This is a genomic window from Paenacidovorax caeni, from assembly GCF_001298675.1.
Classification (GTDB): Bacteria; Pseudomonadota; Gammaproteobacteria; order Burkholderiales; family Burkholderiaceae_C; genus Paenacidovorax; species Paenacidovorax caeni.
Genome location: NZ_CYIG01000008.1, coordinates 1 through 57,002 on the forward strand (window position 1 = coordinate 1; position 57,002 = coordinate 57,002).

Sequence of the window (57,002 nt, forward strand, 5' to 3'; positions counted from 1 at the left end):
GGGAACCCCATCGCGCCCATTTCCGGCAATGTGCGCAGCCCGCCACCACGCCAGGGCAGCGCACCCGGCTGGATCAGGCGCACCAGCCCGGCCAGGTGCTGGCCACCAGCGCAGCGGCACGGCGGAAGCGAACCGCCCAAGCAGCCCAGCAACCCAAGGTTGCGCACCGCCCGCCACCAGCCAGGGCAGCGCACCCGGCTGGATCGAGCGCACAGCCCGGCCAAGTGCTGGCCACCAGCACAGCGGCACAGCGGCACTGCGGCACTGCGGCACTGCGGCACGCGCAGCAACGCACCGCCCAAGCAGCTCGGCAACCCAAGGTTGCGCACCGCCCCGCCACCAGCCGGGGCAGCGCACCTGGCTGGATCGAGCGCACCAGCGAAGCGGTACTGCGGCACGGCGGCACGCGCAGCAACGCACCGCCCAAGCAGCTCGGCAACCCAAGGTTGCGCACCGCCCCGCCACCAGCCGGGGCAGCGCACCTGGCTGGATCGAGCGCACCAGCGAAGCGGTACTGCGGCACGGCGGCAGCGAACCGCCCAAGCAGCCCAGCAACCCAAGGTTGCGCATCGCCTGGCTACCAGCCAGGGCAGCGCACCCGGCTGGATCGAGCGCACAGCCCGGCCAGGTGCTGGCCACCAGCGCAGCGGCACGCGCAGCAGCAAGGCCCAAGCAGCCCAGCAACCCAAGATTGCGCACCGCCCCGCCACCAGCCAGGGCAGCGCACCTGGCTGGATCGAGCGCACCAGCGAAGCGGTACTGCGGCACGGCGGCAGCGAACCGCCCAAGCAGCCCAGCAACCCAAGGTTGCGCATCGCCTGGCTACCAGCCAGGGCAGCGCACCGGGCTGGATCGAGCGCACAGCCCGGCAAGGTGCTGGCCACCAGCGCAGCGGCACTGCGGCACGCGCAGCAGCAGCAAGGCCCAAGCAGCACGGCAACCCCGGGTTGCGCACCGCCCCGCCACCAGCCGGGGCAGCGCACCGGGCTGGACCGGGCGCGCACAGCCCGGCCAAGTGCTGGCCACCAGCGCAGCGGCACTGCGGCACGCGCAGCAGCGCACCGCCCAAGCAGCTCGGCAACCCAAGGTTGCGCACCACCTGGCCACCAGCCAGGGCAGCGCACCCGGCTGGATCGAGCGCGCACAGCCCGGCCAAGTGCTGGCCACCAGCACACCAGGCAAGGGGGGAAAAGCACCAGCGAAACAGGAAGAAAAAGGGGGCGCTTAATAAGAAATGAATGAAAAATTTCACTATCTAATAAATTTCTTATTTGTCCCCGCTTTGTCCCCGCTTTGTCCCCGCTTTGTCCCCGGCACTTTTCCGGCTCAAACCCTTGTTACGCCTTGTTTTTTGAATTTGTCCCCGGTGTCCCCGGCATTTTTTGATTCTTTGGGCGAAGGGTTTGCACGCTGGCACAAAAAAACCGCCCGGCCTGGGGATGGCGGGGCGGCTGGCGTGGGGGGGGTGGCTGGTGGCGCTTCAGGCGGCTGGCCTGGGCGGCTCAATCTCTTTCCCGGCGCGGCGGGCGTCCAAGTAATCGGCCCATGCTTGCATCATGGTGCGGCGTTGCTCTAGGTGCTCGGTGCGGTTGTAGCTGCGCCCGTTGGCGTCTTTCACGGCGTGGGCAAGCTGGGCATCAATCAGGTTCGGCTCAAAGCCCATGCGCTCATCCAAAACGGTGCGGGCTGTGGCGCGGAATCCGTGGATTGTTTGCACCTCGCTGGAGTAGCCCAAGGTTTGCAGCGCAGCCCGTAGGGTGTTGTCGCTGATGGGGCGGTTTTTGCCCCGCATCCCTGGGAACACCAGCGCGCCCCCGCCCGTCAGTGGGTGCAGCTCACGCAAAAGGGCCACGGCTTGCCGGGGCAGCGGCACGCGGTGCGGCTCGCCGTGCTTTTTTTCATGCACCCGGCGCTTCATGCGGGTGGCTGGAATGATCCACAGGGCGGCATCTAAATCGACCTCCTCCCATGCCATGGCGCGCAGCTCGGTGGGGCGCTGCAGCAGCATGGGGGCAAGGTTCAAGGCGGTGCGCACCACGGGGTGGCCCATGTAACCGTGCATGGCGCGCAAAAGCTCGCCTAGCGCGGCGGGGTCAGTGATGGCTGCGAACGGTTTGGAGTGGTGGGGCGTGAGAGCGGTTTTCAGGTCTAGCGCTGGGTTGCGTTGCGCGGCACCAGTGGCCACGGCGTAGGACAGCACGCCACGCGCCGTCACCAGCACCCGGTGCGCCACGTCGATAGCGCCCCGGGCCTCTACGCGGCGCAGCGTTGCCAGCAGTTCGGGCGGCTCTATCTCGTTGACGTTGCGCGCCCCAAGCCATGGAATCAGGTCTTTTTCCAGGTTGCGCAGCTCCCTGATTTGGTGGTGGCTACTCCATCCGGGAGAGCGCATGGCGTACCACGCACGGGCAACCGAATCAAAGGTGGTTTCCTGGCTGCCAGCGGCTTGTAGCCTACCCGCCTGGCGCGCTTGCACGGGGTCGAACCCGCCATCTTTCACGCCCTTGGCTTCGTCCCTGGCTTTGCGGGCGGCAGCCAGCGACACATCGGGATAGCGCCCCAAGGCCATGCGGCCCTCTTTGCCCTGCTTGCGGTACTTCCAAAACCAGCGCTTGGAACCGTTGGGCGCTATCTCCAGATACAGGCCCCCAGAATCGGCCAAGCGTTCGCGCTTCTTGTCTGGTGGGCAGGTGGCTTTTTTGCAGGCTACGTCGGTCAGCATGGGCAGTTCCTCCAGGGTGGGGAACAGGCAAAACCGGCGTTTTCAGAGGGGATGGGGGAACAGCATCGCCCCGCTTGCGCATCCTGCGCTTTCGTTCCCCCGTTTGTTCCCCCGTTTTAGGGTGGCTTGCAGTGTACTTCCGCGCACTTTGGCGGAACTCAAAACAGGGGGCGCCCAATGAAAAACCGCCAGTGTCGGATGGTTACGAACACTGGCGGTCTATGTAATGGTCGGAGCGGCGGGATTCGAACTCGCGACCCTCTGCTCCCAAAGCAGATGCGCTACCAGGCTGCGCTACGCTCCGACAGCTAGGATTCTAACCTGCCACAGACTCTTTTTGTGGCTTGCAGCGCAAATTTGCGCGCTGCAACCTGCGAAATACTCAGCGAGAAGAAGGAGCGGGGCCACGGCCGGCCAAGTGACGGAAAGTGATGCGGCCCTTGGTAAGGTCGTAGGGCGACATTTCCAACGACACCTTGTCACCCGCCAAGATACGGATGTGGTGCTTGCGCATCTTGCCGCCGGTGTAGGCGATCAGTTGGTGGCCGTTATCCAGGGTCACGCGAAAACGCGAATCAGGCAGCACTTCAGTCACGCTGCCCTGCATTTCAATCAGTTCTTCTTTGGCCATTTCATCAATCTCTCAAGACAAATACCTTATGTGTACAGCACTGACGCTGCGGCATGTCCGCCACGGCGGGTGCCGTCCTGAACCAGGACTCGAAAGCACGGTGCGTGCATGCGGGCGGAGGGAGTCGCTGCACCCGGGGCGCAGATAGAACGATGGCCGGGGGAAGACGGCTTCAGTGGACAGGCAAGGCGCTGTGCGTAAAGCCCTTTGATTGTAGCGTGTTATGGTAGGGATTGCTTACTTGGCAGCCTGTACCGCCTTGGCCAGGGCACGCACCAAATCCGTCTGGGTGATGATCCCGACCAGACGCTGGCCCTCATCGACGATCGGAATGTGGTGATGCCCCCCTTGCGAGAACAGGGGAACAAGGTCCATCACGTGCTGTGCCGCACCAGCGACCTGCACGGCGCGCGTCATGATGCCCTGCACCTGGGTCGGTTGCTGGCCACGCCCCATTACCAGGGCACGCAGGCGCTGGCCCAGCCCCTCGTGTAGATCCAAGTTCACGAGCCGCATGAAATCAGCCACCGTGACGATGCCTACCACCTGCCGCTGGCCATCCACCACGGGCAGCGCCTTGATTTGCTCTCGGCGCAGCAATGCCCAGGCTTCCTTCAGAGAAACGCCCTGCTCCACCGCAAACGGCGGGCTGGACATGATGTCAGCGCAGCGCAACTCACCCAGGGTCCGCTGGAACGCGGCGCGACCCACTTGGTGCAAAAGCCCTTCCAAGTCGGCCCGGCTGATGTCGAGCACCTGGTTGTAGTGCGCCAGCGCGACGTCCACATCGGCCACGGTGAATCCACCGGCGGGCACGGCCTGCCGTGCCGGGCGCTGGGGATGCGGATAGCTGCGTCCGGTCAGGGTGTTGTAGACCACCGCCACCACCAACAGGGCCACCACATTAAACAGCACCGGGAAGACGGCCAAGTGCACGCCACCGCCATGGTTGAGCACGACAAACAGGGCCAGTGCCCCACCCGGCGGGTGCAGGCAGCGCAACTGCACCATAAGCGCCAGGGCCAGCCCCACTGCAAGCGCACCGCTACAGGCAACATCCGGCACCAGCAGCGCACACAACGCCCCCACCAGGGCCGACAGCGTGCTGCCCGCGAGCACGGGCCAGGGCTGCGCCAGCGGACTGGAGGGCAGGCCGAACACCAGTACCGCGCTGGCGCCAACCGAAGCAACCATCCACGGTGCCTCGATTCCCCATACATTCGCCCACCAACGGGCCAGCAGCGCTGACAGGAGCACGCCCAGGGCTGCACCGCAAGCCATGCGCAGGTGCTCGCGCCGGTCGATGCCCAACGGCGCAGGCCAGAAATTGCCCAGCCAGCGGCGCAGCGCGGCCGATCGCGGCGGTGGTTCGGAAGGGTCGGTCAACGGCATGGTGCTATGAGAGGGGCGGCATTTTGCCGCGCCAAGCATGCCCCCGTCCCGCACACGGTTGGCGAAGGGCCGCCGATAGAATGACGCGCCCAACACTCACCTCACGCCACTGTGTCCGACCGCCTCGCCGTTCTACCGCAATACCTCCTGCCCAAGCAGGCCCTCACCACCCTCATGGGCCGGCTGGCCGGCCTGCGCGGAGGGCGTTGGACCACCGCCGTGATCCGCCGCTTCATCGCGCGCTACGGCGTGGACATGAGCGAAGCCGCCAACTCCGACCCCGCGGCCTACGCCACCTTCAACGAATTCTTCACCCGTGCCCTGCGCCACGGCGCCCGCCCACTGGCCGCAGCCGACCTGATCTGCCCCGTAGATGGCGCGGTGAGCCAATTCGGCGCCATCGAGCGGGACCAGATCTTCCAGGCCAAGGGCCACCACTACAGCACCAGCGCCCTGCTCGGGGGCGATGCGGCCCTGGCGGCGCAGTTCCAAGACGGGCACTTCGCCACCATCTACCTCAGCCCACGCGACTACCACCGCATCCACATGCCCTGCACGGGGCGGCTTCTGCGCATGGTGCACGTACCGGGGGAGCTGTTCTCGGTGAACCCGACCACGGCCCGTGGTGTGCCCGGCCTGTTCGCGCGCAACGAGCGCGTGGTATGCGTATTCGACTCCGCACAGGGGCCGTTCGTGCTGGTGCTGGTAGGCGCCACCATCGTCGGCAGCATGGCCACCGTGTGGCATGGTGTGGTCAACCCGCCGCGCACAGGGGAGCTGCGCAGCTGGGACTACGCGGACCAGTCCATCGTTTTGGAGCAAGGCGACGAGATGGGCCGCTTTCTGCTCGGCTCCACAGTCGTGCTGCTGTTTCCCCAAGGACCGCTGCGCTTCAACGAAGCCTGGGCCCCCGCGCACGCCGTGCGTCTGGGCCAAAGCATGGCGATGCGCGCTGCGCCCATGCTGCAGGCGTAAGAACGTTCTGAGCGCTCTTCAGGTCATCAGGGGCTCGGGCCGCCGCGCGGTGCTGAACAGCGTGGGCTCCAGCTCCAGCTGATCGGGCCGCACGGCACCGTCGCGCCCCACAAGGTGCACGGCCAGCAACTGCTTGCGCACGACGATATGACTCACGACCTCGTCGCGCCCCGCCAGGCGCACCTTGGTGCCGGGGTGGAACAAAGGCATGCGAAAGCAGTGGCTTTGCGCGCCACTCTGCGCCGGCACGTCGGCCGGCGTTTCACTGCTCGAATGCATTTCAGTCATAGGCCGAATGCTAGCGCAAGCCACGCCCGGTTGCACGAGGGCGTGGCCTGCACAGGGTTTCACCCCCGGCGCTGGCCCGCCAGGCGCCGTACCACGGCCACGAGTTGGTCAATTTCCTCGAAGGTGTTGTAGAACGCCAGCGAGGGCCGCACCGCGGTTTCCACGCCAAAGCGGCGCAGGATGGGCTGAGCGCAGTGGTGGCCCGTGCGCACGGCAATGCCCTCCTCGTTCAGCGCCTGGCCTACTTCGTCGGTGGTGTAGCCGGCAAGCACGAACGAAAGCACGCTGGCTTTGCCGGGTACGGTACCGATCAGGCGCAGGCCAGGAATGGTGGCAAGCTGCTGCATGCCGTAATCGACCAGTGCGTGCTCGTACTGGCTGATGGCATGGATGCCGATGCGCTCCACGTACTCCAGCGCCGCACCCAGCCCCACGGCGTCGGCAATGTTGCCGGTGCCCGCCTCGAAGGTGTTGGGCAGGCCCTGGTAGCGGGTTTTCTCGAAAGTCACGTCGGCAATCATGTTGCCGCCGCCTTGCCACGGCGGCATGGCTTCGAGCACCTCGCGGCGGCCCCAGAGCACGCCGATGCCCGTGGGGGCAAAAATCTTGTGGCCCGAAAAAACGAAGAAGTCCGCGCCGATGTCCTGCACATCCACGGGCGTGTGGGCGATGGACTGGGCGCCGTCCACCAGCGTCGTGATGCCGCGCGTCCTCGCCCTTGCCACCACCTCCTTGACCGGCACCACGGTGCCGAGCACGTTGGAGACGTGGCCGATGGCGACGATCTTCGTGCGCTCGTTCAACAGTTTGTCGTATTCGTCGAGGCGAATCTGCCCCTGGTCGTCGACCGGAATCACGCGCAGCGTCGCCCCCTTGGCCTGTGCGAGCTGCTGCCAGGGCACGATGTTGGCGTGGTGCTCCAGATGGCTGACGATGATTTCGTCGCCCTCACCCACGTTCTGGCCGCCCCAGCTTTTAGCGACGAGGTTGATGGCCTCGGTGGTGCCGCGCACAAAAATCACCTCCTGCGCCTCGGGCGCGTGGATGAAGCGGCGCACCACTTCGCGTGCGTGTTCGTAGGCATCGGTGGCGCGCGCCGCCAGCGCATGGGCAGCGCGGTGGATGTTGGAGTTCTCGTGCGCGTAGAAATGCGCGATGCGCTCGATCACCTGCCTGGGCTTGTGCGTGGTGGCAGCGTTGTCCAGCCACACCAGGCGCTTGCCGCTGATGCGCTCGGAGAGGATGGGAAAGTCGCGCCGCACGGCGTGCACGTCGAAGGCCGGGTGGCGGTCCTGCTGGGCCGCCAGCGCGCCCTGCGGGTGCGGGTGCGGCTTGGCCGGGGTGACGTAGCCGCTGGGCAGGCGTACTGCATCGACGAAGTAAAACTGCGGCGCGGCGCCACCCACACCGGGCTGTGGCACGGCAAGCGTGGCAGGAATGGCAAGTGCCGCACCACGCGGCACCTCGGCGAACACCGGCGCACCCACGCCAGCGGTCAGGACGTCCACGGCCTGCTGGCTCAGGGCGTCCAGGCTGTCGCCAGGCACGGCAGGGAGCGAAGGCGCGGAGGGAGCGGGCGCATGGTGCGGTGCCACGCCATCGGTCAAGCTGGCCAGGCGCGGCTCGTAGCCGGGCAGCGCGCCGAAGGCGTTGTCGGGCACGCCGTTGCCCGCCTGCGCATGCGGCAGCGCCACTGCGGCGCGGTTGAGCAGCGCCAGCGGCGTACCGGGGCTGGACGGCAGCAGGTTGCTGCCCGGTACCTGGCCCAGCGGGATGGGCGTGCCCGGTACGTTGGGCGAAACGCCCGAGGGCGCGGCCAGCGGCGAGCCGCCCGGCGCCCAGTTGGCGGGCGGCTGCGCGCCGGGCACCGGCACGGCGGGTGCGCCGCCGGGCAGGCTGCGCAGCAGGCTGGTGGCCCACTGCGCCAGCGTGGCCGGGTCGATGGGCGCGGCGCTCTGCGGCACAGGGATTGCGGGGGTGGTACTCAAGAGCATCTCCTTGACCGCTGGTCAGCTTCCAAAAGAATAGCTGCCAGCGCTTGCTACATAAGCGTTTGAATCGATTTTTACTTGTAAGTATCGAGCGCCGCGTAGTCGTGGTAACGGTCGATGCGCACATCGTCGAGCACGGCCAGCGCGTCCGGCGTGAGCACGGCCAGCGAGCAGTACAGCGAGATCAGGTACGAGCTGATGGCCTGGTCGTTGATGCCCATGAAGCGCACCGACAGCCCCGGGCTTTGCTCGCCCGGCAGCCCCGGCTGGAACAGGCCCACCACGCCCTGGCGCCGGTCACCCACGCGCAGCAGCAGGATGCTGCTCTTGCCATCGGCCACCGGAATCTTGTCCGAAGGCACCAGCGGCACGCCGCGCCAGGTGATGAACTGCGAGCCGAACAGGCTCACCGTGGGCGGCGGCGTGCCGCGGCGCGTGGCCTCGCGGCCGAAGGCGGCAATGGTCAGCGGGTGCGCCAGGAAGAAGGCCGGCTCCTTCCACACCTTGGTGAGCAGTTCGTCCAGGTCGTCGGGCGTGGGCGCGCCACCGTCGTTCAAGGGGAAGATGCGCTGCTCGTCCGCCACCTGCGCCAGCAGGCCGTAGGAGGCGTTGTTGATGAGCTCGCTCTCCTGGTTCTCCTTGATGGTCTCGATGGTCAAGCGCAGCTGCTCCTTGATCTGGTCGTGCGGGCTGCTGTAGAGGTCGGAGATGCGCGTGTGCACGTCCAGCACCGTGGAAACGGCGTTCAGGAAGTACTCGCGCGGCGCTTCGTCGTAATCGACGAAGGTACGCGGCAACTGGTTCTCGAACTGCTTGCTGGTGCAGGTCACCTTGATGTCCTGCGGGTTCTTCACCTGGTTGACGCGGTAGATGCCCGCCTCCACCGGCACCCACTGCAGCAGGTGCGTGAGCCAGCGCGGCGTGATAGTGGCGAGCTGGGGCGCGGTCTTGGTGGCGTTGGCCAACTGGCGGGCGGCATTGTCGCCCAGGGTGTGGTGGATCGTGGTCATGGACTGTCGTACTACGGAGGGTGGAAGAAAACGGGAAACGGTGAGGGAAAAACTCAGGCCGCCACGGGCAGCGGGCCGGCGTCGGGCGGCGTGGCGATGGCCTGGCGCACGCTGGCCTGAGTGACGTGGGCCAGCGGCGGCACGTCCTCCGTCACCCAGACGTTGCCGCCGATGACGGCGCCCCGGCCGATGGTCACGCGCCCGAGGATGGTGGCGCCGGCGTAGATCACCACGTCGTCCTGCACGATGGGGTGGCGCGGCCAGCCCTTTTGCAGGTGGCCCTGGGCGTCGCGCGGAAAGCGCTTGGCGCCCAGCGTCACGGCCTGGTAAATGCGCACGTTGCGGCCGATCACCGCCGTCTCGCCCACCACCACGCCGGTGCCGTGGTCGATGAAGCAGCCCGCGCCGATGCGCGCGCCGGGGTGGATGTCGATGCCCGTCTGCCCGTGCGCGAGTTCAGCCACCATGCGTGCCAGCAGCGGCAGCTCCAGCAGGTACAGCACATGCGCAATGCGGTGGTGAATCAGCGCCAGCACGCCGGGGTAGGAGAGCACCACCTCGTCCACGCTGTGCGCGGCCGGGTCGCCGTGGAAGGCGGCCAGCACATCCGCGTCCAGCCACTGGCGCAGCCGGGGCAGCGACTGGGCGAACTCGCGCACCACCTGGGTGGCGCGCCGCGCCAGCGCCTCGCCTTCGAGCGCCTCGCCGTCGTGGCGCGCACGGTAGCCCAGCTCAATGGCGGCCTGCGTGCGCAGCGCCTGCAGCGCGCTGTCGAGCGTGTGGGCAATGTAGAAATCCTCGCCCGCCTGGCGCAGCTCGGGCGGCCCCAGGCGCAGCGGGTAGAGCACGCCCTTGAGCGCATCGACGGCGCGCGCCACGGCGTCGCGCGAGGGGAATTCGCGCTGCGCCGTATCGGTGCGGCCCTGCTGGCCGCGCCACTGGGCGCGCACGTGGCGCAGCTCGGCCACGATTTCGGGAATGGGAAAGTCGCTCATGGTGGTGTGCCTTTTTTTGAACGAAACAAGCCCCCAGCGCTTGCGGGGCAAGCGCTTCCAGCTATCAATTCAGGAGTTAACGGAGGGGCGCCGTCAGTCTTGCAGCCAGGGCAGGCCGTGGAAGCGCCAGCCGTCGGCATGGCCGCGCTGCTGGGCGGCGTCAAGCTCGCCCTCGAAGCCCTCGCTCACGTTGAACACGCAGGCCAGTCCGGCCTTGGCGGCCTCCTGCGCGGCCAGGGCCGAGCGCTTGCCGCTGCGGCACAGCAGCAGCGCGATGGCGGGCTGCGGCTGCTTGGCCAGCAGCGCCGCCAGCTCGCGCACAAAACGCGGGTTGCGCGCCAGCGCCGTGCCCGTGGCCCAGGGCACGTGCGCGCTGCCGGGCACGTGGCCAACAAACTTGCGTTCCTCGGCCGTGCGCACGTCCACCAGCAGCGCCAGCCCTTGGCTGACGAGCTGCCAGGCCTGGCGCGGCGTCACCGAGCCGGCGTAGGGCAGGCCCTCGGCGGCAGCGCGGGTTGCGGCTTCTTGCAAGGCGGGAAGATTGGAGATGTCCGTCATGGTAGGTTCACTGCGTCGGTAGCGATGTGCCACATGGTGCCCCGGCGGCAGCGTCTAGAGAACGAATGGAAAACGCCTTGCTTATGCGCAAAACGCGCAAGCAATGCCTGGCGCTCAAGGGGCTACAGCGCCCCCTTCCCCCTCCCCTTTGGAATCGCCCTGTGCCAGCGCGCGCAGCACCTCTTCGCGCGTGAGCGTGGGCACGAAGGTCTCGATGAAGCGAAAGGCGTAGCCGCGCAGCCAGCCGCCGCGGCGCAGGCCCAGGCGCGTGAGGTTGACCTCGAACAGATGGCGCGCGTCGATGGCGCGCAGGTGGCGGTCACGCTCGGCATCGAAGGCGATCGAGGCCACGATGCCCACGCCCATGCCCAGCTCCACATAGGTTTTGATGACGTCGGCGTCCATGGCGGTGAGCACCACGTCGGGCGCCAGCGCCGCCTGGGCGAACGACTCGTCGATGTGCGAGCGCCCGGTGTAGCCCGCCTCGTAGGTGATGATGGGGTAGCTGGCCAGCGCCTGCAGCGTCACGGCCTGCGGCTCCAGCGCCAGCAGCGGGTGGCCCGGCGGCACGATGATGCTGTGCGACCAGCGGTAGCACGGCAGCGTGACCAGCTGCTCGTACCCCGCCAGCGCCTCGGTGGCCACGCCGATGTCGGCCTCGCCCGAGAGCAGCATCTCAGCCACCTGGCGCGGCGAGCCCTGGCGCAGGTGCAGCGACACGCGCGGGAAATGCTGGCGGAAGTCGCGCACCACCGCGGGCAGCGCGTAGCGCGCCTGCGAGTGCGTGGCGGCCACCACCAGGCCGCCACGGTCGGCGGCGACGAAGTCGTCGCCCGCGCGGCGCAGGTTCTCCGACTCCAGCAGCAGGCGCTCGACGATGGGCAGCAGCGACGCGCCGGGCGGCGTCAGCCCCGTGAGGCGCTTGCCCGCGCGCACGAAGATGTCCACGCCCAGCTCCTCCTCCAGCTCGCGGATCTGGCGGCTCACGCCGGGCTGCGAGGTGTAGAGCCGCGCGGCCACCTCGGTCAGGTTGTAGCCGCAGCGCACGGCCTCGCGCACCGAGCGCAATTGCTGGAAGTTCATGGTTTTTTGCTATCTTTCAGTGAGCTGCCAGCGCTTGTCCCGCAAGGGCTGGCGCCCTTTTTTCTTCAAATCCGGCGCCGCGTCACAGCTTGGCGATGGAGACTTCGGTGGACTTGACCAGCGCCACCACGTCGGAGCCCACCACCAGCTTCAGTTCGTCCACCGAGCGCGTGGTGATGACCGAGGTGACGATGCCCCAGGGCGTCTCCACATCGACCTCGGAAACGACGTCGCCGCGGATGATTTCGCGCACCTTGCCCTTGAACTGGTTGCGCACGTTGATGGCTTGAATGGACATGGGTTTTCTCCTGGGTTGCAAAGTAAGTGGTTCAGAAAAGGAATTCAGATGGCCCAGCGCAGGCCGTGGGCAGGCACGCCGGGCCAGCTGCCGGGGTCCGCCGCCGGCTCGGCGCCGGGCTTTTGCAGCACGCGGTCGAGGATGCGTTTTTCCAGCGCCGCGAAGGCCGCGTCGCCGTGCACGCGCGGGCGCGGCAGGTCGATGCGCTGGTCCAGCGCGATCTGCCCGTCCTCGATGAGGACCACACGGTCGGCCAGGGCCACGGCTTCCTGCACGTCGTGCGTGACCAGCAGCGCGGTGAAGCCGCTGGCGCGCCACAGCCCCTCGATGAGGCGGTGCATCTCGATGCGCGTGAGCGCGTCCAGCGCACCCAGCGGCTCATCCAATAGCAGCAGGCGCGGCCCATGCACCAGGGCCCGCGCCAGGGCCACGCGCTGGCGCTGGCCGCCCGACAGGCGTGCCGGCCACTCGGCCAGCCGGTCGCCCAGGCCCACGCGGGCCAGCACCTCGGCCGCTGCGCCGCGCTGGCCGGGCGGCAGGCCCAGAGCCACGTTGTCGGCCACGCGCTTCCAGGGCAGCAGGCGCGCGTCCTGGAACATGATGCGCGTGCCCGCGCCCAGGCCCCACACGTCCTGCCCGTCGATGCGGATGCTGCCGCCCGTGGCGGACTCCAGCCCCGCCACCAGCCGCAGCAGCGTGCTCTTGCCGCAGCCGCTGCGGCCCACGATGGCGACGAATTCGCCGGGCTCGATGTCCAGGCTGGCATGGCGCAGCACGTGGCGCGCGCCGTAGTGCTTGTCCACGCCGCGCACCTGCAGGCGTACACCGCCGGACGATGGGGAAGATGAAATAGAGGTCAAAACAGGCTCCAGCCCTTATGCAGCAAGCGCAAGCAGCTACGTTATTGAGAGTGAATCAGGCCTGGTAGCCCGGATGCCAGCGCAGCCACCAGCGCTCCAGCACCTTGGCGAACACGTCGGCCAGCTTGCCCAGCAGCGCGTACAGCAGGATGCCCACCAGCACGATGTCGGTCTGCAGGAACTCGCGGGCGTTCATGGTCAGGTAGCCGATGCCGGACTGCGCCGAGATGGTCTCGGCCACGATCAGGATCACCCACATCAGGCCAAGCGAGAAGCGCAGCCCCACCAGGATGGAGGAGAGCGCGCCGGGCAGGATGATGTCGCGGTACAGCTGCCAGCGCGTGAGGCCGTAGGTGCGCCCCATCTCGACCAGGCCGGGATCGACGTTGCGGATGCCGTGGTAGGTGTTGAGGTAGATGGGGAAGAACACCGACACGGCGATGAGGAACAGCTTGGCCGATTCGTCGATGCCGAACCACAGGATGACCAGCGGGATCAGCGCCAGCGCCGGGATGTTGCGCACCATCTGGATGGTGGAGTCGAGCAGCGTCTCGGCCCAGCGCAGCGAGCCCGTGAGCAGCCCCAGCAGCAGGCCGAGCCCGCCGCCGATGGCCAGGCCGCTGAGCGCGCGCGCGGCGCTCACCTTCACGTGCGTCCACAGCTCGCCGGATTCGGCCAGCGTCCACGCGGCCTGCAGCACGTCGAGCGGCGCGGGCAGCACGCGGGTGGAGAGCCAGCCACGCGCCGACGCTGCCTGCCACACGGCCACCAGCAGCAGCGGCACCAGCCACGGCAGCAGGCGCTGGCCGGCCTGCGCAGCCAGGCGCCGCACGGCGGCGGGTGCGCCGGGGCGCTCAGGGGCCACGGCCAGGGTGGCGCAGGCCTGGAGTTTGCGCACGGCTTCGGTCATGGCGCGCTCCGGGCGGGTGCGGGGTGCTGCGGCGGCAGGCCCCAGGCGCGCTCGGTCACGCGCAGTACGCGGCGCAGGCGCCGCACCAGGGGCTGGCGCTGGGGGACGAAGGCAGGGCGGGCAGGCGTGGCGGGCATGGCGTCCTCACAGATCCACCGGGGCGGCGTGCAGCAGGTTGAGCTTCTTGGGGATGAGCTTGAGCGCATGGAAGGTGTCGGCGATCTCCTGCTGCTCGGCCAGGATGTCGCGCGTGACCGGCGCGGTGCCGAAGCGCACGCGCTCCACGTACAGGGTGGTGATTTCCTTGTCCAGCCCCAGCACGCCGGCCAGTTCGGCAGCAGCCGCCGCCTTGTTGTGCGACACCCAGGTGTCGATGCGGTTGATCTCCTCGATGGCGATGCGCAGCACGTCGGGGTTGCGCGTGGCGTAGTCGCGCGAGCTGAAGTAGTAGTAGCGGTTGTTGGCCACGCCATTGGCGTCGGCAAGCACCCGCGCCTGCAGGGCTTTTTGCGCCGCCGCGAGGAACGGGTCCCAGATCAGCCAGGCATCGACCGCGCCCTTTTCAAAGGCCGCGCGCGCATCGGCCGGCGCCAGAAAGATGGACTGCACGTCGCCGTAGCTCAGGCCGTGCTTTTGCAGCAGCTTGACCAGCAGGTACTGCACGTTCGAGCCCTTGTTGTAGGCCACGCGCTTGCCCTTGAGGTCGGCCACGCTGCGGATGGGCGAATCCTTGGGCACCAGCAGCGCCTCCAGTTCGGGGCGCGGCACCGAGGCACCGGCGTACACCAGCGGCGCGCCGGCGGCCTGGGCGAAGATCGGCGGCGCCTCGCCCACGTCGCCGAAGTCGATGGAGCCGACATTCAGCGCCTCCAGCTGCACCGGCCCGGCGTTGAATTCGGTCCACGTGACCTTCACGCCCAGCGGCGCCAGGCGCTTTTCCAGCGTGCCGCGCGCCTTGAGCAGCGACAGCCAGCCCTTTTGGTGGCCTACGCGCAGCACGCGGGCCGGGGCTTGTGCCCAGGCACTGCCCACGCTCCAGGCGCCAGCCAGGCCGAGTGCGCAAGCCAGCACGCGGCGGCGCGGCAAGCGGGAGGCGGCGGCTGCAGGGTACGCAGCGGTGTTCGTCGGTTTATTCATGTCAGTGTGTCCTTGGGCGGGTGCGCCGGGGCGGGGTGCAGGCAAGGCTGCGCCCTCGCCGCCCTGGCGGCGTTTCGGTCGATGGAGGAGAGGTCAGGAAATCCCGGACGGGCTCACACGCTGCAGCGCACCTTCGTGAAAGGCACCGGCGCAAAGCGCCCCGTGGCTGCGGCCGACGTGGCCGGAACGTGCAGCACTTCGCTGACCAGCTGGTGCACGGCCTCGTCGATGCGCTGGCCGATCTCGGGCGCCACGGCATAGGCGCCCTCGGGGGGCAGGGCCACTTGCCCATCGGTGGCATAGATGCCAGGCAGGATGTGCTTGGCCCCGAGCGACTGCAGCACCGGCCGCAGCGCGTAGTCCAGCGCCAGCATGTGGTGCGGGCTGCCGCCCGTGGCCAGGGGCAGCACGGTCTTGCCCTGCAGCGCCGACTGCGGCAGCAGGTCAAGGAACACCTTGAGCACCCCGCTGTAGGCCGCCTTGTAGACCGGCGTGGCGACCACGAGCAGGTTGGCATCTTCCACCTGCTTGACCGCCTGCACGATGCTGTGGTGGCCCGTGTCGGCCAGCAGCAGCGCCTGCGGGTTCAGGTTGCGGATGTGCAAGTGCTCCGCGCGCACGCCGCGCACCGCCAGGCGCAGCGCCACGGCGTCGAGCAGCGCGGCCGAGCGTGAGCGCTCCGAGGGGCTTCCGGCCAGCAGCAAGGTGGACATGGTGGATTCCTATGTGCTCATGTTTCGATAGCTTCGCGCGCTTGCCCTGCAAGCGCGCAAGCCGCTTTTTGCTGCAGTGCTCAGCGCTTGGTGTAGATCTGGTCGAAGGTGCCGCCGTCGGCAAAGTGCGTCTTGCCCGCGGCAGGCCAGCCGCCGAACGCCTGGTCGATGGTGAACAGCGTCAGCTTGGGGAACTGCGCCGCGTACTTGGCACGCGCCTTTTCGCTGCTCGGGCGGTAGTAGTTCTTGCCCGCGATGTCCTGGCCTTCGTCGGAGTACAGGTACTGCAGGTAGGCCTCGGCCACCTTGCGCGTGCCCTTCTTGTCCACGTTCTTGTCCACCACGGCCACCGTGGGTTCGGCCAGGATGCTGGCCGAGGGCACGACGATCTCGAACTTGTCCTTGCCAAACTCCTTGAGCACCAGAAAGGCCTCGTTCTCCCAGGCGATCAGCACGTCGCCCACGGCGCGCTGGGCAAAGGTGATGGTGGATCCGCGCGCGCCCGTGTCGAGCACTGGCACGTTGCCGTAGAGCTTGCCCACGAACTCCTTGGCGCCCGCCTCGCTGCCGCTCTTGCGCTTGCCGTATTCCCAGGCCGCCAAGTAGTTCCACTGCGCACCTGCCGAAGTCTTGGGATTGGGCGTGATCACGGACACACCGGGCTTCACGAGGTCATCCCAGTCCTTGATGCCCTTGGGGTTGCCCTTTTTCACCAGGAAGATGATGGTCGAGGTATAGGGCGCGGAGTTGTGCGGCAGGCGCTTTTGCCAGTCCGGCGCCACCAGGCCGCCGTTCTTCACCAGCGCATCCACGTCGGGCGCCAGGCCCAAGGTCACCACGTCGGCATCAAGGCCGTCGATCACCGAGCGCGCCTGCTTGCCCGAGCCACCGTGCGACTGCTTCACGGTCACGTCCTGCCCCGCCTGGGCCTTCCAGTGCTTGGCGAAGGCCGTGTTGAACTCCGCGTACAGCTCGCGCGTCGGGTCGTAAGAAACATTGAGCAGCGTCACCGGCTGCTGCGCCAGGGCGGGCAGCGAAAAGCCCCACCCGAGCGTGGCCACCAAGGCGGCTGCAAGGGGAAACTTGATAAAGTGGCGGCGATTTTTCATGGGTGCTTCCGTAGCGGTGAATGTCGATGCAACGCATTCTGGAAGCCGCCCATCAAAACTGGAACCAATAAGATTTCAGTTCGTTATTCGAAAATCAACTAAGAACCCCCCGACTACAAAGGAATTGCCCCATGGCACGTACCGTTCAATGCATCAAGCTCGGCCAGGAAGCCGAAGGCCTCGACTTCCCACCCTACCCCGGCGAACTGGGCAAGCGCATCTATGAAAACGTCAGCAAGCAGGCCTGGGCCGATTGGATCCGTCACCAGACCATGCTGGTGAACGAGAACCGCCTGAACCTGGCCGACGCACGCGCACGCCAGTACCTGGCACGGCAAATGGAGAACCATTTCTTTGGCGGCGGCGCAGACGCCGCGGCGGGCTACGTGCCGCCCAGCGCATAAAAAGACGTGCTGCCTTCGGCTTCGTTGCTGGATTCGTTCCAGGCGTCCCAGCTCAGTACCCTGTTGGTGGTCTACCTCGTGGCCATCACCGCCGAGGCCATGTCGGGTGCGCTGGCCGCGGGCCGGCGCAACATGGACATCTTCGGCGTGGCCGTGATCGCCTTCGTCACCGCCCTGGGCGGCGGCACCCTGCGCGACATGGTGCTGGGCCACTATCCCATCGGCTGGACCCAGCACCCCGAGTATGTTTATCTGGTCATCTCGGCCGGGCTGCTGACCACGCTGGTGGCGCGCTACATGCACCGGCTCAAGCACGTGTTCCTGGTGCTGGACGCCATGGGCTTGATCGCCTTCTCGATCATCGGCTGCAACGTGGCGCTGGAGTTGGGCTACCCGCCCGTGGTGGTGGTGATGGCGGGCATGCTCACCGGCATCAGTGGGGGCATTCTGCGCGACGTGCTGTGCAACCAGGTGCCGGTGGTGTTTCGGCGCGAGCTGTATGCCAGCGTGTCACTGGCCGTGTGCCTGCTGTTCCTGGCGCTGCAATCGCTTGACGTGGGCTCTGACCTCAACATCGGGCTCTGCTTCGCCATCGGGCTGGCGCTGCGGCTGCTCGCCATACGGTTCGAATGGCGCCTGCCGGTTTTTTCCTACCAGCAGCGCTGGGAGTAAGCGCCGGCCTGGCGGGGCGCGAAAGCCCTTGCTGACCCGGCGCAACAACCCTTCTCGCGCATCCCTGCCCGGGGCGTGTGGTGCGAGGACAATCGCACCCCATGCCCGAACCCATCGACTGGCTCCCCGATGGAGCCCCCTTCAGCCCGCGCTTCGGCGACCGTTACCACAGCAGCGCCAACCACGGCGTAGACCAGGCGCGTGACGCCTTTCTCGGCGGCTGCGGCCTGCCCGCCGCCTGGGCCGGACAGGCGCAGTGGCGCATTCTGGAAACCGGCTTTGGCCTGGGGCTGAACTTCCTCGTGACCTGGGCCGCCTGGCGCGCCGACCCGGCGCGCCCGCGCGTGCTGCATTTCGTGTCGTGCGAGGCCTGGCCCGTGGCCGCTGCCGACCTGCTGCGCGCCGCGCCGCAGGCGCCAGAACTGCTGCCGCTGGCCCAGCAACTGGCCGCCCAGTTCTGGGGCCTGCTGCCGGGGGTGCACCGCCTCGCGTTCGAAGGCGGGCAGGTGCTGCTCACGCTCTACATTGGCGATGCCCAGACCATGCTGCGCCAGCAGCAGCCCGTGGCCGATACGGTGTACCTGGACGGCTTCAGCCCGCAGTGCAACCCCGAAATGTGGAGCGAGGGCCTGCTCAAGGCCGTGGCGCGCTGCTGCCGCCGTGGCACACGCCTGGCCACCTGGAGCGTGGCCAGCGCCGTGCGCGCTGGACTGGCGCAGTGCGGCTTCGACGTGCGCAAGGTGCCCGGCGTGCCGCCCAAGCGCGACAACCTGCAGGCCACCTTCGACCCGCCCTGGCAGCCCCGGGGCGCTGCTGACGCTCCCACGTCACTTTTCAGCGCGCCCTCACGCTGCGTCGTCATCGGTGCAGGCCTGGCGGGCGCGGGGGCCGCAGCCAGCCTGGCGCGGCGTGGCTGGCAGGTCCAGGTGCTGGACCAGGGGGCGGTGCCCGCGGCCGGGGCCTCGGGCCTGCCGGCCGGGGTGTTCGGCCTGCACGTCTCGCCGGACGACGCCCCGCAATCGCGCCTGAGCCGCGCCGGCCTGCGCCTGACACGCCAGACGGCGCAGGATCTGCTGGCCGAAGGCGTGGACTGGGCCCCCAGCGGTGTGCTGGAGCACTGCGTGGACGGCAAGCGCGGCCTGCCAGCTGCCTGGAGCGAAGAGGCCACCCACCCAGGAAGCGAATGGAGCCGCTATGCCGACGCGGCGCAACTGGCCGCCGCAGGCCTGCCCGCCGACGCGGTGGGCCACTGGCACACCCGCGGCGGCTGGATACGGCCCGCGCGACTGATCGCGGCACTGCTGGCGCAGCCCGGCATCACCTGGCACGGCGGTGCAGCGGTGGCGCGCATCACACGCGCCCACGATGGCGCATGGCAGCTGTTCAATGCGCAGGGCACGCTGCTGGCCGAGGCGCCGCTGGTCGTCATCGCTACCGGTGCGGGCAGCATCAACCTATGCGCCGATTACTGGCCTGCCGCATCGCTGCGCCCGCTGCGCGGACAGGTGAGCTGGGGCCGCTGCAGCGACGCGCCCGCCCTGCCCCCCTTCCCCGTGAACGGCCACGGCAACCTGGTGCCGCGCGCGCCCGATGCGGACGGCCCCATCTGGGTGCTGGGTTCGACCTTCGAGCGCGGCCAGACCACGCTGCCCAAGACGGCCGACGAACTGGCTGCTGGCCACGCCTACAACCTGGAGCGCCTGCGCGGCCTGCTGCCGGGCTTGCGGGAGCCGATGGCCCAACGCTTTCAGGCCCCTGGCATGGTGCACGACTGGTCCGCCGTGCGCTGCGCCGCGCCCGACCGCCGCCCCGTGGTCGGCCCCATCGACCCGCAAGCGCTGCCCGGCCTGTGCATCAGCACCGCGCTGGGCGCGCGGGGGTTGACCAACGCCCTGCTGTGCGGCGAACTGCTGGCGGCGCAGTTGCACGCCGAGCCCCTGCCGCTGGAGGCCAAAGTGGCACAGGCGCTGGCTGCGCAACGGCTGCGCGCGTGAGGGCAGGCCTATCCTCGTTTTCCTTATAAGGTAATTTGAATATATGCAAGACTAAAAAGTAGTTTGTTTTGATATAAGAAACTTCTACATTCGCGTCCATGCATGATTTCGCGTTCATCCTTGCGGGCTTTGGTGTGGGCCTGATCGTCGGCCTGACCGGCGTGGGCGGCGGCTCGTTGATGACGCCAGCGCTCATTTTTTTCTTCGGCATCAAGCCGCACCTGGCCATCGGCACCGACTTGCTGTTCGCCGCATTCACCAAGATGGGCGGCACCGTGAGCCTGGCGCGCCAGCGCCTGGTGCCGTGGCGTGTGGTGGGCCTGCTGTGCGCCGGCAGCATTCCGGCCGCGCTGCTGGGCCTGTGGGCGCTGCGCCATCTCGGGCCCGACAGTGCCCAGGCGCAGCGCGTGATGACAACGACGCTGGGCGCGGCGCTGCTGCTGACAGCGGCGGCCACGCTGTACAAGGCCCTGGTTTTTTCGCCCGAGCGCGCTGCCGCCGCTGCCGCCACACGCAGCAGCCGCGCCGCCGACGCCACGCAGCCGCGCCACTGGAGCCTGCCGGTGCTGCTGGGGGCGGTCATTGGCCTGCTGGTGACCTTTACCTCGGTGGGCGCCGGGGCCATCGGTGTGTCGGTGCTGCTGCTGGTGTTCCCGCACCTGCCGCTGCCGCGCATCATCGCCGCCGACATCGCCTACGCCGTGCCGCTCACGCTGGTGGCGGGCCTGGGCCATGCCTCGCTCGGCTCGGTGGACTGGCCGCTGCTGGGCCTGCTGCTCACGGGCTCGCTGCCGGGCATCTGGCTGGGCTCGCGCCTGGTCTCGCACACGCCCGAGCGGCTGATCCGTTCCATTCTCTCCGCGCTGCTCGCCTGGGCTGGCGCCAAACTGGTTTTGCTCTGACCCCACCATGTACCAATACACAGAATTCGACCGCCAATTCGTCCACCTGCGCGCCCAGCAGTTCCGCGACCAGCTCGAGCGCTGGCAGCGCGGCGAGCTGACCGACGAGCAGATGCTGCCGCTGCGCCTGCAAAACGGCTGGTACATCCAGCGCTACGCGCCCATGGCGCGCATTGCCGTGCCCTACGGGGAGATCAGCAGCACCCAGTTGCGCATGCTGGCACACATCGCACGCGAGTACGACAAGCCCACGCCCGAGCTGCTGGCGCACGCCCAGGCCACGCAAGACGCACTGCAGGCCGCCCAGCCCGGCCTGACGCTGGCCGCCGCGCCGCTGAAGTACGGCTACGGCCACTTCACCACGCGCACCAACGTGCAGTTCAACTGGATTCCCATCACCAAGGCCGCTGACGTGATGGACCTGCTGGCCAGCGTGCACATGCACGGCATCCAGACCAGCGGCAACACCATCCGCAACATCAACTGCGAGGCTTACGAAGGCATCGCCGAGGACGGCATCGTCGATGCCCGTCCGTTCAGCGAAATCCTGCGCCAGTGGAGCACGCTGCACCCCGAGTTCGCCTTCCTGCCGCGCAAGTTCAAGATCTCCTTCAACGGCGCCGCCGAGGACCGCGCCGCCACGGGCTGGTACGACATCGGCCTGCAGGCGCTGCGCAACGAGGCGGGCGAGACGGGCTTCACCGTCAAGGTCGGCGGCGGCATGGGCCGCACGCCCGTCATCGGCACCGTGGTGCGCGAGTTCCTGCCCTGGCACCAGCTGCTCAACTACATCGAGGCCGTGATCCGCGTCTACAACGGCTACGGCCGCCGCGACAACAAGTGGAAGGCGCGCATCAAGATCCTGGTCAAGGCCGAAGGCCAGAAGTTCATCGACGCGGTGGAGGCCGAATACCAAGCCATCGTCGCGCAGGACGGCGCGCCGCACACCATCACCCAGGCCGAGCTCGACCGCGTGGCCGCCAACTTCGTGGTGCCCGCGCTCAAGCCCGCCAACCTGCCGTCGAGCGTCAACACCAGCGGCCAGCTCTACCAGCGCTGGCTGCAGCAGAACGTGCGCGGCCACCGCCTGCCGGGCATGCGCGCCGTCACGCTGTCGTTCAAGCGCGTGGGCTTCGCGCCCGGCGACGCCGACGCCGACACCATCGACGCGCTGGCGCAGCTGGCCGAGCAGTTCTCGGCCTCCGAGGCGCGCCTGACGCACGAGCAGAACCTGATGCTGCCCTGGGTGTTCGAAAGCGACCTGCCCGCGCTGTACGAGGCCGCGCGCAAGCTCGGCCTGGCGCAGCCCAACATCGGCCTGCTCACCGACATGATCGCCTGCCCCGGTGGCGACTTCTGCGCGCTGGCCAATGCGCGCTCGCTGCCGATTGCCGCCGCCATTACCGAGCGCTACCAGGACCTGGACGAGGTGTTCGACCTCGGCCCGATCGACCTGCACATGAGCGGCTGCATCAACTCCTGCGGCCACCACCACAGCGGGCACATCGGCATCCTCGGCGTCGACAAGGACGGCAAGGAGTGGTACCAGATCACGCTGGGCGGCTCCGACGGCACGCGCCTGTCCGGCCCGGCCCTGGCGGGCAAGGTGGTTGGCCCGTCGTTCTCTGCCGCCGAGGTGCCCGACGTGATCGAGGCCATCCTGGACACCTACCGCGCCCAGCGCAAGGGCGGCGAGCTCTTCATCGACACGCTGCGCCGTGTGGGGCACGACCCGTTCAAGGCCGCCGCCAATGCCGCACGCCACCCCCGCCAGGCCGAAGAGGCCGTTGCCGAATGAGCGTGGACACCGTAAAGCCCCTGACGAACCCAATGACTATGAAAATAATAGCTTCCAGCGCAGTCCCCACGGGCGCTGAGACCGAAAAAGTGCTTCAAATCGCCAACGATGCCGAACTGGCCGACATTGCCGCCAGCGGCGCCTTGCAGGGCGTGGCGCGCGTCGAGTTGAACTTCCCAAAGTTCACCGATGGCCGCGCCTTCAGCCAGGCCGTGCTGCTGCGCCGCCGCTACGGCTTTGCCGGCGACATCCGCGCCACGGGTGACGTGCTGATCGACCAGCTGGTGCAAATGCACCGCAGCGGCTTTACCAGCGCCGTACTGGCCGAAGGCCAGAACCCCGAGGTGGCCGAGCGCCAGTTCGCGCGCTACAGCGCCTTCTACCAGGGCGATGCGCTGCAGCCGCGCCCGCTGTTTGCCCGGGAGGGCGCATGATGAGCCCGCTCGACCTCGCCCGCATCAACGCCGAGATGGGCCACGACGCGCAGGCGCTCACGCGCTGGGCGCTAGGCCTGGGCCAGCGCGCCATCGTCACCACCAACTTTCGCCCGTTTGAGGCCGTGATCTTGCACCTCGTCACGCAGGTGCAGCCCGATGTGCCGGTGGTGTGGATGGACAACGGCTACAACACCGAAGCCACCTACCGCTACGCCGACGAAGTGACCAAGCAGCTGGGCCTGAACCTGAAAATCTACCTGCCGCTGCGCTCACGCGCGCACCGCGAGGCGGTGGACGGCCCCACTCCGGCGCTGGATGACCCACGCCACGCCGCCTTCACGCAGGAAGTCAAGCTCGAACCCTTTGCCCGGGCGCTGCGCGAAACCGCGCCGCAGGTGTGGTTCACGGCGCTGCGCGCCACCGACAGCGCCGTGCGCGCGCAAATGGAGCCCGTCAGCATCAACCCCGACGGGCTGATCAAAGTGGCGCCGCTGCTGCATTGGTCGTCCAAGCAGCTGCACGAATACTGCGTGCAGCACGGCCTGCCCAACAACTTCGACTACGTGGACCCCACCAAGGGCGAAGACCAGCGCGAATGCGGCCTGCATCTGGCACACTGAGGCCTGCGCTCTATCAAAACAATAGCTACTCGCGCTTGCTGCATAAGCCCTAGAGCCCGATTTGACTGGAAAAACCATGAACGCCCGTGTTGACCCCCAAGTGCTGAACCAGCTCAGCAACCGCCACCTCGATGCGCTGGAAGAAGAAACCATCTTCATCCTGCGCGAAGTGGCCGCCGCCTTTGAGCGCCCCGCCCTGCTGTTTTCGGGCGGCAAAGACTCGCTGGTGATGCTCAAGTGCGCCGAAAAAGCCTTTGGCATTGGCCGCATCCCCTACCCGCTGTTGATGATCGACACCGGCCACAACTTCCCTGAAGTCACCGACTTCCGCGACTTTCGCGCCAAGGAACTCGGCGCCGAGCTGATCGTGCGCAGCGTCGAAGACTCGATGGCGCGCGGCACCGTGCGCTTGGCGCACCCTGGCGAAAGCCGCAACGTGCACCAGTCGGTCACGCTGCTCGAAGCCATTGAAGAGTTCCGCTTTGATGCCCTGATTGGCGGTGCACGCCGCGACGAGGAAAAGGCCCGCGCCAAAGAGCGCATCTTCAGCCACCGCGACAGCTTTGGCCAATGGCAGCCCAAGGCCCAGCGCCCCGAGCTGTGGACGCTGTTCAACACCCGGCTGGCCCCGGGCGAGCACTTTCGCGTGTTCCCCATCAGCAACTGGACCGAGCTGGACGTGTGGCAGTACATCGAGCGCGAGCACATCGCCCTGCCCTCGCTGTACTACGCCCACCAGCGCCAGATCGTCGAGCGCAAAGGCCTGCTGGTGCCCGTCACGCCGCTGACGCCGCCCAAAGACGGCGAGACCGTGCAAACGCGCACCGTGCGCTTTCGCACCGTGGGCGACATCACCTGCACCTGCCCAGTCGAAAGCCCCGCCGCCACGGCCGGCGAGGTCGTGATTGAAACGCTGGCCGCCGAGGTCAGCGAACGCGGCGCCACCCGCATGGACGACAAGACCAGCGACGCCTCGATGGAAAAGCGCAAGAAGGACGGGTATTTCTGATGACCACCACTCTCAATTCCATAGCTGCCAGCGCTCAACCAGCAAGCGCTGAAGGCCAAAATGACCATATTTCCGCCCTGCGCTTCATCACCTGCGGCAGCGTGGACGATGGCAAAAGCACGCTGATTGGCCGCCTGCTGGTCGACAGCCGCGCCGTGCTGCAAGACCACCTGGCGGGCGTGCAGCGCGGCGGTGAAACCGACCTGGCGCTGCTCACTGACGGCCTCTCGGCCGAGCGCGAGCAAGGCATCACCATCGACGTGGCCTACCGCTACTTCGCCACCGAAACGCGCAAGTTCATCATTGGTGATGCGCCCGGCCACGAGCAGTACACGCGCAACATGGTCACCGCCGCTTCGCAGGCCGACGCCGCCGTGGTGCTGGTGGATGCCACCAAGCTCGACTGGCAAAACCCGCAGCTGACGCTGCTGCCGCAAACGCGCCGCCACAGCCTGCTGGTACACCTGCTGCGCGTGCATTCGCTGGTGTTTGCTGTCAACAAGCTCGACGCCGTGGCCGACCCGCAACTGGCCTACCGCCACATTCGCGCCGCGCTGGAGCAATTCGCCCAGCACGCGGGCATTGCCGTGGCGGGCGTGGTGCCCGTCTCGGCGCTCAAGGGCTGGAACGTGGTGGATGCCCAGCCCCACTGGTGCGGCTACGAAGGCCCCAGCCTGCTGCAGATTCTGGAGCTGCTGCCCAACACCCCGCCCGATACCGCCCTGCCGCTGGCCTTTCCGGTGCAGTGGGTCGAAAAATTCTCGTCGTCGTCGGACACCTCGCAGGGTCGGCGCGTGTTCTGGGGCCGCGTGGGTGCGGGCCAGGTGCAACCCGGCACGCCCGTGCAAATCTTCCCCAGCGGCCAGCTGGCCACGGTGGCGCAGGTGCTGGACCACGCGCGCCGCCCCACCGACGTGGGTGCAGGCAAAAGTGCCGGGGTCATCCTCGACCGCGAGGTCGATGTCTCGCGCGGCGACTGGATCGTGGCTGCGCCTGTGCCCGCCACCCCCGCCGAGGACGACTTTGACACGCCTGCCGCCGTGCCCGCCTGGCCCGGCCAGCGCGAGTTGCGCGCCACCGTCGCCTGGATGGACGACGAACCCCTGGTGGCAGGGCGCGTGTACTGGGCGCTGCACGGCCACCGCTGGGTGAAGGCCAAGGTGCGCCGCGTGGTGCATCGCCTGAACATCCACACCCTGGCGGAAGAAGAAGCGCAGCAGCTGGAGCCCAATGCCATCGGCCACGTCGAGCTGCTGCTGCAAGAGCCCCTGCCCGCAGCACCCTTCGCCCAGGCACGCCTGCTGGGCTCGCTGATCCTGGTCGATACCGCCAGCCACCGCACGGCGGGTGCCATCCTGGTGAACTGACGCCGGTCAACGAAGCCCTTACCGCCACGGGGCCGGCTGCGGCCCGCCCCCGTGGAACCGCCTAAAATTGAGGGTTACCCCCTGATTCCAACCACACCATGACCCACGTCGTTTCCGAAAACTGCATCAAGTGCAAATACACCGATTGCGTGGACGTATGCCCCGTTGACTGCTTCGTCGAGGGCCCGAACATGCTGGTCATCAACCCGGACGAGTGCATTGACTGCGCCGTCTGTGTGCCCGAGTGCCCGGCCAACGCCATCTTTGCCGAGGAGGACCTGCCCTCCGCCGAGCTCGCCTTCATCAAGATCAACGCTGACCTGACCAACGCCCCCGGCTGGAAGCCCATCACCAAGCGCAAGGCCGCCCTGCCCGACGCCGACGAGTGGAACGGCCAGCCCGGCAAGGTGAAGGATCTGATCCGCTGATACCGCCAGGCATGCACAGCACCGACGCCCTGGTCATCGGCGCCGGGCCGGTGGGCCTGTTCCAGGTATTCCAGCTCGGCCTGCAGGGGCTGCAGGCCCATGTGATCGACGCGCTGCCCCACCTGGGCGGCCAGTGCGTCGCGCTGTACGGCGACAAGCCGATCTACGACATCCCTGCCCTGCCCGCCTGCACCGGCCACGAGCTGGTGCAGCGCCTGCATGCGCAGACCACGCCTTTTGCCCCCGTCTTTCACCTCGGCCAGCAAGTCAATGCCCTGCAGGCGCTGCCCGAGGGCGGCTTTCACGCCAGCACGGCGCAAGGCGGCACATGGCACGCACGCGCCGTCTTCCTTGCCACGGGCGTGGGTGCGTTTGTGCCACGCACGCTCAAGCTGCCAGGGCTGGAGGCCTTCGAGGGCAGCCAATTGCGCTACCGCCTGGACGACAACGCCTGCCTGGCCGGGCAACGGGTGGTGGTGCATGGCGGCGACGAAGCCGCCGTGCAGCAGGCCATTGCCTGCGCTACCGCGCCCGAGGCACTGCGCCCCGCACGCACGACGCTGCAGCACCGCCGCGACGTGTTCGACGCCCCGCCCGCACTGCTGGCCGAGCTGCAGGCGCTGCGCGCGGCAGGCCGCATCGACGTCGCCATTGGTGTGCCCAGCGGCATCACCCAGGCCGCGGGGCGCCTGGCCGCCCTGGCGCTGACGGCCCCGGACGGCCAGCCGCTGCACCTGCCGCTGGACCTGCTGCTGGTGCGCCTGGGCCTGGTGCCGCGCCTGGGCCCCATCGCCGACTGGGGTCTGGCACTCGAACGCAAGCAGCTCGTGGTGGACACTGCCACCTTTGCCACCAGCGTGCCCGGCATCCATGCCGTGGGCGACGCCATCACCTACCCGGGCAAGCGCAAGCTCATTGCCAGCGGCTTTCATGAGGCCACGCTCGCCGCTTTCGGCGCCGCCGAATGGCTGGCCGGGCACAAGCTGCCGCTGGAATACACCACCAGCAGCGAACGGCTGCAGCAGCGCCTGGGCGTGGCCCCATCCCTCTAAAACCAGGCAAAAAAACAAGCCTTTTCGGGCTCCAGGCCTTGCCAGGCTTGCGCGAGCAGCTATCAAAAAAAACGCTGCGCCTGAAACCGGCGCGCCCCAGGCGAGGGCAGCCGCGCAAGGGCCGCCCCGCCGCGCTGGCTGCGTCCCCCTCCCGGAGCGCGCAGCGCGAACGAGAGAGGGGGAAGGCGCCGAAGGCAACTCAGGGGGTGCCCCCCATCCTCCAGCGCAGCAACGCCCACAGCACGGGCTTTTCGCCGGGCTGCAGCGCCTGCTGCGCCGACAGGTACAGCGCCCACTCGCGGCTGGGCGATTCCAGGGCGTGGGCCAGCGATAGCGTCCAGCCCGGCGCCTGCGCCTGCGTGTTGGCCTCATCGGCGAAGCGCCCGCCGCGGTACACCATGCCCAGCACCGTGTAGCCGCGCCCCGAGTGCCGCCAGGTGCTGCCCAGCACGGCGGTATGGCGCGGCACGCCGGGCAGGCGCAGCCCCTCGTAGCCCGCGCCCAGGTTGCGTGCGTCGGCCCAGGTGTAGCTCGCCAGCAGGCTCCAGCGCGGCGCCAGCACCTGGTTGAGCGCCGCGCCCGCCTGGCGCAGCCGCCCGTGGCCGAAGCGCGGCGTGCCCTGGTAGGGGTCGATCTGCGTCTGCGCCGACATCTGCGCGGGCGCCAGCGTGCCCACGTAGTCGAACAGCGCGCCCATGGCCTGGCCGTACAGCCGCCCGTCGGCCATGCGCGGGTTGCGGATTTCCTGCTGCGACAGGCTGGCCGTGATGAAGCTGCGCGGCCCCAGCTCCCAGTCCAGTTGCACGGCGTGCTTGCGCGCCTGGCTGCCGGGCAACTGGTACTGGTAGTCGATGGGGATGGCCCCGGTCGCCACCGGCGCCAGGGTGTGCGTGCCGGGGGCGTGCAGGCTCTCCTGCCAGGCCCAGTGCAGCGCGCGCCCCGGCCCCCAGCGGTAGCTCGCGCCCAGGCGCGGGCGCAGCTGGCGCGCCAGGCGGGTGCCCTGGCTTTCGGGCTCCAGCAGGTCCTCGCCGGTCAGGCTGTCGCGGTAGGCGTTGTCCTCCTGGAAGCGCAGGCGCGGCCAGGTGGCGGCGGCGTGCAGGCTCCATGGGCCGTGCGCCCATTCCAGCGCGGCCCAGGGCATGTCGTAGCGCTCCAGGTTGGTGCGCGGCGAGGCCACGAAGTCGTCGCGGATCTCGCTGCCCGCGCTGCGGCGCACGCTCTCCCAGCCCAGGCTCCAGCGCAGCGCCCCGGTCTGCGCCGTGTGGCGCAGGTACAGGCCGTATTCCTGGCTGCGGTAGGTGTAGGCCTGCGGGCCCCACTGCGCATCGTCGAGCAGCAGGCCGATGTCGTCGCTGACGCGGTGCAGCTTGAACCAGGTCTGCTCGGTGGCCGACCAGCGCCAGGAGCCGCCGAAATCGCCGCGCCGCGTGGCGTAGCGCGCGGCGTCGCTGAAGGTGATGCCGTTGCCGAAGTCCAGCCCCCAGGGAAAGCGGTAGCGCATGCGCCCTTCGGTAACCATCGCGAACAGGCCCAGGCGGTCGGTAGGGCGCGCGCCCAGCGCCAGCTGCACCTGGGGCGCGTGCATGCGGTACAGGCTGCCAGGCGGGCCGTCGCGCGGCTGCATGGCCACGCCGTCGGCGCGCAGCAGCCAGGCCAGCGGCAGCGGCGCGGCGCTGAAGCCGCGCAGGCCCGCGTCGGCGGCGGCGGTGTTGCGCAGCGCCTCGCGCGTGCCGCTCAGGCCCAGGCTGGCCTCGTGCAGCTCGGTCAGGAACACGCCGGGGCGCTTTTCGCTGGCGCCGAACACCGTGGGGTCGCTCAGGTAGCCCTGGTACAGCTCGGACATGCGGGCGTATTCGCTCTCGTAGCGGTTGGCCAGAAAGAAATGGCTGCCCGCCCACAGCGGGTAGTAGGACTGCTGCACGTAGGCGCGCGCCCAGTGCTCCAGGCCGAAGTCGGCCAGCGCCTTGCCCAGGCTGGCCGAGCCCTGGCTGTCGCTCGCCAGGGGGTTGAGCGATTTCAGGTAGGGCAGGCGCACCAGGGCCTCGCGCGCGGCGGCCACGGCCTGCTCGGGCTCGCCCGCGTCGTTGTGCAGCACCGCGGCGATCTGCCAGGGCAGCGGGTCGCGCGGGTCGGCCTGGCGCGCGCGCTCCAGGGCGTCGAAGGCCGCGCCCGCCTGGCCCAGCCGGTATTCGGCCACGGCCAGCCACACCTGGGCCTGGGCGTAGCGCGGCTCGATCACCAGGGCCTTGAGCAGCAGTTCGCGCGCGGCCGCGCTCTGGCCGTGCTGCAGCGCCAGCAGGCCCGCGCCTGCCAGGGCCACGTAGTCGTCGCCCGCCTGCGCCAGCGCCTGGCCGAAGCCCTCCGCGGCGGCGGCGAAGCGCAGCGCCTGCGCGTCGGCGGTGGCGGCCTGGGCCAGGGTGTCGGCGTCGTGCGGCTGGCGCTGCACGGCCCGGGCCAGGGCGGCGCGCGCGGCGGCAAGGTCGCCACGCTCGCGCAGCGCACGGCCCAGGCCGACCAGGGCCGCGCCCTCCTCGGGCGCGCCGCGCACCTGCGCGGCGGCCTGGCGGTACAGGGCCAGGGCGCCGTCAGCATCGCCATCGAGGCGGCGGGCGTCGGCGTCGGCCAGCAGCAACGCCACGGCCTGCGGGGCCTGGGCGCGCGCCTGGGCGATGAAGGCGCGCGCCGCATCGCCCTGCTCCAGCGCCAGCAGCAGCGCGGCGCGGCGCGCAGCGGCGGCGGTGTCGCCCGCCGTGTGCCAGACGTCCAGCAGGCGCTGCTGCGCAGCGTCGAGCTGGCCTTCGGCCACCTCGGTTTCGGCGCGCAGGCGCTGGGCCAGGGGGTCGGCGGGCTGAGCGCGCAGGCGCGCGTCCACCTGCTCGCGCAGCGCGGCCAGGCGGCCCGCGCGCAACGCCTGCAAGGCCAGGGCGCGCCAGGCGGCATCGGGCGCCATGGCGTCGGCCAGTTCGGGCCAGCCCGGGGGCGTGAGCGCGGGCGCCATGACCCACTGCACGCGCTCGCGCGGGCGCACCAGCAGGCGCTTGACCGGGGCCTGGCCGGGCTCGGCCACGGCCTGCTCGGCCGGCCCGAGCACCACCGCGCCCTGGGCGTTGGACACGTCGATGCGCCCGGACAGCACGGTGAGCGTGGTGCGCCCCTGGGCATCGACCTCCACGTCCCAATCGGTGCCGCGCACCGCCGCCAGCACCGCCGGGGTGCGCAGCTCCACGTTCACGCCCTGGCCCTTGGCGCGCGCCCACAGGCGGCCCACGGCCAGCTCCAGCCGGGTCTGCGCCGGGCGCGCGTCGCACAGCCGCACCTGGGCCTGCGCGGCCAAGCGGATCTGAGTGCGGTCGGCCAGCAGCAAGGCGGCGGAGGACAGCGCCAGGGTGCGCACTTCGCCCCCCGGCGGCAGGCGCTGCGCCAGCGCGGCGGCGGCCCAGGGCGCGGCGCCGTCGGCGCGCGCCTGGCCCTGGCCACTCAGGGCAACGATCTCGGCGGCTGCGCCGTCGGCCCCGGGCGGCGCCTGGCAGCCGCCGCCCTGGGCGAACGCATTGGATAGGGTCAGAAGCCATGGGGCGAACCCCAGAAGATGCTGGCGCATACGCTGTCTCCTTTCATTTCTCCAAGGGCCGGGCAAAGGCCACGGGCGGCGCGCCCTGCGCCGCCAGGGCCCGCAGGCGCTCGCCCAGGCCCAGGCGGTGGGCCGGCCAGCCCGCGCCCACGGCCTCGGCGTGCTGCGGCAGCGCGGCCCAGCAGGCCAGCGCGCCGGCCCAGTCGCCCGCCTGCACGCACGCGCGCAGGGCCATGGCGGCCTGCACGGCCGCAGTATCGGCACAGGGCGTGAAAACATCCAGCCCCGCGCCGCGCCCGGCCAGCACCACGCTGTCGAGCCACAGGCAGGCGGCGCCGGGCACGCGCGCGTGCAGCGCCCCGGACAGCAGCACGCGCGTGCCGAAGGCCTTGTTCGCGCCTTCGAGCCGCGCGGCGGTGTTGACCGCGTCGCCCACTGCCGTGTAGGTGAAGCGCTCGGCCGAGCCCAGGTGGCCCACGGCGGCCACGCCGCTGTGCAGGCCGATGCGCAGGTGCGTGGCGGCGAAGGGCGTGCCCTGCCAGGCCTGGTGCAGCCCGCCCATGGCCTGCTGCATGGCCTGGGCACAGGCCAGGGCCTGCGCGGCATGGCCGGGCTGGGGCAGCGGCGCGTTCCAGAAGGCCATGACGGCGTCGCCGATGAACTTGTCCAGCGTGCCGCCGTGCGCATGGACGGTGCGCGCCATGGCGCTGAAGTAGCGGTTCAGCGCCTGGGCCACGGCCTCGGGCGGCATGTGCTCGCTGGCGCGGGTGAAGCCGGCCAGGTCGGCGAACAGCAGCGACAGCTCGCGCCGCTCGCCCCGGGTGGACGGCGCGACATCCGCGCGCGCCAGCGCGTCGGCCACGGCGCGGGGCACGTAGCGGCCGAAGTCGCGCCGCAGCCGTTCGCGCCGCGCGCGCTCGCGCCAGTAGGCCTGCGCCGCGCCCACGTTCAGGTGCAGGGCCAGCGCGGCCAGCGTGGGCAGCGCGGGCCACCACCAGCCCGCCAGATGGCTGCCCGCGCTGGCAGCCACGGCCAGGGCGCCCAGCGCGGCGCTCACGGCCAGCGCCCGGCTGCCATGCCAGCGCCGCAGCCCCCACGCCGCCAGGGCCACGGCCAGCGCCGCCTGCGCCCAGGGCACCCAGGGCGCCACGGGCCGCACCCAGTCGCCCGCCAGCGCGTTGATGAGGGCCGTGGCGTGCAGGAACACGCCGGACTGCGTGCCCGTGCCCAGCAGGCGCAGCGCGGTGGCGTGCTGGTCCTGCCCGCCCACGGGGGTGTGCTGGCCCAGCAGCACCAGCCGGCCGCGCAGCGCGCCGGGGGGCAGTTGCCGCGCGGCGTCCAGCGCCTGGGTGTAGTGGGCGTAGGGCAAGGGCTGCTCGGGCGCGTAGGGGCGCAGCAGCGCGCCGGGCGGCGGCGCGGTGTAGGGGCGGCCCGCCGCGTCGGCCACGGCGCGCCAGAGGGCCTGCGGCGCGGCGGGGGCACGGCGCACCACGCCGTCTTCGTCGGCGTCGATCTGCACCAGGCCCTGGCGCGCGCCGGCAAAGACCGGGGCCAGGCGCTGGCGGTAGTCCTGCACCTGCGAGCTGGGCACCGGCACCTCGGCGGCCGCCAGCACCACGGGCAGCGGGCCGGCCAGGGCCTGGGCCAGCGCCGCGTCGTCGCGCGCATCCGGCGCGGGCTGGGTGAAGAGCAGATCCATGCCCAGCGCCGCCGCACCGCCCTGGCGCAGGCTGCCGATCAGGCGCGCATGCAGGGCGCGCGGCAGCGGCGGCGCCAGCGCCAGTTGCGCCAGCGAGGGCTCGTCGATGCCCACCACCAGCACGCCCACGGCGGGCGGCGGCCCGGCGCCGTAGGCCGCAAGCAGATCGTGCTCCAGCCGCGCCAGCGCATCCCACGCGGGCAGCCAGGCCAGCAGCCCGCACAAGGCCAGCGCCAGCGCCACCCGCTGCATCCAGGCCCGTGCCACATCCGCCATGTCACCTCCTCCAGGCCGCGAGGCGGCCTGCAAAGCCCGGAAAGAACGTGCTCACGATCTAAAATTCAACCATAACATTTTGAAACCTTCCGGATGCATCTTTCCGCCAATGAAACCACCATGCCCCGGCTGCACCTGATCGGCACCGTGGGCCTGCTCCTGGTGGTCACGCTGGCCATGGCCGTTTTTTACTCCTGGCGCAACGAGCGCGAGCAGCGTACGGCGTTCGCGCGCATCGAGCAGGTCATCACGCAGCAGCAGCACGAGCGCCTGACCACCGAAATGCAGTCGGCCGTGAGCTATCTGGAGTTCCAGCGCCGCCGCACCGAAGACGTAATGCGCCGCAGCATCGTCGAGCAGGTGGATGCGGCCATGCAAATCGCCCAGGCCATCTATGACCGCGAGGCGCCGCACCGCCCGCCCGCCCAGGTGCAAAAACTCATCACCGAAGCGCTGCGACCGGCGCGCTTTTTCGAGGGCCGGGGCTACTTTTTCATCGACGACATGCAAGGCCGCTTCGTGCTGCTGCCCACCGCACCGCAGTACGAGGGGCGCGCGGGCATCGACAACCGCGACGACACGGGCAACTACATCATGCGCGGGCTCATCAACGCCGCCTACCTGCCGCAGGGCACGGGGTTCTTCCGCTACCGCTGGTACCGCCCGGACACGCCCAAGCTGATGGCCGACAAGCTGGCCTACGTGCGCCACTTCGCGCCCTACGACTGGCTTATCGGCACGGGCGACTACCTGTACGAGTGGGAAGCGCTGCAAAAACGTGAGGCCATGCAGCGCCTGCGCGGGCTGCGCTTTGGCGCCAGTGGCTCGGTCGGCCTGATCGACGCCGAGGGGCGCTCGCTGCTCAGCCCCAACAACCCCGCGCTGGAAGGCCTTCTGCCCGCGCAGATGCCGGAGCTGGAGCAGCGCGCCCTGCAAAAGCTGCGTGACGTGGCCCAGGCCGGGGGTGGCTTCGTCGAATACGAATGGCCCCGCCCCGGCGCGCGCGAAGGTGAGCCCCTGGGCCGCAAGACCGCGCTGGTCACCACTTACGCCCCCTGGGGCTGGGTGCTGGTCACGTCAATGTTCAACGACGAACTCCACTCCAGACTGCGTGCCGAGACCCGCGCCCACGAGGCAGGCAACATCCAGCAGCGGGTGGAGCTGGCGCTGATGGTGCTGGGTGCGCTGGCGCTGGGCGTGGCCGGCTCGTTCGGCTTCTCGCGCTGGTCGCGCCGCCTGTTTGCCAACTACCACAGCGAGCTGCAGCAAGCCCAGGAAAACCTGCGCATCGCCGCCATTGCCTTCGAGTCGCAAGAGGGCATCTTCGTCACCGACACGCGCGGCGTGATCCTGCGCGTGAACCGCTCGTTCACCGAGATCACAGGCTACAGCGCCGAGGAGGCCATCGGCCAGACCCCGGCGCTGATGAAGTCCGGGCGCCACGGGCCCGACTTCTACGCCGCAATGCAGGAAGCGATCACCACTACCGGCGCTTGGTCGGGCGAGATCTGGAACCGGCGCAAGAGCGGTGCCATCTTCCCCGAATGGCTGACCATCACCGCCGTGAAGACCGAGGCGGGCGAGGTCACGCACTACGTCAGCACGCTCACCGACATCACCCAGCGCAAGGCGGCCGAGGAGGAAATCCGTCACCTGGCGTACTACGACCCGCTGACCCGCCTGCCCAACCGCCGCCTGCTGCTCGACCGCCTGCAGCAGGCGCTGCGCAGCTGCCAGCGCATGCAGCGCCAGGGCGCGCTGATGTTCATCGACTTGGACAACTTCAAGCTGGTCAACGACAGCCTGGGGCACGAGCAGGGCGACCTGCTGCTGCAGGAAATGGGGCGGCGCCTGGTGGCCTCGGTGCGCGAGGACGACACCGTGGCACGCCTGGGCGGCGACGAGTTCGTGGTGGTGCTCGAGGGCCTGAGCGCGCAACCATGGCGGGCGGCCCAGGAGGCCGAGACCGTCGCCGAGAAAATGCTGTGCGCCCTGGCGGCGCCAGTGACGCTGGACGGCCACGAAGTGCGCGGTACCTGCAGCATCGGCGTGGTGCTGTTCGCCAACGACCAGGCGCGCACCGAGGACCTGATGAAGCACGCCGACCTGGCGATGTACCAGGCCAAGGAGTCGGGGCGCAACACCGTGCGCTTCTTCGACCCGGAAATGCACGCGGCCGTGGTGCAGCGTGTGGCCCTGGAGCAGGACCTGCGCACCGCCCTGCAGGAAGGCCAACTGCGCCTGTTCTACCAGCCCCAGGTGGACGCGCAGGGCCGCATCGTCGGCGCCGAAGCCCTGGTGCGCTGGAGCCACCCACGGCGTGGCCTGGTCTCGCCGTCCGCGTTCATCCCCCTGGCCGAGGACACCGGGCTGATCCTGCCGCTGGGCCAGTGGGTGCTGCAAACCGCCTGCACGCAGCTCGCGCGCTGGGCCACGGAGCCCGGGCGCGAGCAGCTCACGCTGGCAGTGAACATCAGCGGCCGGCAACTGCGCCAGACCGACTTCGTGGCGCAGGTGCTGCAGGCCCTGCAGCAGACCGGCGCGCCCGCGCACCGCCTCAAGCTGGAGCTGACCGAAAGCCTGCTGCTGGACGACCCCGAGGACGCCATCACCAAGATGAGCGCCTTGAAAGCGCACGGCGTGGGCTTCTCGCTCGACGACTTCGGCACCGGCTACTCGTCGCTGGCCTATCTGCGCCAGTTGCCCCTGAGCCAGCTCAAGATTGACCAGAGCTTCGTGCACAACCTCGTCACCGACCCCCGCGCCACCGCCATCGTGCGCACCATCGTGACGCTGGCCGACAGCCTGGGGCTGAACGTGATCGCCGAGGGCGTGGAAACCCAGGAGCAGCGCGAGCACCTGGCCCGCAACGGCTGCCACACCTGCCAGGGCTACCTGTACGGCAGGCCCGGGCCGGTGGAGGAGCTCATGCGCTGAGGCCGCCCCGGTGGCCGTAGGCGCCTGCGCGGGCCAATTCGCTCTGATTTTGAGAGCATGCAGCGATTGCCCCATGGACGCTGGAGCCCATTTTCCTGCAAAACCTGCGAGCCCGGCCCCGGCCCGGCAAGTCCCCCGGCAAACGCCTACAATCGCGCCGTGCCCCCGCTCCCGGGTGGCACGACCGCTAGGGGTGTCGCCAGGGTCCGAACCGGGCCCGGCGGCTGAGAGAGTCCCTTCGAACCTGATTGAGATCTGCCTCAAGCCAGTCTAAGTAGAATCGCCGCTCCACTGTGCATCGGGAAGGCGATCACATGCGAGAACGGGTTTACAGCTACCTGCGGTTTTCTGACGCCAAGCAGGCGGACGGCTACAGCACTGAGCGCCAGACGGCATACGCTGAGGCCTGGGCCAAGGAACACGGCCTGCAGCTCGATGCCGAGCTGAGCATGCGCGATGAGGGCCTGTCGGCATACCACCAGACACACGTGAAGCGCGGTGCACTGGGCGTGTTCCTGGCAGCCGTGGAGATTGGCCAGGTGCCAAAGGGCTCGGTTCTGGTGGTCGAGGGTCTGGACAGGCTATCGCGCGCCGAGCCGATCCTCGCCCAGGCGCAACTCGCATCCATCATCAATGCCGGCATCACCGTGGTGACCGCCAGCGACAACAAGGTCTATAGCCGGGAGCGCCTGAAGGCCAACCCCATGGATCTGGTCTACAGCCTGCTGGTGATGATCCGCGCCCACGAGGAGAGCGACACCAAGAGCAAGCGCGTGCGCGATGCCATTCGGCGGCAGTGCACCGGGTGGCAGGCGGGCAAGGCCCTCATGCCCAATGCCTTTAGCAGCGAGGTCAAGGGCTACCTGCGCCTGGATGACAAGAACGACAGCCCCACCGACAAGCCCCTGCGCAAGCTCATCGGCAAGGCTATGGAGCAGCAGGGCATCAAGCCCACGTTGGTGGCCAACCCGCACAAGGAAGGCGAGCTGGTGGCGGTCACCCAATCCGCCGGTGGCACCGTGGTGCGCACGTCTGCAAAAAGCGTCGGCCTGCTGACCGCGTGAAGGGACCACAACATGATTGGCGACCTCCCACATGCGGCCATCTCCGGCATCATCAGCGCTGTCTCCCACGAAGGCCTGAGCATTCTTGTCAACGGCAAGCCAGCCCGCCTGGCGATCATTGATGAGGCAGGCCAGGTGGTGGCCGCCGGCGACGAAGTAGCGAAAGAGGCAGAGGCTGTCGCGGTCAACAGCTACCGCAACTTTCTCAAGGGCCAGGGCTTCCTGCGCGTGCTGAGCAAGCCGATCGCATAACCCCACACCACACCAAACAAATCCAGTGCAGGCTTTCTTCGCCTCGCTAGAGTGCGCACGCACCGCCCCACCCACCAGGCGGCGAGAATTGCTGAGGGTGTCCTGCGCTATGTAGCGCGATGCCGAGATCACACCCCTTAAACCTGAAATGCCTGTTCTTCTCACGCCCGAGATAGATTCAGCACCAAGGTTGCGCTCTTTTGATTGGATGCCAAGTCCATACCCGTGCCGGCGAAAGCAAGCAGCTTCTTTCGTCAGGGGCGAATTAAGTCGCCAAGAATCTCAGCGATCGGCCAAGAGCCGCCGTCTGCAGTAAAAGAATGCATTCCACCAATAGGTGCTGAGCCACGAAGACGGAGGGCGCTGCAGGAGTGCCTGCTGGTAGTAGCTTCCGCACAAGCGATCGCGTAAAAATTCCTGCCCCAGATGAGTATATCACCGGGGCGTCTTATTTCCCAATATGGCGCCTGATCGCTTTTTCGTTGGTTCGCGCCCAGTTTTGGAATGCATGTACATATTGGATATGATTCATTTCAACGCATTCAGCCTTCTTGTAGTTGTCGCGAGCTGCCTCCACACTCGATGCAGGAGCTCTGTTTTTTATATTGAAATTCAACTGATCTCTATAAGATCGAGTTGCATAAGAATAATTCGTATTATAAGATATTTGCATTTTTGCAGACAAACCATTACTCGTTACCGCATTTAATTGAATGAAATAGGTATTAATAAAATCCGGTTTCAATGCGTGAAAAAATCCTTCCAATCGCTCTGTAAATCCATCAATCCCCACCGAACGGCATGGACCACCAAAAGCCTCTACAATCCAACCACTAGGCCCAGCCGATGAAGATCTAGACGGCTTAAAATCAAACCCATCTGCCGTTCCAACAAAATCAGCATCATCCACTCTCGTGTTGGATGGTTTGGGTTGGTGTAATTGATTTTTCTCGACCGATTTTTCTGTTTGCAATTGAGGTTTAGGCAAGCCAAGCAATCCAGCAGCTATAAATCTAGCCTCCTCGATTGAGACATGATTTTGTGGACTCATGCCTGTAGGCCCCCAAATCCCTGAACTGCCATTTGTTATGCGCTGGGCCACAGATTCCAACGAGCTGGCAGCAATAGAGCGGTACTTCATTCCAATCGATTGAAATGTTGGTCCACCAACTATTGTCCCATTGTGGCAACTCAAACAATTTTTTGATCTAAGAAGTTCCTCATTCGCATAAGATATACCGCTAAATGAGCAGAAAAAAATGCCAATGAACAAGGTATTTATTATTATAGTTGTGATCTTGGATTTTGTTATTGTATTTTTAAAAAAAGAAAATTCACGGTTCTTGAAAATTTCATAAATACAAAACACAGCTCTCTCCTTCTTACAAAAATATTTATGACACTCTAACAATCATGAAATTGATGCTAACAGCAGTAGATGACATGATGAATCTCCCTGGGTTTCGTGAAGGCTGATTGGTTTAAGCTAAGCCCCCACCTAAGCGCTCTGACTGGTGACTTACCAACAATAGTTGGTCTCAACTGGCGGCGTGAACCGGATCAACCCTAACAACCTGTGATGCTTGAACCAAGACGGACTCCGCGCGCTGCCCGTTAACTAGAATTTGGCTAAATCGCTGGGTGTGTCCTGCAAAAAATCCTTGCTGGAAAACCCTTCGAACCTGTTGCCTGCTTCGTTTTACTTTGCAGGCTTGAGACCATCCTCGCGCAGGGAAGCCCGTCCGCCATGCCACGCCAGCACCGCGCGTGGCCGGAACCTTCCTTGTGCCGCACCGCCAAGGAGTCCGCATGAGCACCCCCACCCCGTCCGCCAACGAGGCGTTGACCCCTGTCGCCAGCGACCAGCGCGTCTTCCGCTGGCACGACCATGCCTCGCTGTGGTTCAGCCTGGGCGTGGGCCTGCTGGTGATGCAGGTGGGCGCCTACCTCATGCCCGCGCTGGGCACGCAGGAGGCCGTGCTCGCCATCGTGGCGGGCTCCCTCCTCGGCGCCGGGCTGCTGGGCTGGGTGGCAAAAATTGGCTGCGACAGCGGGCTGGCCAGCGCGGGGCTGATGCACGCGGTGTATGGCCGCACGTTCGCGCGGCTGCCCATAGCTCTGAACATCGTCCAGCTCATCGGCTGGGGCACCTTCGAGCTGGTGGTGATGCGCGACGCCAGCGTGGCCATCGGGCGGCAAGCGGGCGCCATGCAGGCCGGCTGGTGGCCGGTGGCAGCCACCCTGCTGTGGGGCGGTGTGGTCGTCCTGCTCATCAGCGGCTCCATGGTGCAACTGGTGCGCCGCATCATCGCGCGCGTGGCACTGCCACTGGTGGTGCTGTCGCTGCTGTGGCTGTACTGGCAGTTCATTGGGCTGGCCCAGGCCCAAGGACTGGCTGCACTGTGGCAGCGCCAGGGCGAAGGCGGCATGGGCGTGATGCCTGCGCTCGACCTGGTGATCGCCATGCCCATTTCTTGGCTGCCGCTGGTGGCCGACTACGCGCGCCACGGCCGCAGTGGCGTCGGCGCGCTGCGCGGTGCCTGGGCGGGCTATGCAGTGGCCAACATCTGGTGCTACACGCTGGGCGTGCTGGTGGCGCTGACGCTGCCCAGCCAGGACCTGGTGACCGCGCTGCTGCTGGCGCAGGGCGGGCTCATTGCGCTGTCGCTCATTCTCATTGACGAAGTGGACAACGCCTACGGCGACGTGTACTCCGGCGCGGTCTCCAGCCACAGCCTGTGGCCGCGCTGGGGCGTGCGCCAGTGGGGCCTGGGGGTTGCCGTGGCGTGCACACTCGGGGCACTGGTGCTGCCCATGCACAGCCTGGAGCCCTTTTTGCTGCTGCTCAGCTCAGTGTTCGTGCCGCTGTTTGGCGTCATCCTGGGGCGCCTGGCGTGGGGCGCCAACGCCGCCGCACTGCTGGCCCGCGCGCGCCGGGCGCATGCCGTGCCGATCGCCATCTGGCTGGCGGGCATCGCCTGCTACCACCTGCTGCCCCGCTTGGCCCCGGCCCTGGGCTCGGCCCTGCCCACCCTGGTGCTGAGCTTTGCCCTGGCCTGGGCCACGCGCCCCAGCACCCGGTAGAAACACGTTTGCCCGCCTGGAACGCCAGCACCAGGCGCTGCAGGCAGCGTTCATGTCCCATTCAGTTGCGCTGGGTACAGTGCCTTGGCATGACCCCACACACAATGAGACACCACACGCCCGCCTGGCTGCTCACCATGGCATTCCTTGCTGGGGCCAGCCCCGTAGCCTGGGCCAGCGCCCCCCAAGAAAAGGTGTTTTGCACCGATGCCCCCCGCACGCAATGGATCCCGGAAGCCGAAGCACGCGAACGGTTTGGGGCATCGCGGTATGTCCTGGTGAAGTACAAGGTATCGAAGGGCAACTGCCACGAGTTTTACGCTGTGGATGCGCAGGGCACAGTGGTCGAGACTTACATGCACCCGGTCACAGGAGAAACAGTGCGGACCACGCGCATTCCCGCTTCCGCGTCCCCAGCCACGCCGCCGCGTGCCCCGCAATAAGCACCAGCGCCATCCTGCGCATCGCCAAAAGCTGGCGCGCTTTATCTTTGAAACCACGGGTTTACCCTTACTCCGTGTGTGAGAATCACCTGCAGAGTTGATGCGCTTGGCATGCGCCAAGCGGCAGGTTCCCACACACGCCACACCACGTGGTTCTTCAAGGAGAAAGCATGGGCTTCAAACCACTTCCCACCGCCATCGCGGTGGCCCTGGGGCTGATCATCGGCTTCGTGATTCCGGTGCCCGCGGGCGTCACGCCCGATGCCTGGCATCTTCTGGGACTGTTCGTGGGCACCATCGCCGCCATCATCGGCAAGGCGCTGCCCATTGGGGCGCTGTCCATCATCGCCATTGCGCTGGTGGCCGTGACGGGCGTGACCAACGACAAAGCCGCTGGCGCCATCAACGATGCCCTGAGCAGCTTTTCCAACTCGCTGATCTGGCTGATCGGTGTGTCGATCATGATTTCTCGCGGCATTATCAAAACCGGGCTGGGCGCGCGCATCGGCTACCTGTTTATTGCCGTATGGGGCAAGAAGACCATCGGCATTGCCTATTCACTGGCGCTGTCGGAGCTGATCCTGGCGCCGGTCACGCCCAGCAACACGGCGCGCGGCGGCGGCATCATCCACCCCATCATGCGAGCCATCGCAGGCAGCTACGGCTCCGACCCTGAAAAGGGCACGCAGGGGCGCATGGGCCGCTACCTGGCACTGACCAACTACCACGCCAACCCGATCACCTCGGCCATGTTCATCACCGCCACCGCGCCCAACCCGCTGGTGGTCAAACTGATTGCCGACGTGACGGGCGCGCAAATCAGCCTGAGCTGGGGCACCTGGGCACTGGCCATGCTGTTGCCAGGGCTGGTCGCACTGGCGGTGATGCCGCTCATCATCTACATGCTGCACCCGCCAGAAATCAAAAGCACGCCCAACGCCATGCAGTTCGCGCGCGAGAAGCTCAAGGAGCTGGGCCCGATCAGCCGTGGCGAGATCACGATGTTCGGTGTTTTCGCGGTGCTGCTGGTGCTGTGGGCCGGCGTTCCGACCTTTCTCTTCGGCCCCAGCGCGGCAGTGGACCCAACCACGACAGCCTTCATTGGCCTGTCACTGTGCCTGGTCACCGGGGTGCTGACCTGGGAAGACGTCATCAAGGAAAAGAGCGCCTGGGACACCATCGTCTGGTTCGGCGCGCTGGTGATGATGGCCACCTTTCTCAACAAGCTCGGCCTGATTACCTGGTTTGCCAAGAGCATCGAAACCGGTATTGGCCACATGGGCCTGAGCTGGGTGACCGCCAGCGCGCTGCTGATGCTGACCTACCTGTACGCGCACTACATGTTCGCCAGCACCACCGCCCACATCACCGCCATGTTCGCTGCGTTCTACGGCGCCGGCCTGGCCCTGGGCGCCCCCCCGCTGCCTTTCGCGCTGATGATGGCCGCGGCCTCCAACATCATGATGACGCTGACCCACTACGCCACGGGCACCTCACCCGTCATCTTTGGTTCCGGCTACACCACACTGGGCGAATGGTGGAAGACCGGCTTCATCATGAGCCTGGCGCTCCTGGCCATCTGGCTGGTGGTGGGGGGCGTGTGGTGGAAGGTGCTGGGTTATTGGTGAGTTGGTGGCGGCCGGTGCGCCCAATCGCGTGATTCTCACTCCATCCAACAGGGGCACAGCGAGGGCTGCCCCTGTTGCTTGCACCTACTCATTGATACTTTCATGCCGATGCCCGACGCATCACAGAGGCATGCTATTGATTCTTCTCGTAAACCTATCTCTTACCCTAGAAATGGGAAGCTCGAATCTATAGAAAACAACCGAAGAAACCGCATAGACAACAAAAAGCCAGAAGAATACAAAAAACCAAACCTCTACCACACCAGAGCGAGTGTCAATGTTGAAAAAATGCCGGATTAAGAACAACAATGGCATATGAGATAGATAAATCGTATAAGAATAAAGGCTTATTTTTTCAACGAATTTCCCGAAATAATTTTCCACAAATGCATGCACCGGCATTTTCGTCAACCATGGCAAGATCATGGCTGTACCAACGGAAAGCAAAGTAATAGAAATGCAATTGACAACCCTGGAAAAAAGACCCTGCCCCCAGGCTCCAGGATCCAGCAAAATCCACAAAAAATACATTCCAAGCAGCGTTGCAGCAACTCCCAGAATAGCGAGCAACCTAGAATATTTATCCCAAAAATCCTTGTACCAATTGTTCACTATCGCAGCAAGAACCCCCCAGCCTGTTGCGTCCAAATGGTAAAGCGTAACGCGGCGAATCTCCAGATCCCACTCCCACACATCAAGCACGGGCGGATAAATAAAACGTGCGCAGGCTGGCAAGACGATCAAAACACCGGCCGTCAGCAAAAAGCAATGCCTATTCTCCATCTTCTTTGCCAAAAAGAACAAACCAATAATTATTGGCATAAGAAAATAAAACCACTCATCGAGCGCAAGCGACCATGACTCGCCAAAAAAATTATCCGAGACATCGCCACTAAAAAGGTTCTGAGAAAATACTAAAAACTCCCATGTAAACCAGCCCTTCTCAATCCCAAAGGCCACTAGAAGCCAATTAACCACCAAAAATAAATAATATGACGGCAACGTTCTAAACCAGCGCCGCATCCAGAAATCTTTACTACATTGCCACCATGAATCGCTTTTTGAAAAGCTCCTGATCATGATGGTACCAATCAGGAAACCACTCAAAACAAAAAGCCATTCAATCGATATGACAGACTGCAGGCTAATCTTCGCAAGGACGCCCTCCCACGCAGAGGTCTCGGTGTAAATAAAGAAATTAATGAATGCATGATTCGCCAGGACGATAAAAATCGCCATGGTCCGCAAATAATCAAGCCCAGCATTTCTCGCAACCCTGCCCGCCTTGGATTCTTTAATTTGATTCATATCCCCGCATGCTTCAACAATCACACCCGGCATTCATGCTTCACAAAAAACAGAACGCATAACCAAGAAGCAACATGTCTCCATGTTCATAGCTTCTAGCGTTTCCACAGAAAGCGCCGGAAGCCCAAAACACCTCACACCGATAAAACCACCTGCGCCACCGGCGCATAGCCATGGTTGAGCGGCCCATGCCCGTGCCCCGTGCGCACGGCGGCGCCAGCCTCGATGGCCCCCAGAATGTAGGCGCGCGCGCGCGCCACGGCCTCGGGCAGCGCGTGGCCCAGCGCCAGGTGCGCAGCAATGGCCGACGACAACGTGCAGCCGGTGCCATGCCCGTTGTGCGTGGCGATACGCGCCGACCCAAAGCGGGTGAGGCGGCCATCGGGCAAGGCCAGTACGTCCACCACCTCGTCCCCCGGCAAGTGCCCCCCCTTGAGCAGTGCGGCGCGTGCGCCCAGCGCCAGCAGGCCACGCGCCGCATCATCCAGCGCCGCGATACCGCCAATGGGCTGGCCCAGCAGCAGTGCCGCCTCGTCCAGGTTGGGCGTGACCACCTCGGCCAGCGGGAACAGATCGCGCACCAGCACGGCCACGGTTTCCTGGGCAATCAGGCGGTCACCGCTGGTGGCCACCATCACCGGGTCGAGCACCACGTGCGGCAGTTGGTGGCGGCGGATGGCGTCGGCCACCACCTGCACCACTTCGGGCGAGGCCAGCATGCCGATCTTCACGGCGTCAACACCGATGTCCTCAACCACGGCGTCGATCTGCGCACGCAGCATGTCGGGCGGTATGCCGTGGATGCCGCGCACACCCTGCGTGTTCTGCGCCGTGATGGCCGTAATCGCGGTCATGCCGTAGCAGCCCAGCGCGCTGAAGGTCTTGAGATCGGCCTGGATGCCGGCGCCGCCACCGCTGTCGGAGCCGGCGATGGAAAGCACGCGCGCATAGCGCGGCAGCGAAGTCGGTTTTTCTTGCGTCATGGCAAAAATTATCGACGGTAAGGACTCTCGCGCCGTGCTGTAATTTGCGCCACGGACGAAACAGGGGTGTCCCGGCTGCACAGGCTGGCGACTGAGAAAGACCCTCGGCACCCGATCCAGGTCATGCTGGCGTGGGGAGTTTTCACCAGTACAGCGCTGCCATGGCACGCCCGCGTTTTGTCCCTTTGCCTGACTCTTCGGACTGCGGACACCAACGCCATGCATACCCTCGCTGCCTCCTCCTCCATCACCCTCCTCGGCGCCGGCCTGCTGGGCCGCCTGCTGGCCACCAGCCTGGCACGCCAGGGCCACCGCGTGCAAATTTTTGAAGCCGGCGGCCCCGAAGGCGTGGGCTCCGCCGCGTACGTGGCGGCCGCCATGCTGGCACCCCTGGCCGAATCGGCCGTGACCGAGCCTGGCGTGGTGCGCATGGGCCAGCACGCGCTGGAACGCTGGCCCGCGTTGCTCGCCCAGTTGCCTGCGCCGGTGTACTTCCAGCGCAACGGCACGCTGATCGTCTGGCACCGCCAGGACACGCCCGACGCGCTGCGCCTGCGCGGCCTGCTGGAGCGCACCCAGACCCTGCTCCCCACCCTGCCCCACATGCAGACGCTCGACGCCGAGGGCCTGGCACAGGCCGAACCCGCGCTGGCGCACCGCTTCGGCCAGGGCCTGCTGCTGCCCGGCGAAGGCCAGCTCGACAACCGCCAGCTGCTGGCCGCGCTGGAGCAGGACATGCAGCAACTGGGCGTGCAGGTGCACTGGCACAGCCCGCGCGAGGTGAGCGACTTTCGCCCTGGCGAGGCCGGCCAGCCCGACTGGGTGCTGGACTGCCGCGGTCTGGGTGCGCGCACGCAGTGGAGTGCCCTGCGCGGCGTGCGGGGCGAGGTGCTGCGCATCCATGCGCCCGAGGTCACGCTGGTACGCCCCACGCGCCTGGTGCACCCGCGCTATTCGATCTACATTGCGCCCAAAGAAAACCACCTGTTTGTCATCGGTGCCACCGAGATCGAGTCTGACGACCGCTCGCCCATGAGCGTGCGCTCGGCGCTGGAGCTGCTCAGCGCCGTCTACACCGTGCACAGTGGCTTCGCCGAGGGGCGCATCCTGGAAATGAACACACAATGCCGCCCCACCCTGCCGGACAACCTGCCTGCCATCCGCATGCCGCAGCCACGGGTCATGGAAATCAACGGCATGTACCGCCACGGCTTCATGATCGCCCCGGCACTGCACGACGTGGCACTGGAGCTGCTGGAGCAGGGACAATCGGCCCTCGCCCCGCAATTCGACCTGTCTCTGCAATACACCGCATGAACGTCATCATCAACCAGCAAGCCACCACGCTGCCCGCACACGCCACGGTGCAGGATGCGCTCGCCACCCTCTCCGCACGCCCGCCCTTCGCGGTCGCCGTGAACACACGCTTCGTACCCAACACGCAGTACGCCAGCCACACGCTGCACGAGGGCGACCGCATGGAAGTGATCGCCCCCGTGACCGGCGGCTGAAATTTCAAGTCAAATTGGCCTCCAGCGCTTACCAGGAAAGCGCTAGCAGCTATCAAAACCATAGAAAGCCATGAACCCGCTCACCCCGCCAACCGACCCGCTGATCCTCTACGGGCACACCTTCACCAGCCGCCTGCTGCTGGGCACTGCCCGCTATCCCTCGCCCGCCGTGCTTGAAGCCGCCGTGCAGTGCGCACGCCCGGCCATGGTCACGGCCTCGCTGCGCCGCCAGGGCATCAACGCCACGAACGCTGGCGAGAGCTTCTGGGAGCTGCTCAAGCGCCTGAACGTGCCCGTGCTGCCCAACACCGCAGGCTGCCACAGCGTGCAAGAGGCCGTGACCACGGCGCAAATGGCGCGTGAGGTGTTCGGCACGCCCTGGATCAAGCTCGAGGTCATCGGCGACGACTACACCCTGCAGCCCGACACGCTGAATCTGGTGGAGGCTGCCTCGCTGCTCATCAAGGACGGCTTCCTGGTGCTGCCCTACACCACCGACGACCTGGTGCTGTGCCAGCGCCTGGTGGACGTGGGCTGCCAGGCCGTCATGCCCTGGGCCGCCCCCATTGGTACCGGCCGCGGCCCACAAAACCCCTACGCGCTGCAAACGCTGCGCGAGCGCCTGCCGGTGCCGCTGCTGGTCGATGCCGGCCTGGGCCTGCCCTCGCACGCCTGCCAAGTGATGGAGTGGGGCTTCGATGGGGTACTGCTCAACACTGCCGTGGCCTTGTCGCAAGACCCCGTGGCCATGGCCAGCGCCTTTGCCAACGCCGTGGCCGCCGGCCGCGCCGCACACCGCGCCGGTGCCATGGCGCCGCAGCAAGCCGCGCAGCCCAGCACCCCGGTGCTCGGCACGCCCTTCTGGCACCACGACAAGGCATGAGCAGCATGCCCTCTCTCTCCGACTGGCGTGCCGGCGCGCAGGCCATCACCGCCGCGCATGGCGCGCGCTTTGCCGATTTCCCCGCACAGCCTGCGCCTGCGCCCACAAGCGATGACCCGGTGTACCGCGCTGCCCTGGCGGCTTGCAGCCAACTGGGCTTCATCGGCATCGACGCCGAATGCCTGGCACAGGCCTGGATGCGCCAAAGCCAGCGCCTGGGCGCTTTCGATGCCACGCTGTGGCCCTGCAACCCGCAAGACTTTGGCGTACAGGCGCGTGCCGAGCGCGCGGGCTTTCCTGCCTGCCCGCAGCGGCTGGGCCTGTATGCCGTGCTGCCCGACGCGGCGTGGGTCGGTCGCATGGCGCGTGCGGGCGTACCCACGGTGCAACTGCGCTTCAAGCATGAGGATCCGGCCGCCATTGCCCGGGAGGTGCGCGCTGCCGTGGCAGCCGTGCAGGGCACGCAGGCACTGCTGTTCATCAATGACCACTGGCGCGATGCCATGGCCGCAGGCGCCTACGGCGTGCACCTCGGGCAGGAAGACCTGGACGCCCTGGCGCCTGAGGAACTGGCACAGCTGCGCGCTTCGGGACTGCGCCTGGGCGTGAGCACGCATGGCTACGCCGAGATGCTGCGCGCTGATGCCGTGGCGCCGAGCTACATCGCGCTGGGCGCCGTGTTCCCCACCACGCTGAAGAAAATGGCCACGGTGCCTCAAGGCGTAGCCCGTCTGGGCGGTTATGTGCAATTGATGCAGGGCTATCCGCTGGTGGCCATCGGCGGCATCGGTGCCGCGCAGTTTCCCGAAATCCTGGCCACCGGCGTGGGCTCAATCGCAGTGGTGCGTGCCCTGGTGCAGGCGCCCCACCCAGAGCAGGCCGCCGCAGCGCTGCTGCAGCACATGCAAGGCTGAGCCAGCCCGCTGCCGTTACGGTTTCGGCGGCCGCTCTTCGAGCTCGAAGCGCAGCTCGTACTTGTCGTCAAAGCCAAAACCCACCGCTTGCCCGGGCGCGGGCGGCGGCGTCACCGGCAACGCCGGCTGCCCAGCCCCTGCGTCGATCGTGGGTGGTTCGGTCAGATCGAGGTCCAGCAGCGACTCGGGCGGTGACGGTTCGGCCGGCGCCACGTCACGCGGCGCCAGGGTCAGGTCGTCGATCATGAAATCCAGCGGATCCAGCGCCAGCTTCTCCGGCGGCTGGGTCGACACGCGCCCCCAGTCGGGCTCCGCAGGCTGGACTTCGGGCAACACCGGCGCTGCGGGCGAACCCAGCGGCGTGGTGCGCTTGCGCGGCGGCGGCTCGCCTCGGGCGCTGGCCGGGGTGGTCTGCGCAATAGCGAGCAGCAACAGCAAATCGTCATAGGCCGCCAGGTCGAAGCGCGCTGCCGTGCCCGCACCGCCGCCTTCCTTCAGGAACAGGTAGCCTTCCAGCAGTGCCAGCACCGAAGGCGAAGTCCATTGCGCCTCAATCTCGGCCAGTTCGTCGGTGTAGAACTCCAGCCCCTTGCCCTGTGTGCGGAACTGCGAGAACGCCGGCAGGTCGGCGTTGAAATGGCGCATGAATTGCGTGCGCAGCTGTGCAAAATCGTCTGCTCGGCCCAACTGGTGGTACAGGCGCAGCAACTCCAGGTAACTGAACGGCGACGTCTCGCCACGGTCGGCGATATGCTGCTTCAGCACCTCGATGGCCTGGTCGTGCTCGCCCACGGAGACGAAAAACTCGGCCTGCTGCAGGATGTCGAACAACTCCTCGGGGTTGACGATCTGCAGCCCCTGCAGCGCGCTGGCCGGGGCCACAGCAGGCACGGGCTCCGGGGCAGGCTCGAAGGCGTATGCCTCGGCGGTGGCGGGCTCCAACGGCAGCGTGGAGGGCGCGAGCTGCTCCGTCACTGGCATGCTGTGCACTTCGTCCTTCTCCAGCCAGGGGCTTGGAGGCTCGGGAGTGGCAGGCCGCGTCGGCACCGGGGCCTTATCGAGCGCCACCACATGGGCTACCGAGTCGTGCCAGGAACGCACGGCGTCACTTTCCTGGCGACGTATACGCACCCAGAGCCAGCCCAGCAACCCGGACAGCAGCGCCAGCGCGCTACCCAGGCCGTACACCACGGTGGCGGAATAGCGGCCGCTTTCCTCCTGCGCCAGGCGCTCGCGCAGGAGGGCGGCATCCTGGCGCTCGCGCGCTGCCTGTGCCTTCATGCTGGCGATTTCTGCCTCCAGCGCGCGCACACGCTCCTGCCACGGTGCATCAGCCCCCTCTGCCTGCTGTGGGTCGGCACTGAGCGCCTTCCACAGCGCTGCGGCCTTGGCACGCTCTTCGTCCGTCGTCGGAGGCAACGCCGTGATCTCAGGGGTCAGCCGCAATGCGGCGGCCGGCGACTCGGCCAACAGCTGTTCCAGCGACTCCATCACCAGACGCGGACGCGGGGCGGGCTGCGAAGGCACCACCGCCGGCTTAGGCTGAACCTTGGGCTGGGGCTGGGGCTTGGGCTTGGGCTTAGGTTTAGCCGGGGCTGGCTGCACCTGCTGCAATGCACTTGACTCCGGTGCCTTGCGCGCCACAGGCTCCACCTCGGGCCGCACCGCAGGAAGTACCTGCGGCGCTACGGGGCGCGGTGCCACGGCGGCACGGTTGGCCGGAGCCGCTGCCAGACGCCCAATATCCACGGGATCACCGCCCCTGGGCGACGTGTTGGGCAGCTCGGCCAGAAATGTGTAGGTGCGCGAAACACGCCCCATGCAGCCTGCCGTGATGGTGGCCGTGAGCACCGGCTCGCGGGCAATGGTGAACGCCTGCACGCGCACAGCCGAGGAATGCCCCGCGACTTCGGGCAACGGCACGACGCGCACCTGGGAAGGACTGATCGGAACGTCCCCCGACACCAGCTGCGCAGAAATGCAGGAAGAGGCCAGATCCACACCCGGGTCGGGCTGCACCTCGAAGGTCAAGTCAATGGGAGAGCCCAGCACCACAACGCTGCGGCTGTTGCCAAGCGAAAGCGCTGCAGCGCTCAGCGCAACTGCATACAGGCTGGCCCCAATGATGACGTCACTTTTTTTCACAGCGGTTGCATTTATTGAAATCTGATTCTGGCATACAAAGCCAGGGGCTGCTGCCGGATAACACGGCGGGGGCAACGCCTTTTCGCCCTTTCACCCGCCACGGACGCGCACACCTGGGTGCACCAGACACGCACGCGACTCCACGCCCTCGTCCCTGACGCGACAATCCAGCGGCACTGTAGTCACCCAAAAGACAGACCATGGACGACCCCATTCTTACCATCGAAGAACGAGAGGCGATCAACTCCGGTCGCTGGTTTTCAACCCTTTCCCCATCGCTGCGGCACGACATTCTCCGATGCGCTTACGTCAAACGCTTCAAGGACGGCACACTGATCTGTGCACGTGGCGATCCACCCGAGGAGTGGATCGCCTGTGCCAAGGGCGCCGTGCGCGTGAGCTCAACCTCGATTTCGGGCAAGCAGATCACGCTGACCTACGTGGAGCCGGGCATCTGGTTCGGCGACGTGGCGATGTTCGACGGCGACCGGCGCACGCACGATGGCTATGCCCACGGCGACACCACGGTGCTGTGCGTGTCCAAAGCCGACTTCCACAAAATCCTGGCCCAGCACGTGGAGCTGTACGAAGCGCTGCTGCGCCTGCATGCGCGTCGCATCCGCCAGCTCTACGGCCTGGTGGAAGACCTCAACACCCTGCCGCTGCGCGCGCGCCTGGCCAAGCAACTGCTGCACCTGGTGCGCAGTTACGGCGTCCCCAGCCTGGCGAACTACGGCGAGGTGCGCATTGGCCTGCAACTGGCGCAGGAAGAGCTGGCGCAGTTGCTGGGCGCATCGCGCCAGCGTGTGAACCAGGAACTCAAGTCCATGGAGCGCGAGGAAGCCATCCGCATCGAGACCGGCGGCCTGGTCGTGCGCAAGCGCGACGCGCTGATGCGCATCGCCGAGTCCGACACCTAACCCCTTTTTATTCCCAGTGAACCCTGCATGAGCAACTTCGACCATTTCGTGGGCACGCGCCCCGTTTCCGAACAGCACGCCTTCGACGCGGGGGCGCTGAGCGCCTGGCTGCAGCAGCACCTGCCCGGCTTCACCGGCCCGCTCACCGTGGAGATGTTCAAGGGCGGCCAGTCCAACCCCACCTACAAACTGGTCACACCGGGGCAAAGCTACGTCATGCGCGCCAAGCCCGGCCCGGTGGCCAAGCTGCTGCCCTCGGCGCACGCCATCGAGCGCGAGTACGCCGTGATGCGCGGCCTGGCTGGCACCGACGTGCCCGTGCCGCGCATGCTGGCGCTGTGCGAGGACGAATCGGTCATTGGCCGCGCGTTCTACATCATGGAGTTCATGCAGGGCCGCGTACTCTGGGACCAGAGCCTGCCCGGCATGACGCCGGCCGAGCGCGCCGCCATCTACGACGAGATGAACCGCGTCATTGCGGCGCTGCACAGCGTGAAGTTCGCCGAACGCGGCCTGGCAGGCTACGGCAAGCCCGGCAACTACTTCGAGCGCCAGATCGGCCGCTGGAGCAAGCAGTACCAAGCCTCCATCACCCAGCCCATCCCCGAGATGGACCAGCTGATGCAATGGCTGCCCGCCCACATGCCCGCCAGCGCCAAGGACGAGAGCCGCGTGGCCATCGTGCACGGCGACTACCGGCTCGACAACCTGATGTTCCACCCCACCGAGCCGCGCGTCATCGCTGTGCTCGACTGGGAGCTGTCCACACTGGGCCACCCGCTGGCCGACTTTGCTTACCACTGCATGAGCTGGCACATCCCGGCCGCGCTGGGCCGCGGCATCGCCGGGCTGGACCTGGTGGCGCTGGGCATCCCCTCGGAGCAGGACTACATCCAGCGCTATTGCGAGCACACCGGCACCGCGGACGTGGCCGCGCTGCACGCCGACTGGAACTTTTACATGGCCTACAACATGTTCCGCATCGCGGCCATCCTGCAGGGCATCGCCAAGCGCGTGGAAGACGGCACCGCCGCCAGCGCCCAGGCCAAGGCGGCGGGCGCCACGGCCCGCCCCATGGCCGAACTGGCCTGGTCCTTCGCGCAGCGCTGAGCATCCACCCACCCCTAGTTTCTGACCTCTGAAGGGAATCCCCATGGACTTCGACTACTCGCCCAAAACCAAGGAACTGCAGGCCAAGCTGACGCAGTTCATGGAAGACTACATCTACCCTGCCGAGAAGGATTACGCTGCCGAAATGGCCGCCAACACGGCGGCTGGCAAGCGCTGGACGCCGCTGCAGACCATTGAGCAGCTCAAGCCCAAGGCCCAGGCCGCCGGGCTGTGGAACCTGTTTCTGCCGGTGGACACGGCCGAGGCCTCGGGCTATCACGGTGCGGGCCTGACCAACGCCGAATATGCGCCGCTGGCCGAGATCATGGGCCGTGTCGTATGGGCTAGCGAGGTGTTCAACTGCTCCGCGCCCGACACCGGCAACATGGAGACCATTGCACGCTACGGCTCCGAACCCATCAAGGCACGTTGGCTGCGCCCGCTGCTGGACGGCCAGATCCGTTCAGCCTTCGCCATGACCGAGCCTGAGGTGGCTTCAAGCGACGCCACCAACATCGCCACGCGCATCGAGCGCCAGGGCGACCACTACATCATCAACGGCCGCAAGTGGTGGACCAGCGGCGCCAACGATCCGCGCTGCAAGGTGTTCATCACCATGGGCAAGACCGACCCCGAGGCGGCCAAGCACTCGCAGCAAAGCATGGTCGTGGTGCCTGCCGAGACCCCTGGCATCACCGTGCTGCGCGCACTCAATGTGTTCGGCTACGACGACGCCCCGCACGGCCACGCCGAGGTGCTGTTCGAAAACGTCAAGGTGCCTGTGGACAACATCCTGCTGGGCGAAGGCCGCGGCTTCGAGATCGCCCAGGGCCGCCTTGGCCCCGGGCGCATCCACCACTGCATGCGCCTCATCGGCCAGGCAGAGCGTGCGCTTGAACTCATGTGCAAACGCGCCAGCAGCCGCACAGCCTTCGGCAAGCTGATCGCCCAGCAAACCGTGACGCAAGAGCGCATCGCCGAAGCGCGCTGCAAGATCGACATGGCGCGCCTGCTCACCCTCAAGGCCGCATGGATGATGGACACCGTGGGCAACAAGGTTGCCAAGGCCGAGATCGCCATGATCAAGGTCGTCGCGCCGAGCATGGCCTGCCAGGTGATCGACTGGGCCATGCAGGTGCATGGCGGCGCTGGCATCAGCGACGACTTCCCGCTCGCCTACGCCTACGCCAATGCGCGCACCCTGCGCTTTGCTGACGGCCCGGACGAAGTGCACCGCAACGCCATTGCCAAGTGGGAGCTGGGCAAGTGGGCGCCGCACGGCAGCAACGCGCCCGTTCCGGTCACCCGCGGCTGCTGATTCAAACGCTATTAAAAAAATAGCTCCTGGCGCTTGCTAGATAAGCGCCAGGAGCTTTTTTTATGCCTATTTTTGTGCCTATTGCACCATCACGCCCGCGTCAGACACGGTGAACGCCAGCGCGGGTGCGCTGTCGTCACTGAAAGCCACGCCCAGCGCCACCTGGCCGGCACCGTGCAGCAGACAGGTGTCACGGCGCAGCAGCACCGGCTCAAAGCCCTCAAACCGCACCCAGGTGCCGAAGCGGCTCAGGTCGGTCAGCACGAAGGCGCCGTTGCGCCAGTCAATGCGCGCATGCTCACGCGAAACACGCGGGTCCGGCACGCACACCTGCGCCTGCGGCGCACGCCCGAGCAGCAGCGGCATGTCCTGCGCTGAGTACACATGCCCTTCGCCGTGCCAGTGCACCTGCAGCTGCATGGGGCCGCTGTGCAGTGTGCCCAGGGTGCTGGGCAGATTGGTCAGCATGGTCTGGGAATCGGGGTCTTCGTCCTGGCGCCACTCCAGTCCATACACCGTGATCGGCTCGGCCTTGCCCCGGATGGGCAGGGAACCCAGGCGCACGAAGCGGGTGCCCGGTGCACTCGCGCTGCCCTGGGCGGCCTCGGCATCCTTCACCGTGCTGGCGCTGAGCCAGACTTCGCCCGGCCGCGCACGCTCGCACAGGCGCGCTGCCAGGTTCACGGCGTCGCCGTAGCAATCGCCATCGACCTCCACGACCTCTCCGCCCGCCACGCCCACGCGCACCTGCAGACACATCTCGCTCGGCCATTCGCGCAGGTGCTGCTGGTGGTCGCGCATCAGCGCCGCCATGGCCTGCACGGCACGCGGCGCGGTATCGAAGGTGGCTAGCACGCCGTCCCCCAGGGTCTTGACCACGCGCCCGCCCTGGCTTTCAACCGACTGGCCGAGCCAATGCACCACATGGGTCACGGCTTCGGTGGCGCGCGCATTGCCCAAGACCTCATACAGGGCCGTACTTCCCGCGATATCAGCAAACACGATCACTGACGTGCCGCTCATGGTTTTCTACTCCCGCAATCCATGCAGTAAGTGTATGGGGAGCACCCGGCGCCGCATACCCGTGTACATCATCGTTAACGATTACCTCAGCCTCATAAATTATAGGGTTTACCCTATATTCAAAAAAGTGCAACCTTGCGATATTTACCCACCCCAAAAGGTTGCACCTTTTTTACCCTTGCCCTTCGGATCCGTTATGTCCACCACCATTGGCATCAAAGTCGACGACACGCTGCGCGAGCGCATTCGCAACGCCGCCCATAACATGGGCCGCACACCGCACTGGCTGATCAAACAGGCGGTGCTGCAGTACGTCGATGCGCTGGAGCGCGGCGCCACCACCATCCGCCTCACCGGCCTGGGTGAGCCACCGCAGGACGACGGTGCAGAAGACGCGCCCCCGCCCCCACCGATGGAAACAGCGCAGCCCTTCCTGGTGTTCGCCCAGTCCATCCTGCCACAGACGCCGCTGCGCGCCGCCATCACCGCGGCCTGGCACCGCCCCGAGACGGAATGCCTACCCGCGCTGCTGCCGCTGGCGCGCGCCCAGGATGCCGAGCAGTCCGGCAAGGTGCGCGAACTGGCCACACGCCTGGTACAAGGCCTGCGCGATGCGCCCGCGGGCAGTGGCGTGGCCGCGTTGGTGCAGGAGTTTTCTCTCTCCAGCCAGGAAGGCGTGGCGCTGATGTGCCTGGCCGAAGCGCTGCTGCGCATTCCTGATCGCGCTACGCGCGACGCCCTGATCCGCGACAAGATCAGCAAGGGCGACTGGAAGTCGCACGTTGGCCGCTCGCCGTCGCTGTTCGTCAACGCCGCCGCCTGGGGCCTGGTGCTGACCGGCAAGCTGACCTCCACCAGCAGCGAAAAGAGCCTGTCGGCCGCGCTCTCCCGCGTGATCGGCAAGGGGGGCGAGCCGCTGATCCGCCAGGGTGTGCACCGCGCCATGAAGCTGATGGGCGAGCAGTTCGTCACCGGCCAGAACATTGCTGAAGCCCTGGCCAACAGCCGCACCTACGAAAAGCAAGGCTTTCGCTACAGCTACGACATGCTGGGCGAGGCCGCTGCCACCGACGCCGACGCGCAGCGCTACCTGCAGGCGTATGAGCAGGCCATCCACGCCATCGGCGCGGCGTCCAACGGACGCGGCATCTTCGAAGGCCCCGGCATCTCCATCAAGCTCTCGGCCCTGCACCCGCGCTACAGCCGCGCCCAGTACGACCGCGTGATGGCCGAGCTGCTGCCCCGCGTGCTGCGCCTGGCCGAGCTGGCCAAGCAGTACGACATCGGCATGAACATCGACGCCGAAGAAGCCGACCGCCTGGAGCTGTCGCTGGACCTGATGGAAGCGCTGTGCGCTGCGCCCTCGCTCAAGGGCTGGAGCGGCATCGGCTTCGTGGTGCAGGCCTACCAAAAGCGCTGCCCGCACGTCATCGACTATCTGGTGGACCTGGCCCGGCGCAGCCGCCGCCGCCTGATGGTGCGCCTGGTCAAGGGCGCCTACTGGGACAGCGAGATCAAGCGCGCCCAGCTCGACGGCCTGGCCGGCTACCCCGTGTACACACGCAAGGTCTACACCGACGTGAGCTACCTGGCCTGTGCACGCAAGCTGCTGGAGGCGCCCGACGCCATCTACCCCCAGTTCGCCACGCACAACGCCCAGACCCTGGCCAGCATCTACCACCTGGCACAAAGCGTGGGCGGCAGCTACTACAGCGGGCAGTACGAATTCCAGTGCCTGCACGGCATGGGCGAGCCGCTGTACGCCCAGGTCACCGGCACCGCCGCCGATGGCAAGCTGGCGCGCCCCTGCCGCATTTACGCCCCCGTGGGCAGCCACGAAACGCTGCTGGCCTACCTGGTGCGCCGCCTGCTGGAAAACGGCGCCAACACCTCGTTCGTCAACCGCATCGGCGACGCCAGCGTGCCCATCGCCGAGCTGGTCACCGACCCGGTGGAGGACGCACTGCGCATTGCCAACCAGGAGGGCCGCCTGGGCGCGCCACACCCGCGCATTGCGCTGCCTGCCGACCTGTTTGCCGATCTGGGGGCGCAGTCGCGCCCCAACTCACACGGCCTGAACCTGGCACATGAACAGCAGCTCGCCTCGCTCGCCGCCGCACTGCTCTACAGCACCCGCCAGACCTACCTGGCGGCGCCCCCCGGCGTGCCACTGCCCGCCGACCCGTCACGCACCCCCGGCTGGCAGCCGCTGCGCAACCCGGCCGAGCTCAGCGACACCGTGGGCTGGGTGTACGAGGCCGCGGCGCACGACGTGCAGGCTGCCTGCGAGCGCGCCGCCCAGGCCGCGCCCATCTGGGCTGGCACCCCGCCCGCCACGCGCGCCGACGCGCTGCAGCGTGCCGCCGACCTGCTGGAGCAGCGCAGCCAGCCGCTGATGGGCCTGATCATGCGCGAGGCCGGTAAGACCCTGCCCAACGCCGTGGCCGAAATCCGCGAGGCCGTGGACTTCCTGCGCTACTACGGCGCCCAGGTGGCCACGCAATTCGACAACGCCGCGCAGCGCCCGCTGGGCGTGGTGCTGGCCATCAGTCCGTGGAACTTCCCGCTCGCCATCTTC

At 67.2% G+C, this 57,002-nt stretch carries 49 protein-coding genes, 1 tRNA gene, 1 pseudogene and 1 riboswitch (1 of these 52 running past the window's edge); of the genes and pseudogenes, 26 read left to right on the top strand and 25 right to left on the bottom strand.

Features of this window, described 5'->3' with window-relative positions; genetic code table 11:
- The 5 genes from BN2503_RS20865 to BN2503_RS05395 form a co-directional block, all read right to left on the bottom strand.
- Positions 1–398 (bottom strand): hypothetical protein (locus tag BN2503_RS20865; RefSeq protein ID WP_233495013.1); only part of this gene is annotated, 398 nt, incomplete at its 3' end.
- A 1,082-nt stretch (positions 399–1,480) separates the two neighbouring features.
- The gene (locus tag BN2503_RS05380) at positions 1,481–2,722 is read right to left on the bottom strand and encodes a tyrosine-type recombinase/integrase (protein WP_054255629.1); all 1,242 of its coding nucleotides are present in this window, start codon (positions 2,720–2,722) and stop codon (positions 1,481–1,483) included.
- A gap of 227 nt (positions 2,723–2,949) precedes the next feature.
- Positions 2,950–3,026, bottom strand: a tRNA-Pro gene (locus BN2503_RS05385).
- Between the two features lie 78 nt (positions 3,027–3,104).
- Positions 3,105–3,353 (bottom strand): translation initiation factor IF-1, encoded by a 249-nt coding sequence (gene infA, locus BN2503_RS05390; RefSeq protein ID WP_054255630.1) that lies wholly within the window; start codon positions 3,351–3,353, stop codon positions 3,105–3,107.
- A gap of 237 nt (positions 3,354–3,590) precedes the next feature.
- Positions 3,591–4,745, bottom strand: a complete 1,155-nt coding sequence (locus BN2503_RS05395) for an HPP family protein (RefSeq protein WP_054255631.1) — start codon at positions 4,743–4,745, stop codon at positions 3,591–3,593.
- Positions 4,746–4,856: 111 nt separating this feature from the next.
- On the opposite strand from BN2503_RS05395, the gene asd reads away from it, so the two are divergent.
- The gene (asd, locus tag BN2503_RS05400; protein ID WP_054255632.1) at positions 4,857–5,720 is read left to right on the top strand and encodes an archaetidylserine decarboxylase; all 864 of its coding nucleotides are present in this window, start codon (positions 4,857–4,859) and stop codon (positions 5,718–5,720) included.
- Between the two features lie 18 nt (positions 5,721–5,738).
- Here asd and BN2503_RS05405 read toward each other — a convergent pair whose 3' ends face one another.
- The 13 genes from BN2503_RS05405 to BN2503_RS05460 form a co-directional block, all read right to left on the bottom strand.
- Positions 5,739–6,008, bottom strand: coding sequence for a hypothetical protein (locus tag BN2503_RS05405; RefSeq protein ID WP_233495014.1), 270 nt, complete (start codon positions 6,006–6,008; stop codon positions 5,739–5,741).
- 59 nt (positions 6,009–6,067) lie between these two features.
- Entirely contained in the window at positions 6,068–8,002 is a 1,935-nt protein-coding gene (locus BN2503_RS05410; protein ID WP_082366502.1) for a family 2A encapsulin nanocompartment cargo protein cysteine desulfurase, read from the bottom strand.
- Positions 8,003–8,073: 71 nt separating this feature from the next.
- Complete coding sequence (locus BN2503_RS05415; RefSeq protein ID WP_054255633.1) at positions 8,074–9,009, bottom strand: family 2A encapsulin nanocompartment shell protein; 936 nt, start codon at positions 9,007–9,009, stop codon at positions 8,074–8,076.
- Positions 9,010–9,062: 53 nt separating this feature from the next.
- Positions 9,063–10,004 carry a serine O-acetyltransferase EpsC gene (gene epsC / locus BN2503_RS05420; protein WP_054255634.1) on the bottom strand — a complete coding sequence of 314 codons (942 nt, stop codon included), beginning with the start codon at positions 10,002–10,004 and terminating at the stop codon, positions 9,063–9,065.
- A gap of 93 nt (positions 10,005–10,097) precedes the next feature.
- Positions 10,098–10,562 carry a rhodanese-like domain-containing protein gene (locus BN2503_RS05425; RefSeq protein ID WP_054255635.1) on the bottom strand — a complete coding sequence of 155 codons (465 nt, stop codon included), beginning with the start codon at positions 10,560–10,562 and terminating at the stop codon, positions 10,098–10,100.
- Between the two features lie 114 nt (positions 10,563–10,676).
- A complete protein-coding gene (locus BN2503_RS05430; RefSeq protein ID WP_054255636.1) occupies positions 10,677–11,645 on the bottom strand; it encodes a CysB family HTH-type transcriptional regulator in 969 nt (322 codons plus the stop codon).
- 82 nt (positions 11,646–11,727) lie between these two features.
- Positions 11,728–11,943 carry a TOBE domain-containing protein gene (locus BN2503_RS05435; RefSeq protein WP_054255637.1) on the bottom strand — a complete coding sequence of 72 codons (216 nt, stop codon included), beginning with the start codon at positions 11,941–11,943 and terminating at the stop codon, positions 11,728–11,730.
- Positions 11,944–11,987: 44 nt separating this feature from the next.
- On the bottom strand, positions 11,988–12,803 hold the full coding sequence (locus tag BN2503_RS05440; RefSeq protein WP_054255638.1) for an ATP-binding cassette domain-containing protein: 816 nt from the start codon (positions 12,801–12,803) through the stop codon (positions 11,988–11,990).
- Between the two features lie 55 nt (positions 12,804–12,858).
- Entirely contained in the window at positions 12,859–13,713 is an 855-nt protein-coding gene (gene ssuC, locus BN2503_RS05445; RefSeq protein ID WP_139235389.1) for an aliphatic sulfonate ABC transporter permease SsuC, read from the bottom strand.
- Positions 13,710–13,850, bottom strand: a complete 141-nt coding sequence (locus BN2503_RS20450; RefSeq protein ID WP_158447342.1) for a hypothetical protein — start codon at positions 13,848–13,850, stop codon at positions 13,710–13,712. Before BN2503_RS20450 ends, ssuC begins: the two co-directional genes overlap by 4 nt.
- Before the next feature lie 7 nt (positions 13,851–13,857).
- Positions 13,858–14,850 carry a sulfonate ABC transporter substrate-binding protein gene (locus BN2503_RS05450; protein WP_054255639.1) on the bottom strand — a complete coding sequence of 331 codons (993 nt, stop codon included), beginning with the start codon at positions 14,848–14,850 and terminating at the stop codon, positions 13,858–13,860.
- Between the two features lie 113 nt (positions 14,851–14,963).
- A complete protein-coding gene (gene ssuE, locus BN2503_RS05455) occupies positions 14,964–15,563 on the bottom strand; it encodes an NADPH-dependent FMN reductase (protein WP_054255640.1) in 600 nt (199 codons plus the stop codon).
- Positions 15,564–15,643: 80 nt separating this feature from the next.
- Positions 15,644–16,672: a sulfate ABC transporter substrate-binding protein gene (locus BN2503_RS05460; RefSeq protein WP_054255641.1), complete on the bottom strand. Its 1,029-nt coding sequence runs from the start codon at positions 16,670–16,672 to the stop codon at positions 15,644–15,646.
- A 131-nt stretch (positions 16,673–16,803) separates the two neighbouring features.
- Between BN2503_RS05460 and BN2503_RS05465 the strand changes: the two genes are divergently transcribed.
- The 11 genes from BN2503_RS05465 (at position 16,804) to BN2503_RS05515 (ending at position 27,355) form a co-directional block, all read left to right on the top strand.
- On the top strand, positions 16,804–17,076 hold the full coding sequence (locus BN2503_RS05465; protein ID WP_054255642.1) for an oxidative damage protection protein: 273 nt from the start codon (positions 16,804–16,806) through the stop codon (positions 17,074–17,076).
- A 6-nt stretch (positions 17,077–17,082) separates the two neighbouring features.
- Positions 17,083–17,748, top strand: coding sequence for a trimeric intracellular cation channel family protein (locus BN2503_RS05470; RefSeq protein ID WP_054255643.1), 666 nt, complete (start codon positions 17,083–17,085; stop codon positions 17,746–17,748).
- Positions 17,749–17,849: 101 nt separating this feature from the next.
- Positions 17,850–19,742, top strand: coding sequence for a bifunctional tRNA (5-methylaminomethyl-2-thiouridine)(34)-methyltransferase MnmC2/FAD-dependent 5-carboxymethylaminomethyl-2-thiouridine(34) oxidoreductase MnmC1 (gene mnmC, locus BN2503_RS05475; RefSeq protein WP_054255644.1), 1,893 nt, complete (start codon positions 17,850–17,852; stop codon positions 19,740–19,742).
- Positions 19,743–19,840: 98 nt separating this feature from the next.
- Complete coding sequence (locus BN2503_RS05480) at positions 19,841–20,644, top strand: sulfite exporter TauE/SafE family protein (protein ID WP_054255645.1); 804 nt, start codon at positions 19,841–19,843, stop codon at positions 20,642–20,644.
- Between the two features lie 7 nt (positions 20,645–20,651).
- Positions 20,652–22,442, top strand: coding sequence for a nitrite/sulfite reductase (locus tag BN2503_RS05485; protein ID WP_054255646.1), 1,791 nt, complete (start codon positions 20,652–20,654; stop codon positions 22,440–22,442).
- Positions 22,443–22,480: 38 nt separating this feature from the next.
- On the top strand, positions 22,481–22,876 hold the full coding sequence (locus tag BN2503_RS05490; protein WP_054255647.1) for a DUF934 domain-containing protein: 396 nt from the start codon (positions 22,481–22,483) through the stop codon (positions 22,874–22,876).
- On the top strand, positions 22,876–23,499 hold the full coding sequence (locus BN2503_RS05495) for a phosphoadenosine phosphosulfate reductase domain-containing protein (RefSeq protein WP_054255648.1): 624 nt from the start codon (positions 22,876–22,878) through the stop codon (positions 23,497–23,499). The genes BN2503_RS05490 and BN2503_RS05495 overlap by 1 nt, the downstream gene beginning before the upstream one ends.
- A gap of 76 nt (positions 23,500–23,575) precedes the next feature.
- A complete protein-coding gene (gene cysD / locus BN2503_RS05500; protein ID WP_054255649.1) occupies positions 23,576–24,508 on the top strand; it encodes a sulfate adenylyltransferase subunit CysD in 933 nt (310 codons plus the stop codon).
- Positions 24,508–25,875 (top strand): sulfate adenylyltransferase subunit 1, encoded by a 1,368-nt coding sequence (locus tag BN2503_RS05505; RefSeq protein ID WP_054255650.1) that lies wholly within the window; start codon positions 24,508–24,510, stop codon positions 25,873–25,875. Before cysD ends, BN2503_RS05505 begins: the two co-directional genes overlap by 1 nt.
- A 98-nt stretch (positions 25,876–25,973) precedes the next feature.
- Positions 25,974–26,303 (top strand): ferredoxin FdxA, encoded by a 330-nt coding sequence (gene fdxA, locus BN2503_RS05510; RefSeq protein ID WP_054255651.1) that lies wholly within the window; start codon positions 25,974–25,976, stop codon positions 26,301–26,303.
- 11 nt (positions 26,304–26,314) lie between these two features.
- The gene (locus BN2503_RS05515; protein WP_054255652.1) at positions 26,315–27,355 is read left to right on the top strand and encodes an NAD(P)/FAD-dependent oxidoreductase; all 1,041 of its coding nucleotides are present in this window, start codon (positions 26,315–26,317) and stop codon (positions 27,353–27,355) included.
- Between the two features lie 199 nt (positions 27,356–27,554).
- Here the strand turns inward: BN2503_RS05515 and BN2503_RS05520 are convergent, their stop codons facing one another.
- Positions 27,555–30,956: a TonB-dependent receptor domain-containing protein gene (locus tag BN2503_RS05520; RefSeq protein WP_054255653.1), complete on the bottom strand. Its 3,402-nt coding sequence runs from the start codon at positions 30,954–30,956 to the stop codon at positions 27,555–27,557.
- A gap of 13 nt (positions 30,957–30,969) precedes the next feature.
- Positions 30,970–32,901 carry an adenylate/guanylate cyclase domain-containing protein gene (locus BN2503_RS05525; protein ID WP_054255654.1) on the bottom strand — a complete coding sequence of 644 codons (1,932 nt, stop codon included), beginning with the start codon at positions 32,899–32,901 and terminating at the stop codon, positions 30,970–30,972.
- A gap of 120 nt (positions 32,902–33,021) precedes the next feature.
- Here BN2503_RS05525 and BN2503_RS05530 point away from each other — a divergent pair, with 120 nt between their 5' ends.
- The 3 genes and pseudogenes from BN2503_RS05530 to BN2503_RS05540 all read left to right on the top strand — a co-directional run bounded on the left by BN2503_RS05530 (position 33,022) and on the right by BN2503_RS05540 (position 37,154).
- Positions 33,022–35,838, top strand: a complete 2,817-nt coding sequence (locus BN2503_RS05530; protein ID WP_199445242.1) for a bifunctional diguanylate cyclase/phosphodiesterase — start codon at positions 33,022–33,024, stop codon at positions 35,836–35,838.
- 314 nt (positions 35,839–36,152) lie between these two features.
- Positions 36,153–36,656 (top strand): annotated as a pseudogene (locus BN2503_RS05535) (recombinase family protein); the annotation flags it as partial.
- Positions 36,657–36,914: 258 nt separating this feature from the next.
- Positions 36,915–37,154, top strand: a complete 240-nt coding sequence (locus BN2503_RS05540) for a hypothetical protein (protein WP_054255657.1) — start codon at positions 36,915–36,917, stop codon at positions 37,152–37,154.
- Between the two features lie 448 nt (positions 37,155–37,602).
- On the opposite strand, the gene BN2503_RS19930 is transcribed toward BN2503_RS05540, so the two are convergent.
- The gene (locus tag BN2503_RS19930) at positions 37,603–38,523 is read right to left on the bottom strand and encodes a c-type cytochrome (RefSeq protein WP_139235387.1); all 921 of its coding nucleotides are present in this window, start codon (positions 38,521–38,523) and stop codon (positions 37,603–37,605) included.
- Between the two features lie 440 nt (positions 38,524–38,963).
- On the opposite strand from BN2503_RS19930, the gene BN2503_RS05545 reads away from it, so the two are divergent.
- The 3 genes from BN2503_RS05545 to BN2503_RS05555 all read left to right on the top strand — a co-directional run bounded on the left by BN2503_RS05545 (position 38,964) and on the right by BN2503_RS05555 (position 42,309).
- Complete coding sequence (locus BN2503_RS05545) at positions 38,964–40,238, top strand: purine-cytosine permease family protein (protein WP_054255658.1); 1,275 nt, start codon at positions 38,964–38,966, stop codon at positions 40,236–40,238.
- Positions 40,239–40,375: 137 nt separating this feature from the next.
- Positions 40,376–40,681, top strand: a complete 306-nt coding sequence (locus BN2503_RS05550; protein ID WP_074930197.1) for a PepSY domain-containing protein — start codon at positions 40,376–40,378, stop codon at positions 40,679–40,681.
- A gap of 170 nt (positions 40,682–40,851) precedes the next feature.
- Entirely contained in the window at positions 40,852–42,309 is a 1,458-nt protein-coding gene (locus BN2503_RS05555) for a DASS family sodium-coupled anion symporter (protein ID WP_054255660.1), read from the top strand.
- Positions 42,310–42,429: 120 nt separating this feature from the next.
- Here the strand turns inward: BN2503_RS05555 and BN2503_RS05560 are convergent, their stop codons facing one another.
- Both BN2503_RS05560 and thiD read right to left on the bottom strand, forming a co-directional pair.
- Entirely contained in the window at positions 42,430–43,650 is a 1,221-nt protein-coding gene (locus BN2503_RS05560; protein WP_082366504.1) for an acyltransferase family protein, read from the bottom strand.
- 101 nt (positions 43,651–43,751) lie between these two features.
- Complete coding sequence (thiD, locus tag BN2503_RS05565) at positions 43,752–44,600, bottom strand: bifunctional hydroxymethylpyrimidine kinase/phosphomethylpyrimidine kinase (protein WP_054255662.1); 849 nt, start codon at positions 44,598–44,600, stop codon at positions 43,752–43,754.
- A 52-nt stretch (positions 44,601–44,652) separates the two neighbouring features.
- Positions 44,653–44,755, top strand: a riboswitch (TPP riboswitch).
- Positions 44,756–44,819: 64 nt separating this feature from the next.
- Here thiD and BN2503_RS05570 point away from each other — a divergent pair.
- From BN2503_RS05570 to BN2503_RS05585, 4 genes are all read left to right on the top strand, one after another.
- On the top strand, positions 44,820–45,917 hold the full coding sequence (locus BN2503_RS05570) for an FAD-dependent oxidoreductase (protein ID WP_054255663.1): 1,098 nt from the start codon (positions 44,820–44,822) through the stop codon (positions 45,915–45,917).
- On the top strand, positions 45,914–46,111 hold the full coding sequence (thiS, locus tag BN2503_RS05575; RefSeq protein ID WP_054255664.1) for a sulfur carrier protein ThiS: 198 nt from the start codon (positions 45,914–45,916) through the stop codon (positions 46,109–46,111). The genes BN2503_RS05570 and thiS overlap by 4 nt, the downstream gene beginning before the upstream one ends.
- Positions 46,112–46,181: 70 nt before the next feature.
- The gene (locus BN2503_RS05580; protein WP_054255665.1) at positions 46,182–46,994 is read left to right on the top strand and encodes a thiazole synthase; all 813 of its coding nucleotides are present in this window, start codon (positions 46,182–46,184) and stop codon (positions 46,992–46,994) included.
- Between the two features lie 5 nt (positions 46,995–46,999).
- A complete protein-coding gene (locus tag BN2503_RS05585) occupies positions 47,000–47,908 on the top strand; it encodes a thiamine phosphate synthase (protein WP_054255710.1) in 909 nt (302 codons plus the stop codon).
- Between the two features lie 15 nt (positions 47,909–47,923).
- On the opposite strand, the gene BN2503_RS05590 is transcribed toward BN2503_RS05585, so the two are convergent.
- Positions 47,924–50,053, bottom strand: a complete 2,130-nt coding sequence (locus BN2503_RS05590) for a tetratricopeptide repeat protein (RefSeq protein ID WP_074930193.1) — start codon at positions 50,051–50,053, stop codon at positions 47,924–47,926.
- Positions 50,054–50,253: 200 nt separating this feature from the next.
- Here BN2503_RS05590 and BN2503_RS05595 point away from each other — a divergent pair, with 200 nt between their 5' ends.
- From BN2503_RS05595 to BN2503_RS05605, 3 genes are read left to right on the top strand one after another with little or no spacing between them, the layout of a single operon-like run.
- Entirely contained in the window at positions 50,254–50,973 is a 720-nt protein-coding gene (locus tag BN2503_RS05595) for a Crp/Fnr family transcriptional regulator (RefSeq protein ID WP_054255666.1), read from the top strand.
- A gap of 27 nt (positions 50,974–51,000) precedes the next feature.
- Complete coding sequence (locus BN2503_RS05600) at positions 51,001–52,083, top strand: phosphotransferase (RefSeq protein WP_054255667.1); 1,083 nt, start codon at positions 51,001–51,003, stop codon at positions 52,081–52,083.
- 43 nt (positions 52,084–52,126) lie between these two features.
- Entirely contained in the window at positions 52,127–53,401 is a 1,275-nt protein-coding gene (locus tag BN2503_RS05605; protein ID WP_054255668.1) for an acyl-CoA dehydrogenase family protein, read from the top strand.
- A 78-nt stretch (positions 53,402–53,479) separates the two neighbouring features.
- Here the strand turns inward: BN2503_RS05605 and BN2503_RS05610 are convergent, their stop codons facing one another.
- On the bottom strand, positions 53,480–54,424 hold the full coding sequence (locus BN2503_RS05610) for an adenylate/guanylate cyclase domain-containing protein (protein WP_054255669.1): 945 nt from the start codon (positions 54,422–54,424) through the stop codon (positions 53,480–53,482).
- Between the two features lie 196 nt (positions 54,425–54,620).
- Here BN2503_RS05610 and putA point away from each other — a divergent pair, with 196 nt between their 5' ends.
- On the top strand, positions 54,621–57,002 hold the 5' portion of the coding sequence (putA, locus tag BN2503_RS05615) for a trifunctional transcriptional regulator/proline dehydrogenase/L-glutamate gamma-semialdehyde dehydrogenase (RefSeq protein ID WP_054255670.1). It continues 1,626 nt past the right edge of the window; 2,382 of the gene's 4,008 nt are visible here — the first part of the coding sequence; its start codon is at positions 54,621–54,623; its stop codon lies off the right edge, out of view.

Bases quoted from the DNA above. Each gene is read 5' to 3' on its own strand.
- infA (WP_054255630.1), bottom strand. From the start codon at position 3,353: ATGGCCAAAGAAGAACTGATTGAAATGCAGGGCAGCGTGACTGAAGTG.
- mnmC (WP_054255644.1), top strand. From the start codon at position 17,850: ATGCCCGAACCCATCGACTGGCTCCCCGATGGAGCCCCCTTCAGCCCG.
- BN2503_RS05560 (WP_082366504.1), bottom strand. From the start codon at position 43,650: ATGCCGGGTGTGATTGTTGAAGCATGCGGGGATATGAATCAAATTAAA.
- BN2503_RS05610 (WP_054255669.1), bottom strand. From the start codon at position 54,424: ATGAGCGGCACGTCAGTGATCGTGTTTGCTGATATCGCGGGAAGTACG.
- ssuC (WP_139235389.1), bottom strand. From the start codon at position 13,713: ATGACCGAAGCCGTGCGCAAACTCCAGGCCTGCGCCACCCTGGCCGTG.
- thiD (WP_054255662.1), bottom strand. From the start codon at position 44,600: ATGACGCAAGAAAAACCGACTTCGCTGCCGCGCTATGCGCGCGTGCTT.
- BN2503_RS05570 (WP_054255663.1), top strand. From the start codon at position 44,820: ATGCATACCCTCGCTGCCTCCTCCTCCATCACCCTCCTCGGCGCCGGC.
- fdxA (WP_054255651.1), top strand. From the start codon at position 25,974: ATGACCCACGTCGTTTCCGAAAACTGCATCAAGTGCAAATACACCGAT.
- thiS (WP_054255664.1), top strand. From the start codon at position 45,914: ATGAACGTCATCATCAACCAGCAAGCCACCACGCTGCCCGCACACGCC.
- BN2503_RS05580 (WP_054255665.1), top strand. From the start codon at position 46,182: ATGAACCCGCTCACCCCGCCAACCGACCCGCTGATCCTCTACGGGCAC.
- BN2503_RS05505 (WP_054255650.1), top strand. From the start codon at position 24,508: ATGACCACCACTCTCAATTCCATAGCTGCCAGCGCTCAACCAGCAAGC.
- BN2503_RS05520 (WP_054255653.1), bottom strand. From the start codon at position 30,956: ATGCGCCAGCATCTTCTGGGGTTCGCCCCATGGCTTCTGACCCTATCC.
- BN2503_RS05380 (WP_054255629.1), bottom strand. From the start codon at position 2,722: ATGCTGACCGACGTAGCCTGCAAAAAAGCCACCTGCCCACCAGACAAG.
- BN2503_RS05410 (WP_082366502.1), bottom strand. From the start codon at position 8,002: ATGCTCTTGAGTACCACCCCCGCAATCCCTGTGCCGCAGAGCGCCGCG.
- BN2503_RS05465 (WP_054255642.1), top strand. From the start codon at position 16,804: ATGGCACGTACCGTTCAATGCATCAAGCTCGGCCAGGAAGCCGAAGGC.
- BN2503_RS05480 (WP_054255645.1), top strand. From the start codon at position 19,841: ATGCATGATTTCGCGTTCATCCTTGCGGGCTTTGGTGTGGGCCTGATC.
- BN2503_RS05515 (WP_054255652.1), top strand. From the start codon at position 26,315: ATGCACAGCACCGACGCCCTGGTCATCGGCGCCGGGCCGGTGGGCCTG.
- BN2503_RS05595 (WP_054255666.1), top strand. From the start codon at position 50,254: ATGGACGACCCCATTCTTACCATCGAAGAACGAGAGGCGATCAACTCC.
- BN2503_RS05585 (WP_054255710.1), top strand. From the start codon at position 47,000: ATGCCCTCTCTCTCCGACTGGCGTGCCGGCGCGCAGGCCATCACCGCC.
- BN2503_RS05540 (WP_054255657.1), top strand. From the start codon at position 36,915: ATGATTGGCGACCTCCCACATGCGGCCATCTCCGGCATCATCAGCGCT.
- BN2503_RS05485 (WP_054255646.1), top strand. From the start codon at position 20,652: ATGTACCAATACACAGAATTCGACCGCCAATTCGTCCACCTGCGCGCC.
- BN2503_RS05555 (WP_054255660.1), top strand. From the start codon at position 40,852: ATGGGCTTCAAACCACTTCCCACCGCCATCGCGGTGGCCCTGGGGCTG.
- BN2503_RS05395 (WP_054255631.1), bottom strand. From the start codon at position 4,745: ATGCCGTTGACCGACCCTTCCGAACCACCGCCGCGATCGGCCGCGCTG.
- ssuE (WP_054255640.1), bottom strand. From the start codon at position 15,563: ATGTCCACCTTGCTGCTGGCCGGAAGCCCCTCGGAGCGCTCACGCTCG.
- BN2503_RS05550 (WP_074930197.1), top strand. From the start codon at position 40,376: ATGGCATTCCTTGCTGGGGCCAGCCCCGTAGCCTGGGCCAGCGCCCCC.
- BN2503_RS05525 (WP_054255654.1), bottom strand. From the start codon at position 32,901: ATGGCGGATGTGGCACGGGCCTGGATGCAGCGGGTGGCGCTGGCGCTG.
- BN2503_RS05460 (WP_054255641.1), bottom strand. From the start codon at position 16,672: ATGAAAAATCGCCGCCACTTTATCAAGTTTCCCCTTGCAGCCGCCTTG.
- BN2503_RS05450 (WP_054255639.1), bottom strand. From the start codon at position 14,850: ATGAATAAACCGACGAACACCGCTGCGTACCCTGCAGCCGCCGCCTCC.
- BN2503_RS05545 (WP_054255658.1), top strand. From the start codon at position 38,964: ATGAGCACCCCCACCCCGTCCGCCAACGAGGCGTTGACCCCTGTCGCC.
- epsC (WP_054255634.1), bottom strand. From the start codon at position 10,004: ATGAGCGACTTTCCCATTCCCGAAATCGTGGCCGAGCTGCGCCACGTG.
- BN2503_RS05600 (WP_054255667.1), top strand. From the start codon at position 51,001: ATGAGCAACTTCGACCATTTCGTGGGCACGCGCCCCGTTTCCGAACAG.
- BN2503_RS05495 (WP_054255648.1), top strand. From the start codon at position 22,876: ATGAGCCCGCTCGACCTCGCCCGCATCAACGCCGAGATGGGCCACGAC.
- BN2503_RS05430 (WP_054255636.1), bottom strand. From the start codon at position 11,645: ATGAACTTCCAGCAATTGCGCTCGGTGCGCGAGGCCGTGCGCTGCGGC.
- BN2503_RS05435 (WP_054255637.1), bottom strand. From the start codon at position 11,943: ATGTCCATTCAAGCCATCAACGTGCGCAACCAGTTCAAGGGCAAGGTG.
- BN2503_RS05530 (WP_199445242.1), top strand. From the start codon at position 33,022: ATGCCCCGGCTGCACCTGATCGGCACCGTGGGCCTGCTCCTGGTGGTC.
- cysD (WP_054255649.1), top strand. From the start codon at position 23,576: ATGAACGCCCGTGTTGACCCCCAAGTGCTGAACCAGCTCAGCAACCGC.
- BN2503_RS05605 (WP_054255668.1), top strand. From the start codon at position 52,127: ATGGACTTCGACTACTCGCCCAAAACCAAGGAACTGCAGGCCAAGCTG.
- BN2503_RS05405 (WP_233495014.1), bottom strand. From the start codon at position 6,008: ATGACTGAAATGCATTCGAGCAGTGAAACGCCGGCCGACGTGCCGGCG.
- BN2503_RS05490 (WP_054255647.1), top strand. From the start codon at position 22,481: ATGAAAATAATAGCTTCCAGCGCAGTCCCCACGGGCGCTGAGACCGAA.
- BN2503_RS05415 (WP_054255633.1), bottom strand. From the start codon at position 9,009: ATGACCACGATCCACCACACCCTGGGCGACAATGCCGCCCGCCAGTTG.
- BN2503_RS20450 (WP_158447342.1), bottom strand. From the start codon at position 13,850: ATGCCCGCCACGCCTGCCCGCCCTGCCTTCGTCCCCCAGCGCCAGCCC.
- BN2503_RS05425 (WP_054255635.1), bottom strand. From the start codon at position 10,562: ATGACGGACATCTCCAATCTTCCCGCCTTGCAAGAAGCCGCAACCCGC.